A 40,831-nucleotide genomic window follows, 5' to 3' on the forward strand; every position below is an offset into this window, starting at 1 on the left:
GACCGGCAGCAGCGAATGCGGGCTGTCCTTGATCGCGGCGCGCATTTCAGCCTCGCCGGCCTTGCGGTCGATTGTATCAAGTTCAGTGCGCGGGGTCATCAGTTCGCGCACCGGGCGCGTGGCCAGCCGCATGATCCCGGTCATGATCGCGCGCTCGTCCTCCTCGATCACGCCCGAACGGGTGGCCTCGGCGAAGACCAGCTGCAATTCCTCGGTGGTCAGCGCATGTTCGCCCTTGTGCGTCACCCCGGTGAGCCGCAGCAGCACATCGGACGACTTGTCGAGCAACCAGACGAACGGCGCGGTGATCCGAGCCACCACCGAAATCGGGATGGAGGCCAGCACCGCGATCTTTTCCGCCGCGCGCAGCGCCAGTTGCTTGGGCACCAGTTCACCCACTACCAGGCTGAAATAGGTGGTCAGCACGATCACCAGTGCAAAGCCGGCTTGTGGTGCCCAGCGATCTGGCACGCCAAGCGCGGCGAGCCGCTCGCCGGTCGGTCCGCCCAGGCTGGCACCCGAATAGGCACCGGCAATAATGCCCACCAGCGTGATGCCGATCTGCACCGCCGAAAGAAATTTGCCCGGATCGGCCGACAGCGCCAGTGCGGTGCGCGCGCCGCCATTGCCCTGTTCGGCCAGCAATCTGAGCCGCGCCGGGCGCGCCGAAACGATCGCCAGCTCGGACATCGAGAACAGGCCGTTTATCAGGATCAAACCTGCGATGATGAAAACGTCGGACCAGGGATAAGGTGTCACGCGGTGATCGGTAGCAGGTTTTGCGACAAAGGCGAAGACCGCTGGAGCGGAACCTTGGCCGGGCTAAAGCGTTGACATTGCAACCAGTCGGGTTCCATTCAGGTTCGCCGCCTTAAGGTTTTGACTTATCCTGATTTACGAAGGGGAAAAAGAGAATGACCAAGAACCGCAAGCTCGTAGCCTTGCTCGCTGCCACCGCCCTGATGGGCACTTCGGCCTGCGTTACCGATCCCAACACGGGTGAAAAGAAAGTCTCGCGCACTGCCATCGGCGGCGTTGGCGGGCTGGTTGTTGGCGGCCTGCTGGGCGGCCTGATCGGCGGCAAGACCGGCCGGATCGTCGGTGCCGGCATCGGCGGCGTGGCCGGCGCTGCAGTTGGCTATCAGATGGACAAGCAGATCAAGGAACTGAAGGAAACCACCGCCGGTTCGGGGATCGACGTCACCGAAACCGACAATGGCCAGGCTATCCTGGTCAACCTGCCCGACGGCGTGACCTTTGATGTTGGCTCCTACACGCTGAAGACCGCGTTCCGGAACACGCTTGATCAGGTTGCCACCAGCCTGATCCAGTATCCCAACAGCCTGATCGACGTTTATGGTCACACCGATTCGACCGGCAGCGACAGCTTCAATCAGACGCTTTCGCAGAACCGCGCCAATACGGTGATGAACTATCTCGTCTCCAGGGGCGTTCCTGCCGCGCGCCTGCGCGCCCAGGGCTTTGGCGAGACCATGCCGGTGGCCAGCAACGCCACCGTCGATGGCCGCGCCAAGAACCGGCGTGTCGAAATCAAGATCGTGCCGGTGACCACCGACGACGTGCGCGCTGCCCAAACCGGTCAGTAAGCTTCGGGTCCGTGACCCACGCTAAAGGGCCCGCCAGATCGGCGGGCCCTTTTTGCATGGTCACACTTTTTGCATGGTCACAACGGATCGGGCCCGATCTGCGAGAGAATCCGGGCGCGATCGGCCAGCCGGTCAATCGCGGCCTGGTGGATCAGCGGCGATGTTACCAGCACACCGAACGCGCGCGGATCGGGTTTGTTGAAGGCCAATGGCCCGCCAAAAGCATCGCTGACCGTCGCCCCCGCCTCACGCGCGATCAAGCACGCCGCGCCGATGTCCCATTCAAAGCCCCAGCGCAGCGACGCAACAAGGTCGGCCTCGTCGGCGGCCACCATCGCAATGCGCAGCGCGATCGAATTGGGCTGTTCCACCGCAACCAGGTCGAGATCGGCCTTGGGCAGGGCATGGGCGGGAACGCGCGCGCCGATCAGGCCCGGACGGCGCGATGCTGCCAGCCGCGCACCATTGCGCCAGGCCCCGCGGCCCGCTTCGGCCAGCCACATTTCATCGCGCGCCGGGGCGTGAAGGATACCTATCAGCGGGCGGCCGCCGCTGATCAGCGCAACCGAAACCGCCCAGCCGGCGCGGCCGCGGATGAAATCGCGGGTGCCATCGATCGGATCGACCAGCCAGATTAGCCCGCCGTCAAGCCGCTCGGGTGCATCGACGGTTTCCTCGCTCAGCCATCCGGCCGAAGGGAGCAGCGCGGCGAGCTGTTCCTTCAGGAAGTGGTCCACCGCCATGTCCGCAGCGCTTACCGGGCTCGCGTCGCTCTTGTCCCAGGTTTCCAGCGCGTGGCCGTGCCCTGGCCAGGCGGCCATGGCAATCCGGCCCGCTTCGCAGATGATCGCTTCCAGGCGCGCGCGATCAATCAAGCCTGCGGCCCGGCATTTATTGAGATCGGTTCGCAACTGGCGTTCATAAAACTGACCTTGGAGTCCTTTCAGGGTCTTTTCAACCACCCGGTGCTGTGCTTAGGCGGCCCGGCATGCGCGATTGCGCAACCCCTGCATAGCCAGTTGGAGTGACCTTTCCCATGAACATCCACGAATATCAGGCCAAGGAACTGCTCGCCACGTTTGGAATTGCGATTCCCAGGGGCATTGCGGCGATGACCGTGGAAGAAGCCGTGGCCGCCGCGAAGGTGCTGCCCGGCCCGCTTTATGTCGTGAAAAGCCAGATCCATGCCGGCGGGCGCGGCAAGGGCAAGTTCAAGGAACTGGGCCCCGATGCCAAGGGCGGCGTGCGCCTGGCCAAGAGCCTTGCGGAAGTCGAAGCCCACGCCAAGGACATGCTGGGCAACACCCTGGTGACGATCCAGACCGGTGATGCGGGCAAGCAGGTCAACCGGCTCTACGTCACCGACGGGGTCGACATCGGCAAGGAATACTACCTCTCGATGCTGGTCGATCGCGCCACCGGACGGATCGCGATGATCGCATCGACCGAAGGCGGGATGAGCATCGAGGACGTGGCGCACGACAGCCCTGAAAAGATCGCCACGATCACGATCGATCCGGCGCAGGGCTTCATGCCGCACCATGGCCGCGCGCTGGCTTTCGGGCTCAAGCTCAAGGGCGATCTGGCCAAGCAGGCGGCGGTGCTGGGCAAACAGCTCTATGATGCGTTCGTCGCGCTTGATTGCGAAATGATCGAAATCAACCCGCTGGCTGAATGCAGCGGCCAGTTGCTGGTGCTCGATACCAAGATGAGCTTCGATTCGAACGCGCTTTACCGCCATCCCGACGTGGTGGCGCTGCGTGATGTGACCGAAGAAGACCCGGCCGAGGTTGAAGCGAGCGAATACGACCTCGCCTATATCAAGCTCGATGGGAACATCGGCTGCATGGTCAACGGCGCGGGCCTGGCCATGGCGACGATGGACATCATCAAGCTGAACGGCGAATTCCCCGCCAATTTCCTTGATGTGGGCGGCGGCGCCAGCAAGGAAAAGGTCACCGCAGCGTTCAAGATCATCCTCAAGGATCCGGCGGTGAAGGGCATCCTGGTCAACATCTTCGGCGGGATCATGAAGTGCGACATCATCGCCGATGGCATCGTCGCCGCGGCCAAGGAAGTGAACCTTTCGGTGCCGCTGGTGGTGCGCCTTGAAGGCACCAACGTGGAGCTGGGCAAGGAAATCCTCGAGAATTCGGGCCTGCCGATCGTTTCGGCCAGCGATCTGGGCGATGCCGCCAAGAAGATCGTCGCCGAAGTGCGCAAAGCGGCATAACGGATCGTTAGGTTGACGTTTCCGTAAACGTAAACTAGGCGCTGCGGCGTCATTCAACTGTGAAAGGCTGGAATCACATGAAAGCCCTGGTCTGCGTAAAACGCGTGATCGACTATAACGTGAAGCCGCGGGTCAAATCCGACGGCACCGGCGTCGATCTTGCCAACGTCAAAATGAGCATGAACCCGTTCGACGAAATTGCGGTTGAGGAAGCTATTCGCCTGCGCGAAAAAGGCGTGGTGACCGAGATTATTGCGCTTTCGGTCGGCCCCGCCAAGGCCGCCGAAACGCTGCGAACCGCGCTCGCCATGGGCGCAGACCGCGCGGTGCTGGTGCAGGTTGATGACGGGGTTGAGGTTGAACCGCTGGCGGTCGCCAAGATCGTCAAGGGCGTGGCCGAAGAAGAAGGCGCGAGCCTGATCATCACCGGCAAGCAGGCGATCGACGACGATTCGAACCAGGTCGGCCAGATGGTCGCCGCCTTGATGGGCCGCCCGCAAGGGACCTTCGCCAACGAAGTATCGGTTGAAGGCGATTCGGTTGTGGTGAAGCGCGAAGTCGATGGCGGGCTGGAAACGGTCAAGCTGGCACTGCCCGCGATTGTCACCACTGACCTGCGCCTGAATGAGCCGCGCTATGCCTCGCTGCCCAACATCATGAAGGCCAAGTCCAAGCCGCTCGCCACCAAGGCACCGGCTGACTACGGCGTGGACATCGCGCCGCGCCTTAAGACGCTCAAGGTCAGCGAACCGCCGGTGCGCAGCGCCGGGATCAAGGTCGCCGATGTCGATGCGCTGGTCGCCAAGCTTAAAGAAATGGGAGTCGCCTGATGAAGACGCTCGTTTGGGTCGAACACGACAACGCCTCGGTCAAGGATGCTACCCTGGCCGTGGTCACCGCCGCTTCGCAGCTGGGCGAAGTGCACCTGCTGGTCGCGGGATCAGGCTGCATGGCCGTGGCCGATGAAGCTGCCAAGATCGCCGGGGTGGGCAAAGTCCACCTGGCTGACGACGCCGCCTATGCCAATGCGCTGGCCGAAAACGTCGCGCCGCTGGTGGCCGCTCTGATGGGTCACCACGATGCGTTCCTCGCACCTGCCACCACCACCGGCAAGAACATCGCCCCGCGCGTTGCCGCGCTGCTCGATGTGATGCAAATCAGCGATATCCTTTCGGTCGAAGGCCCCCAGACCTTCACCCGGCCGATCTATGCCGGCAATGCCATCGCGACTGTCGAATCGAGTGACGCCAAGCTGGTGATCACCGTACGCGGCACCGCCTTCGCCAAGGCTGAAGCCAGCGGCGGTTCGGGCACGGTCGAAGCGGTTGCCGCCATGGGCGATTCGGGCACCAGCACGTTCGTCGGCTCGGAAATCGCCAAGAGCGAACGCCCCGAACTGACCAGCGCCAAGATCATCGTCTCGGGCGGCCGCGCGCTGAAGGATGCCGAGACCTTCAAGGCCGTGATCTTCCCGCTGGCGGACAAGCTGGGCGCCGCGATCGGCGCCAGCCGCGCGGCGGTGGACGCAGGCTATGTCCCCAACGATTATCAGGTCGGCCAGACCGGAAAGATCGTTGCGCCGCAAGTCTACATCGCGGTCGGCATCTCGGGCGCGATCCAGCACCTGGCAGGGATGAAGGACAGCAAAACCATCATCGCCATCAACAAGGACGAAGACGCGCCGATCTTCCAAGTCGCCGATATCGGCCTGGTCGGCGATCTGTTCAACGTGGTGCCGGAGCTGACTGGCAAACTTTGAACTGAACTGTGCCGATCAAGACAAAGGCCCTGCTTCGGCGGGGCCTTTTCTTTTTTGTTGCATCTGGTTAGTATGAAAACGATCTTCGGAGAAGAACGGACGATGCGTGCGATGCTTCCTTTGATTGGTCTGGCTCTTGCCTTAGCGCAAATGCCTGCCAGTGCCGCCGACAAGGCACCGATTTCGCTGGCCAAAGCGAGCAAGTGGGAGATCAACTACGACGAGGATTCTTGCCACTTGTTCGCGCGCTTCGGCAGCGGGGATAGTGCGGCGCTGCTGGCACTAACGCGCACATCACCCAGCGATTGGCTGGAAATGTCGGTTTTTGGCGAGATGCTGAAGTTCGACGGGATCGCCATGCCGGTTGAAGTGGCATTCGGCAATCAGGCCACCCCATTCAAGCGCACCGGCGTCGCGATTACAACCGGCACGAACAAGCTTCCCGGGGTGATCGTCGAGGGTTTGCGGCTCGATGGCTGGGATTTCCCCGCAAAGCCGAAAGGCCCGGTTGTCGTTCCCGTTCTTGCACCGCAGACCGAAGCTGAAGTCACTTCAATCACGCTTAAGCGTCCGGGAGGTAAACGCTACCGGCTTGAAACGGGCTCGCTGGCCGCGCCGATGGCGGCGATGCGAGCCTGCACCGACGATCTGCTGGTCCATTGGGGTTACGACCCCAAGGTCGAGGCCGGACTAACCCGTCAGGCTGTACCGATCGGGAACATGGGGAGCTGGATACGATCCGAAGACTTCCCTGAAAAAGCGCTGACACGTGGCCATAACGGGTATGTCCGTTTCCGGCTCGACGTCGGTCCGGACGGCACGGTGACCGGCTGCCGGGTGCTGTTCCGCACCAATCCCGATGACTTCGCCGATCATTCCTGCAAGCTTTTGATGCAACGGGCGCGGATGACCCCGGCGCTCGACGCTGCCGGTAAGCCGGTGAAGAGCTACTACATGAGCCGGATCAAGTGGCAAGCGGGGGACTGGTAAGGCGCTCATACAGCACCAGCGGCTTGTCGCCCTCGATCTGGTGGTGGGCATAGCGCACAAAGCCCAGCTTGCCTGCCAGCGCATCCGACGCAAGATGGCCTTCCTCGATCATGCAGGCGATCCGCTGGGGGCCGTGGGCACCGTCGAACCAGGCGAGCGCTGCTTCCATCGCTTCACGAGCGATCCCCGCACCCTGGGCAGCCTGGTGCAGGATCCAGCCGGCTTCGGGTACATCATCAAGGCCCAAGTCCGCACCAAACCCGCGGTGGCTGCGGAACACGCCGCAGTTGCCGATGATTTTGGCCGTGCCGGCGCGGCGGACCATGAATGTGCCGTAGCCATGCAGCGCCCATGAACCGGCATTGCGGTGGAGGCGGTTGAAAGCATCCATTTCGGACGGCACGAAACTGCCCAGAAACGCCCGGGTCTCCTCCGCAAAAGTCAGGTCGAACAGATCGGCCAGATCGCCCAGCTGCGGCTGCCACAGTTCAAGCCGCGCGGTTGTCAGCAGCGGCGTCACAGCAGCACATCGACGGTATGGATCACCACCCCGACAAACCCGCCGACCAGCGTACCGTTGAGGCGGATGAACTGGAGATCGCGGCCGACCGCGCTTTCGAGCCGGGTGGTGATCGTATCGGCATCCCAGCGCTTGACCGTTTCGGAGACCAGCCGGACGATCTGGTTGCCATAGCGCACCGATATGCCGACCAGCGTGCGCCGCGCGAAACGGTTGATCTGATGCTGCAGGCGCGGATCATCGCGCAAATGGCGGCCAAGCTCGGTCAGCGCCTCGGCCAGTTGCCCGTTGCCCGCGCCGGCCGGACGCCGCAAACGTTCCAGCATCGCGCTGCGCAGCCGTTCCCACACGCTTTGCCACCACACCGAGACCGCCGGGTTGGCGATCAGCTCGGCCTTCAGCCGTTCAATCTTGGCGCGCAGCTCCGCATCGTTCTGCAAATCATCGGCCAGCTTGGCGAGGCCTTCTTCAACCTTGCCGCGCAGCGGATGATCGGGATCGACAATCACTTCGGCGAGCAGCTTGTAAACCCCGTCGAGCACCGAATTGGCCAGCGTTTCATCCAGCCCGGTCCAGCGCAGCACGGCATTGGTGCGGCGGTGGATCATCTCGCGGATCAGCTCTTCGTTGTCCTCGATCGTCAGGCCCGACCAGCGCACCAGCGATTCGATCACCGGCATATGCCGTTTGTCGGCAATCGCGGTGGCCAGCATCTGCCCGATCAGCGGCGAGACTTCGAGTTTGTCGAGCTGACGAAACAGCCCCCCGCGGACCTGGCTGCCGAGCCGTTCGGGATCAAGCGATTCGAGCACCTGCGCGGCGAGGTCCGCCGCACCGTCGCGCAGCCGGGTGGAACCGCCCTTGCCCGGATCGGCCAGCCAATCGCCCGCCGCGCCGGCCAGGTTCATCGCTCTGAGGCGCCGCGCCACCACCGGCGGGATCAGGAAATTATCCTGCAGAAACTGCGCCATCGTATCGGCGATGCGGTCCTTGTTTTCGGGCACAATCGCGGTGTGCGGGATTGGCAGGCCGAGCGGACGGCGGAACAGCGCGGTCACCGCAAACCAATCGGCCATGCCGCCGATCATCCCGGCCTCGGCGAAGGCCAGGACATAGCCCCAGGCCGGATGCATGCCCTGGAACTGGCGTGCGCCCAGGAACAGGGCGGCCATGGCCCCGACCAGACCGGTCGCGACCCGGCGCATGGTGCGGGCCCGATCGGGCAGCGGGGCGCTGACCGGGCGGCGCCAACGCGCGCGAGGCAGCGATGCGCTCACTCTGCCGGCAAAGGGCCTTCGCCGCGCCTGCTGGCTGGCGTAGCCAAGGGCGTAGGCGCAGCCCTGGCCGGCGCCGGATGCACGAACGGCGTCGCAGCGGCATCCTCGTCACCTGGAGTATAGGTCAGGAAGAGCCGCCGCAGTTTTGGTCCGATCCGCTTCTCGAACCCGTCTGCCAGACTGAAACCGGCCGGCACGATCAGCAGCGTCAGCAGCGTCGAAAGCAGCAGTCCGCCGATCACGATCGTGCCCATTGGCTGGCGCCATGCCGAATCGCCGCCCAGCGACAATGCGGTCGGGACCATCCCGGCCGTCATCGCCACGGTGGTCATGACAATTGGCTGTGCGCGTTTGTGGCCGGCGTCCAGGATCGCCTCGTATTTCGGCACGCCTTTCGCCATTTCCTCGATCGCGAAATCAATCAGCAGGATCGAATTCTTGGCGACGATCCCGAACAGCATCAGGATCCCGATGAACACCGGCAGTGTCACCTCCTGCCCGGCCAGGAACAGCGCGATCAACCCGCCAAGCGGCGCCAGGAACAGCGATGCCATGTTGACGAGGGGCGAGACGAAGCGGTGATAGAGCAGCACCAGAACGGCCAATACCAGCAAAAACGCCGATCCCAGCGCAATCTGGAAACTTGTGATCAGCTGCTGAAAAATCTCATCGGAGCCGAACGGCTTCTTGCTTACCCCAACTGGCAAATTCTGCATGACCGGCAGCTTTTCGATCGCCTGCTTGATCGGGCCCTCCTTGGCACCGGGCGCCAGATCGGCGCCGACGAAAACACGTCGTTCCTGATTGAAGCGGCGAATGGAAACCGGTCCGGAACCGAAGCTGATATCGGCAACGCTTGCCAGCGGCACCGAACCGCCGGTGGCGGTTTGCACTGGCAGGTTCTTGATGACCGACAGATCGCGCCGCGAATCTTCAGACAACCGCACCCGGATCGGGATCTGCCGATCCGACAGCGAGAATTTGGCCGCGTTCTGGTCGATGTCCCCGATCGTGGCGATGCGGATCGTCTGGCTGAGCGCTGTGGTTGTAACCCCGAGGCTCGCTGCGAGGTCCTGCCGCGGCGTGATGACCAGTTCAGGTCGGCGCGTGTCGGCCGCAACCCGGGGCGCCACCACGCCGGGAATCGCTTTCATCTCATCGGCCAGTTTTGTGGCCGTCGCTTCAAGTGCGACCGAATCCGCTCCGGTCAGCATAACCGAGATCGGCCGTCCAATCCCCGGAGGGCCTGCCTGGAACAAGGCCTGGAAGTTCACCCGGGCATCGGGAATCAACTGGAGCTTGGGGGTCAGCCCGCGTTCAAATTCCTGGCTGCTCTTGCTGCGATCTTCCTTCAGCGTGATGAAAATTGACCCGCCGCCTTCGCGGATGCGTTCCTGGACACGATCCACTTCGGGCTGGGACGTCACCAGCTGGGCAACCTGCGCCGAGACCTCTTCGGTCTGCTTGAGGGTCGTACCCGGGACCATTTCAATTGTAATGCGGCTGAAATCGCTGTTCTGTTCGGGGAACAGCTTTTGCGGAAGGATGGCAAACAAGACGCCGGACAGCACGAGCGCAAAGAAGGCAACGCCGAGCATCCAGACCCGGTGATCGCGAAGCCGCGCGCCCAGGCGCAGGGCCCAGAACCGGTTCCAGGCGAAAAACCCGGCATCGCGTTGCCGGATCGCCAGGTTGACCAGCGCGACCAATACCGTCTGAACAAGAAACACCAAACCATACGCGATCGGAGCACCCAGAAGCAGCGCAGCCAAGACCAGGCCCACGCCCGGACCCTTGGCAACTTCGCCGACAACGGGTTCACTGCGCAGGATGAATGGAGACAGCGCAACAAAGATCGCCGCCAGCCCCGGCAAGAGATGATAGAGCGGCGAACCGCGCACAATTTTGACTTTCGAGCGCAGTTCCCGGTGCTTGCGGTTATCAAGGCTGAAGTGGAGCAACTGCTCGTAGCGGTCCATCCAGATCCCGCCGCCATGCTCGGCCGGCCCGGCCGGCTTGAGGAAGTAGGCGGCGATCATGGGCGTGATCATCCGGGCTACCGCCAGACTGATCAGTACCGAAACCACCACAGTCCACCCGAAATTGAAGAAGAACTGACCGGGGATCCCGGGCATCAACCCAACGGGCAGGAACACGGCAACGATCGAGAACGTTGTGGCGACAACCGCAAGGCCGATCTCGTCGGCCGCGTCGATCGCCGCCTGATAGGCGCTTTTGCCCATCCGCATATGCCGCACGATATTCTCAACCTCGACGATCGCATCGTCGACCAGCACCCCGGCGACCAGCCCCAGCGCCAATAGCGACATCTGGTTGAGCGTGATCCCCAACATGTCGATGAACCAGAAGGCGGGGATTGCCGAAAGCGGGATCGCGATCGCCGAAATCATCGTCGCGCGCCAATCGCGCAAGAAGAAGAACACCACGATGACCGCCAGAATGGCGCCTTCGATCATCGCCGCCATCGAACTTTCGTACTGTTCCTTGACGTAAGGGACGGTGGTGAACAGCTTGGTGAACTTCACGCCCGGATTGTCGGCCTCGATCTTGTCGAGCCGGGCGACGGCGGCATCATAGACCGAAACATCGGATTCGCCGCGACCACGGGCGATCCCGAACGTCACGGCGGATTTTCCGTTGGTTTTGCCAAGCGAGGTGACTTCGCTGTAGCTGTCGGTCACGGTGGCGATGTCGGAAAGTTTGATGGTCCTGCCGCTGCCCAGCGGAATATCGGTCTGCGAGAGTTGATAGGCGGTTGCCGCATTCCCGAGCACGCGAACGGACTGCCGCGAACCGCCAATTTCAGAGCGCCCGCCGGCCGCGTTGATGTTGAGCTGGCGCAACACCTGGTTGATCTGTCCGGCCGAGACGCTGTTGGCCTGCATCTTGCCGGGATCGAGAATGACCGCAATTTCGCGGGTCACACCGCCGCCGCGATTGACCTGGGCAAGGCCGGGCACGCTGAGCAGATTCTTGGTCACCGTATCATCAACGAACCATGACAGCTGTTCGAGCGTCATGTCGTCGGCCATGGCCGAGAAATAGCCGATCTCGTCGCTGGAGATTTCGACCTTGAACACTTCGGGTTCAAGGATCCCGTCGGGCAGGCCGCCCCGGGCCTGGTCAACGGCGGTCTTGACGTCGTTCAGCGCCTCGATGACATCGGTTCCGATTTCGAATTCGATCGAGGTCTCGCTATTGCCTTCGCGCGCCGTGGAGCTGATGTTATTGACGTGCTGGAGCGATTGCAGCGACGCTTCGATCTTCTGGGTGATCTGGTTTTCGATCTCGGTCGGCGCGGCGCCGGGTTGACTGATCGAAACAATCACCAGCGGAAATTCGATATCCGGATCGTTTTGCACCTTCATTTGCGAAAAGGTGACCATTCCGCCCAAAATCAGCCCTATGAACAGGACGATCGGCACAACCGGGTTGCGGATGCACCAGGCAGAAATGTTCTGAAAGTTCATCTGCGCGCTCCTGCTCTGTGCGGCATCAGGGCTTGGGCGCGACGGGCTTGATCGTCTCGCCCGGCTGGAGGAAGCCGCCGGCGCGCAGCACCACGCGCTCGCTGCCGTTCAGGCCTTCGGCAATGACGATCCCCTGCGGGGTGATCTGGCCCTGCTTGACTGTGCGGCGCTCAACCTTGTTGTCCTTGCCAACGATATAGACGTAGCTGCCCGTCGTATCCGAAAGCACGGCGGATTCAGGCAGCAGCGGTGCCACCATGGTGCCAGACTTGATCCGCACCGAGGCAAAGCCGCCGGGGCGCAGTTCCGGGGCATAGGCCAGCGCGATCCGGGCCGTGCCCTGACGGCTGACCGGGTCAATCACCGGTGCGATCTGCCAGACCTGGCCGATAAAAGTCTTCTGGCCGCCGACCGGCACGACTTCCGCGCTTACCCCTGCGCTGAGACCGGCAAGGTCTAGCTCGCCAAGCTTGGCTTCAAGTTCCATTTCGCCGCCCTTGGCGATGCGGAACAGCACGCCAGAGCCGGCACTGACCACCTGCCCGGGTTCAATCCGGCGTTCGAGCACCAACCCGGCGGCGGGCGCGACGACATTAAGCCGCCGCGACTGGGCGTTGAGCACGCCAAGCTGGGCATTGGCGACGCGCACCTGGGCAAGGGCGGCATCGCGCTGGGCACGCAGCCGATCCACTTCGGCCTTGGAAATAAAGCCCTTGCCGACCAGTTGCAGCGCGCGCTGGTAGTTCGCCTCGGCCAGATCAGCATTGGCGCGGGCAACCTGGATCTGCGCGGCCTGGCTGCTTTGCTGCTGGACCTGAACCGAACGATCAATCACCGCCAGGGTCTGCCCGGCGCGGACCCACTGGCCCGGTTCGACCAGCACGGCCAGAACCTGACCACCTTCACCCGCGATGCCCACCGGCAATTCGCGCCGCGCCGCCAGCGTTCCGGTGGCGTTGATCGTGCCTTCAATCGTCGTGCGGCCCGGCGCGATCACGGTGACGGCAGGCACCTGATCCTTGCTGCTCGCTTCCGCGCCTGGTTCGGCGCGGTGATTGATGAACCAGATGCCAATCAGCACGGCCAGGGCAACAAGGCCGCCGAAAATCCAGCGCCACCGCGCTGAACGATCCACTTCCTCGTCAAGCAGCGGGTTATGCTCACCTTGTGAAACATAGGTCGTTTCGACGTTCATCGGTCGTGCTGCCCTTATCGCTTGGTTGGCTTGTTCGGCCCCGAGCTGAGAACGCCCTGCGCCGAACTGTATTACAGTCCTAAATCACCTGCCGCAAGCCTTCGTTGCACCCGGATTCCGGGCAGGTACCACAAGCGCCGGGCCTAGGCGCTTTGGCGCGCCCGGGGCAATGCGTACATCGGGGAACGGCTGATATTGCCCGACGGACGGTGCGCAGCGGCAACACCGGGGTCGCCAGAATGCAAACGGCCGGCGCAGCGATCACGCTGCGCCGGCCGTCAAGCCAGGTTTCGATGCGGCTCAGTACTTGAGCTGGCGCTCGTATAGATCGCGGTAGTGCTGGATCCGCGTGACGCGCAGGCCCTGCATCCCCGAACGGTCGACCGCGCGCTGCCACGAGGCGAACTCTTCGAGCGTCAGGGTATAGCGCTCGCACACCTCGTCGATCGTCAGCAGTCCGCCATTGACCGCCGCGACAACTTCGGCCTTGCGCCGCACCACCCAGCGGGTGGTGTTGGGCGGCGGCAGCGAATCAACTGTCAGCGGCTCGCCGAGCGGGCCAATCACCATTGCAGGTCGGATCTTCTGGTTCTCGATCATCATAATCCTCAATCGCCGACCTTGGAGTGTTCGGCGACGGCAGCAGCATTGCGGCATGCGGCTTTGCCATCTGTTGAATCGTTTAGGTTAACGCGCCGTGAGGGTTTGGCAGCGGGATCAACCGTGCCGGCCCATTGCGTAAAATCCCCCCCGGGCGCGCGCCGATGCGAATCGGCTGCGGCCAGTTCCTTGCGCGCAGCGTGCGCCGCGCTCAGCCGGGCATGCAGCCCGGTCCAGTCGAACCCGCTGGATTCAAGCGCAATTTCGCTGGAGCGAACGCGCCCGCGCAGGCCTGCCATGAAGGAATGAGTAGCTTCCATAGGCCTGACCATAGGGGCCCATGGTCAAGATCGGGTAAAGCCCGGCTTTACCAAGTGTTGAGAATGCTTACCGAATTGCCGCGCCCCTTTGCCGCAGCCCTTTGCCTCGCCCGCGGCGCAGTGTAAGGGCCGCTGCGCCATGACCACGCTCGCCTATGAACTTCCTGCAATGGACGAACTGTTCCAGCTGGCCGCCCCGCTGGCGGGCCGGCGCATTGTCGTTGCCATGTCGGGCGGGGTCGACAGTTCGGTGGTTGCCGCGCTGGCCGCGCGCAGCGGCGCCGAAGTGATCGGCGTGACGCTGCAGCTTTACGATTACGGCGCGGCCAGTGCCCGCAAGGGGGCATGCTGCGCCGGTGACGATATCCGCGATGCCCGGGCCGTTGCCGACCGGCTCGGCATCGCGCACTATGTGTTCGATCACGAAAGCCAGTTCCGCGCGGAAGTGGTCGAGAATTTCGCCGACGAATATATGGCCGGGCGCACCCCGATCCCCTGCATCCGCTGCAACATGGGACCCAAATTCACCGATCTGTTCGCCATGGCGCGGGAACTGGGCGCCGATTGCCTCGCCACAGGGCACTACGTGCGCCGCGTGATCGGTCCGGCCGGCCCGGAACTGCATCGCGCGCTAGATCCAGCCCGCGACCAAAGCTATTTCCTTTACGCCACCACCGAAGCCCAGCTTGATTACCTGCGTTTTCCGCTGGGCGGCCTGCCCAAGACCATGGTTCGCCAGATCGCCGAAGCCGAAGGCCTGCGCGTGGCGGCCAAGCCCGACAGTCAGGACATCTGTTTCGTTCCCGATGGCGATTATGCCAAGATCGTCCGGTCACTCCGCCCCGAAGCGGACGACGGCGGTCCGATCATCCATGCGACGAGCGGCGAAGTGCTGGGCCAGCACAAGGGGATCATCCACTATACCGTCGGCCAGCGCCGCGGGCTGGAAATCGGCGGGCTGGCCGAACCGCTCTATGTGGCCGGGATTGATGCAGAAAAGCGCGCAGTACTGGTCGGGCCAAAACGGCTACTGGCAGTTTCGGCGGCACACATTGTCGAAACGAACCGGATCGGGCCGCTGCAGTCCGGTCCGCTGAGCGCCAAGGTCCGCTCGCTGGCCAAGCCGGTTCCGGTGACGATCGAGGGCGAAGTGGGGCACGGCAGCGCCTGCCTGATCCGCTTCGAAAACCCCGAATACGGCGTTGCCCCCGGGCAAGCCGCAGTCATCTATGCGGGTGACCGCGTTGTCGGCGGCGGCTGGATTTCCGAAACGCTGCGGCTTCAGCCGAGCGGCTGAGTGATCAGCGAAAGGCCGGGCCCGAAAGCGGCCGCACCGATCGATTCGGCCAGCGCACAATCGCCCGGCAGAACGGTCTCGCCATTGACCGCCAGCGGCACATCGAGCGGGAGGACCAGCACCGGCCCGCGATAGCGCGCGGCAGTGGCGGCACCAGGCGCGCCGTCCAGCCGGTCGAGCCGGAAATGCGGACCTTCGACCAGTGTCTCGCTGCCGCTGGCTGCAACGTGGCGGTGCAGCGCACCGGGATAGGGCGCGCCTTGCGCCACCTTGATCCCGGCGTCGAGGTGCAGTTCGCGTGGGCGGCCGTAATCGTAGAGGCGATAGGTGATGTCGCTGTTCTGCTGCACCTCGATCAGGCTGACACCAGCACCGATCGCGTGAACGGTGCCGGCGGGAATATAGAAGAAGTCGCCGGCCTTCACCTTATGCCAGTCGAGCAACTGTTCGATTGAACCGTCCAGTGCGGCGGCGCGCAATTGAGCTTCATCCAGCGCGCGGATGAAACCGATGCCCAGCTTCGCGCCCGGCTCGGCTGCGGTGACGTACCAGCACTCCTCCTTGCCGCGCGATCCGGCGGGAGCCTGTGCATCCGCCGGGTGGACCTGAACCGACAGCGCCGCACCGGTGAAGAGGTATTTGACCAGCAGCGTATCGAGTGCGGGCGGCGGGGTGAACCAGACTTCGCCGATCCGCTCGCCCGGCGGGGAAACGAACGGCGCGGGAAGTGTGTCGACCCCCCACGGCCGCGGCGACAGCGTGGTGGCGAGCTTGACGCTCATTGGTTGGCTGCTCCGGACAATCGGCCGACCAGCTGGGTTCCGGCGCGGGTGGTGACCAGCACGTCATCGCCATCGACCACGATCACCACGTCTTCAAGCCCGATTGCCGAGACCCGCGGTCCATCGGTTTCGACCAGAACATTGCGGCAATCGACCAGTTCGGCGCGGCCGGTCACGCTGTTGCCGGCGGCATCGCGCGCGCGCGCAGCCAGCAGCGCGTCCCAGTTGCCGATGTCCGACCAGCCCATGTCAGCGGGGACCATCGCCGCGCGGCTGGTGTTTTCCATCACCGCATAATCCACCGATTCGCTGTCGATCCGGGCAAATTCGTCAGCTCCGGGGTAGAACCGCTGGCCGATGGCGCGGCCCGCCGCCACCGCGCCGCGCGCCGCTGCTGCGATTGCCGGGCGATGCGCCGCAAGTTCGGCCAGGAAGGCACCGACGCGGAAAGCGAAAATTCCGCCGTTCCAGGTATAATCACCGCTCGCCACAAAGGCCTTGGCGCGCTCAAGATCGGGTTTTTCAACGAACCGCGCGACTTTGAAGCCAAGATCGCCGATCGGCGCGCCGCGCTGCAAATAGCCGAAGCCGGTCTCCGGGCTTTTCGCCTCGATCCCGAACGAGACCAGCCAATCATCGGCAGCCAGCGCCGCGGCGGCGCGCGCGGCGGCCTGGAACGCAGCCACATCGGCAATGTGGTGATCGCTCGGGCAGACCAGCATCACGTCATTTTCAGGCAGGCGCAGTGCGGCCAGCGCAATCGCGGCCGCGGTGTTGCGCGCGCTCGGCTCGACGATCACTTCAGCATCGGCATTGGCGCCAAGCTGGGCCTCGACGTGATCCAGATGCGCGGTGCCGGTGACCACTACCGGCGGGGCAAACCCCGCCTCGGCAGCGCAGCGTCCGGTGCTCTGCTCGAACAGCGTGGTGTGGCCGATCAACGGCAGGAACGGCTTGGGCTTGGTTGCGCGGCTGCGCGGCCACAGCCGCGTACCGCTGCCGCCACAAAGGATAACAGGGTGAATCAGGGTCTCACTCATCGTCATGATTGCCTAACTGGAATGGTCGGGCCTTGCCCGCACTAACGGATCAGTCCTGCCACGGTTCCAGCTGGCAGCCCAGCCCCGGGCGATAGGTTGCGGTCTGACTGGCCAGCAGCGGAAAGCGCGCGGTGACCGATCTGGCAGCAGCATCTTCGCTGAGCATGACCAGTTCCATCCCGGCTTCGAAGTCCTTCTTGCAATCGCCCAGCGCGCGCCCGCCGATATAGCGGCATGAGCATGCCACCCGCGCGCCATAGGCCGACGCGGTCTTGGCATAGGCATTGAGCGGACCCCAGAACCACACCGCCAGGCCCACCACCAAAGCCAGACCCAGCATCAGCATGCGGCGGCGAAATGGCGATCGGGTGTCAGGACGCATGCCGGCTACCAGCACCTTCGAGGCGCCCAAATGGCGAACAGATCGGACCGAAGCGAGCGCGGCAGGGGCTGGTTGCCCCTGCAGGCGAACTTCGGTTCGAGATGGAAGCCATTTGGGCGTCCCATGCGGATTTGGCCAAAATGGCCCATCCCGGCGTCGATCGGCCTCGCAATATCGACATATGGCGTCGTCCTCTCTCCTTGTGCTGGGCCATTTTGACTCAAACCTCGAAGGCGCTGGTAGCCGGTATGCGTCCTTAGGTTAACGGTTGCCATGGGCGGGCCTTTAAGCGAGTGAAGCGCGCGATGACCGTGCGCCGCCTGTCCCTTATCGCGCCCTGGCTGATGCTGCCAGCCCTGATCGGCTGCGGTTCATCGGGCAAGGCGCCGCCGCCCCCGCCGCTCAGTGAAACCGCCATGGCTGCGGTGGTCGACAAGCCGGGGGCCAACCGCGAGGCTCTGGCGCGCGCGGTCGATGATCTGTTTACCCGCGATGACATGGCCGAGACCCGCGCCGTGGTGGTGCTGAAGGATGGGCGGATTGTCGCCCAGCGCTATGGCCCGGGCTATCACGAGAACACCCGCTTCATTTCCTGGTCGATGGCCAAGACGGTGACTGCGGTGATGATCGGCATGCTGGTAGCCGATGGGCGGCTGCGGCTGGATGAGGGCGTGCCGATCCCGGCGTGGCAGCGGCCCGGCGATGCGCGCGGCGAGATTACCTTGCGCCAGCTGCTGCAGATGCGTTCAGGCCTCAAGCATGTCGAGGAAAGCGATCCGCCTTATGATGCCGATACCGTGCGGATGCTGTTCCTCGACGGGCGCGACAACATGGCCGCCTATGCCGAGGCTCAGCCGCTCGAGGATGAACCGGGCAAGCGGTTCGAATATTCTTCGTCGACCACGGTGATCCTCGCCGATCTGGCGGCGCGGTCGCTGGCCACCAGCCAGGATCCGGCCGAACGCACCCGGATGGTGAGCGATTACCTCAAGACCCGGCTGTTTGATCCGCTCGGCATGAAAAGCATGGTGCCCGAATTCGATGCGGCCGGCACACTGATCGGTGGCAGCCTGATCCACGGCACCGCACGCGACTGGGCCCGGCTTGGCGAATTCATGCGCAATCGCGGCGCGATCCAGGGCGCACAGCTGGTCCCGTCAAGCTGGATCGATTTCATGACCGCGCCCAGCCCGGCCAATCCCGGCTATGGCGCGCAGACCTGGCTCAACCGCCCGCAGCCCGGTGGTGCCCCGCTGTGGGCGGGCCTTCCGGCAGGAGTCTTTTCGCTGAACGGACATGTCGGCCAGTTCGTGGTCGTTTCGCGCAGTAACGGGGTGACGGTGGTGCGCCTTGGCAAGACCCCCGATGGGCAGCACCAGCCGGTGCGCGAAGGGATCGTGCGGATCGTGCAACTCTTCAGGTAGCGATCGTTAATTCGGGGACACAATATGAATTTCGCATTAATTCGTATTGTGTCCCTGAATTAGCGCGGCGGATCAGACCTTGTCTTGCGCCAGCACCTGCGCTTCGATCCAGGCATAGGTCTTGGCGAGACCATCGCGCAGCGGTTCAGACGGCCGCCAGCCCAGCTCGGCCTCGATCAAGCGGTTGTCGCTGTTACGCCCGCGCACCCCGGTGGGGCCCGGGACAAAGCGCTTGCCGACCGGCTTTGCGGCGACATCCGAAACCATGTCGACCAGTCCCGAGATCGTTACCATCTCGTCCGAACCGATGTTGTAGGGTCCGGTCTTGTCCGAACGGGTCAGCCGCAACGTGCCTTCAACGCATTCGTCAATGTAGAGGAACGATCGGGTTTGCAGCCCATCGCCCCACACTTCGACATCGCCGCCGCTCTGCGTCATGGCAATCTTGCGGCAAACTGCGGCCGGCGCCTTTTCCTTGCCGCCCTGCCAGGTGCCTTCGGGGCCGAAGATGTTGTGATAGCGCGCAATGTGGACCTTCATTCCGTAATTGCGCGCATAAGACAGGTAGAGCCGTTCGGAGAACAGCTTTTCCCAGCCGTATTCGCTGTCAGGTTCAGCCGGATAGGCGCTCGATTCCTCGCAATTGGGGTTGCCCGGATCAAGCTGGTTGTACGCCGGATACATGCAGGCCGATGAGGAATAGAACAGCGCGCCGACGCCCAGCTTGTTGGCCGCATCGGCAATATTCAGGTTGATGCTGGCCGAATTGTGCATGATGTCGGCATCGTGCTCACCGGTGAAGATATAGCCCGCCCCGCCCATATCGGCGGCCAGCTGGTAAACCTCGTCGAAGCGGCGGTCATAGACCGAGCGGACCACATCCTGTTCGCGCAGATCGCCGATAATGAATTCATCAGCCGCGCTGGCCCCGAATTCGGGATGCTTCAAGTCGGCCCCGCGCACGAACAGGCCTTCGGCCTTGAGCCGCTTGACCAGATGGCTGCCGATAAATCCGCCAGCGCCAAGAACCAGAGCCGTCTTCACGCGCGTTTCTCCTTTGGGGCGGCTTGATCGGCGATAACGCCCTGGAACCGTGCGCCAATATTTTCAATATCAAAGGCACGCAAGGCATAGCGCCTCGCATTTTCGCCCATGGTGCCGCGCAGCGCCGCATCGCCAGCCAGCCGGGCGGCCTTGGCGAGGAAATCAGCGGTGTCGCCGCAATCACTGACCAGCCCGGCCTGTTGGCGTTCGAGCAGCCGCGCGGCAAGATTCTGGCGCGGCATCGCCCCCAGCACCGGACGGCCTGCAGCAAGATAACTGAGGACTTTCGATGGCACCGAAAAGACCCCGGCGTCCGGCTCGATGAAAGCGACCATCACGTCCGCTCCGCCAAGCAGCGCGGGCAGATCGGCAAACGGCACCCACGGCCGCACCGTCAGGTTGGCGAGCCCTTCGGCCGCGGCGTCAGCCGCCACCTTGTCGGCCACTTCACCCTGCGAGGTGACGCAGACCTGTGCATCCGGAAAGCGCCGCGCCAGCGCCAGCAACCAGTGCGGATTGTGCTTGTAGCCCAGCGTCCCCGAATAGAGAAAACGCATGCCATCGCCTGTATAATAGGCCTGAGCCCATGCGTTTTCCCGCGGCATCAGCGGGATTTCGTCAAGCGGTGCCCAGTTCTCGATCACCGCGATCCGGCTCTCGGCCACGCCGTGCGCGATCAGGATCGGGCGGAAATCGTCGGTAATCGCCACCACCCGGTCGCTGCCCCGCAGCAGCGCAAACTCAAGATGCTCATACCATCTGGCGATGGCATGGCCGATCACGGGTAACTTTTTTGGCACCACCGCGGTGATCGCGCGGCTGTAGATGTCCTGCAGCCAGAACACGAACTTCGCGTCGGCCTTGCGGCTTGCCCGGCGGATGTGCCGCTGGGTATCGAGCGGAGCATTGCTGGAAATCACGACATCGGGCCGCAGCGCAGCGATCCGCGCGGCGATGCGGCGGCCGACTTCGTTCTCCTGCCGCCAGCGCGCAACGAACGTGGCTTTGGCAAAGGGCGTATCGAGTGTTATCGCCTCGATCGCGAAGGTGTCCGGGTCGCCAGGCCGCACAGTCAGGTTGCCCTTGGGGGTCTGAAAGCCAGCGAAATGCATGTGCGTGACGCGGTGGCCGCGCCGCGCCAGTTCGCGGCTTAGCTGCACCTGAAACGGATGGCCCGAATAGTCCGAAATCAGGATGTGCATGGTGCGACCTTGTGCCCCTTACCCGCTGCGCGCAGGGGCACTTTGGGCATCGGCCAAGAGGTCTTGCGCGGCAAGCCCGGTTTCGTTGACCAGGCCTTCGGGATCGGGATGGATCAGGATTTCGATACCGGGGAATTCGGCCATCAGCTTGTCCTCGATCTCGTCCATCACATCATGCGCCGCGCGCACCGTCATGTCGGGATCGACCGCGACGTGGAACTGCACGAAATCGCGATTACCCGCCGTGCGGGTGCGCAGATCATGCAGCCCTTTGAGCTCGGGATGGCGCGCCACCACCTCAAGGAAGCGGGCCTTCTTCTCATCGGGCCATTCCTGATCCATCAGCTGTTCGATGGCTTGTTGCGAGGCCTTCCAGGCGCCCCACCCCAGCCACACCGCGATCAGCAGCCCGAACAGCGCATCGGCCCCGCCGATCCCCGCGTACTGATCCAGCGCAAGCGCCGCGATCACGGCAAGATTGAGCGCCAGGTCCGACTTGTAATGCAGATGATCGGTCGAAATCGCGATCGAGCGCGTTTGGGCAATCACCCGGCGCTGCCAGGCCAGCAGCGCCAGCGTCGCCAGCATGGCGATGGCCGAAACCATGATCCCGTCGCCAGCCCCTTGCGGCCGCGCGCCGGCAAAAATCTGGCCGGCCGCCCGGAGGGCAAGACTGAGCGCCGAGATCGAGATCAACACCACCTGGAACATCGCCGCCAGTGCTTCGGCCTTGTCGTGGCCGAAGCGGTGATTGTCATCATCGGGCTGGGCCGCGACCCACACCCCGAGCAAGGTGGCAAGGCTGGCGACCAGATCGAGCGTGGTATCGGCAAGGCTGCCCAGCATCGCGGTCGACCCGGTTGACCAGACCGCCCAGGCCTTCAATGTCAGCAGCAGCGATGCCACGAGGATCGAGGCATAAGCTGCACTGCGGTTGAGTTTGCCGGCCTCGGTCATGGATAGAGCAACGTGCTGGTCCAGCTTTGCGTTTCGCTGCGCACGAAACGGCGGCGTTCGTGCAAGCGAAACGGGCGGTCCATCCAGAATTCGATCGCGTGGGGGACCAGGCAAAAGCCGGTCCAGTGCGGCGGGCGTGGTACCGAGCCGACCAGATAGCGCGCGCCGGTCTTGGCGATCCGCGCCAGAAACTCCCCGCGCGAGCCGAGCGGCGCGGACTGGTCCGAAGCATGGGCGCCAATCTGCGAATCGCGGCCGCGGCTGGCGAAATAGGCATCGGCCATGGCGGCCGGCACTTCGTGGATCCGGCCTTCGATCCGGATCTGGCGGCGCAATGATTTCCAATGAAACAGCATCGACGCCTGCGGATTGGCGTGCAGTTCTCCGCCCTTGCGGCTGTGGCCGTTGGTGTAGATCACGAAGCCTTCCGGCCCCCAGTCTTTGAGCAGTACCATCCGCACCGACGGGGCTGCCTCAGGGGTGGCGGTAGCCAGCGCAACGGCTTCGGGATCGTTGGGCTCACTTTTTCGCGCCAGCGCAAACCATTCGCCGAACAAGGCCAGAGGATCCTCGGAAGGGATCGCGTCGATGAGCTGCGTTTCGTCCATGATGGGCGGCGCATAGCCTGCACCGCGCGGCGTGGGAAGCGCGACCGTTTCGCAACTGGCGTCTAAACCTTGCCCTAACGGGTACTTGACCCTAGCTAGCCTTCATGGACCCATATTCGATCCTCGGCGTGGCGCGCGGTGCAAACGAGAAGGACATCAAGTCCGCCTATCGCAAGATGGCCAAGGAACTTCACCCCGATCGCAACAAGGATAATCCCAAAGCGTCGGAGCGTTTTTCCGAAGTTACCCGCGCCTATGACCTGCTGACCGACAAGGACAAGCGCGCCCGGTTCGATCGCGGCGAGATCGATATCGACGGAAACCCGACGATGGGCTTCGGGTTTGGCGGCGGGGCTGGTCCCGGCGGCGGCGCACAGCGCGGCTTCCGGGCAGACGGGTTTGAAGGCTTTGGCGGCGAAGAAGGCATCGACCTGGGTGATATCTTTGACGGGCTGTTCGGCGGGCGCGGGGGCATGGGCGGCGGCTTTGGCGGCGCACGTCAGCGCGCGGCGCCCACCGGCGCCAACGTGCATTACCGCCTTGGCGTGTCGCTTGGTGATGCGGCAATGCGCGCCACCCAGCGGATCACGCTGGCCGATGGCAAGACGATCGACCTCAAGCTGCCGGCCGGGGTCGAAGACGGCACGCAGATGCGGCTGGCCGGCAAGGGCGAGGCAGGGCCGGGCGGGGCCGGTGATGCGATTGTCACGATCGAGCTGCAACCGCACACTTTCTTTCGCCGTGATGGCGATCATTTGCGGCTCGACCTGCCGATCAGCATCGACGAGGCGGTCAACGGTGCGAAAGTAAAGGTGCCGACGGCCGAGGGGGCGGTGATGTTGACGCTGGCACCCGGCTCCAGCTCGGGCAAGACCCTGCGCCTCAAGGGCAAGGGCTTTTCACGCAAGGACGGGACGCGCGGCGATCAGCTCATCACGCTTGAAGTGCAAGTGCCCGAACATGATGCCGATCTGGCCGCGCGGCTCGAAGGCTGGCACGATCCGCGCGATCTGCGCGGCCGACTTGGCGGGTGATTCGTGGAAGAGCGCGAAATCGATGAAGCACACCTTCCGCCGCTGACCATCCCCGACCTGTCGCCCGAAGCGCGGCGTCAGCGGGCCCGGCGCAATCTGCGCGATCACTACGACGAACACATTGGTCCGCAAGGCCGGTTCTGGAACTCGCGCGTGTTCAAGGTGCTGGCGCGGGTCTGGGCCGGGGCCTATCATGATGGCTTCATCCATGCAGGCAACCTTGCCTACATGGCGATCCTGGCACTGTTTCCGTTTTTCGTGACCGTGGGCGCAGTGTTCAGCCTGATCGGCGAACAGGCGCAGCGCGAGGCATCGGTTCACGCGTTCCTGATGGCGCTGCCGCCGGTGGTGGCCCGCGCGCTTGAACCGGTCGCGCGCGATGTGATCGTGGCGCGCAGTGGCTGGCTGCTGTGGGCCGGCGGCTTTGTCGGGTTGTGGACCGTCGGCAGTCTGATCGAGACAATCCGGGATATCCTGCGGCGCGCTTATGGCACCCGCGCAGTGCTGACCTTCTGGCGTTACCGGCTGATCTCGAGCGGCGTGATCATCGTTGCGGTGATCGCGCTGCTGTTTTCCCTGATCGCACAGGTACTGGTTGGCGCGGTGCAGGAAATGGTCGCGGCATGGTTCCCGCGGCTGACCACGCTGGCCGATGCGCTGACCACGTCGAGCTTCGTCCTGCCGCTGATCATCTACCTTGCGATCTACCTGCTGTTCTTTACGCTTACCCCGACGGCCTACCGCAAGCGCGGCTATCCCAAATGGCCTGGCGCACTGCTGGTGACCTTGTGGTGGGTGGTGGTGAGCCGCGCATTGCCCAGCGTACTCAACCGGTTTTTCACATACGATCTCACTTATGGCAGCCTCGCCGGGGTGATGATCGCGCTTTTCTTTTTCTGGCTGGTCGGACTAGGGTTGGTGGTCGGGGCCGAACTCAATGCCGCGCTGGCCGAAAGCCCGGAAGAGCGTGACATGATCGGCCAAGGCGACAACCGCGTCCCGAACGACGCGCAAACAACGGAAACGAAAACATGAGCGGATTGATGCAGGGAAAACGCGGGCTGATCATGGGCCTTGCCAACGACAAGTCGCTGGCCTGGGGGATCGCGCAGAAGCTGCACGAACACGGCGCAGAGCTGGCCTTTTCCTATCAGGGCGAAGTGATGGAAAAGCGCGTCCGCCCGCTCGCCGAGAGCCTGGGCAGCGATTTTCTGATCGATTGCGATGTGTCTGACATGGCCGCGCTCGACGATGCCTTTGCCGCACTGGCGGCGCGCTGGCCGACGATCGATTTCGTGGTCCATGCGATCGGTTTTTCCGACAAGAACGAATTGCGTGGGCGGTATTATGATACCAGCCTCGACAACTTCCTGATGACGATGAACATTTCGGCCTATTCGCTGGTCGCGGTAACCCGGCGGGCCAAGGATATGATGCCGCTTAATGAAGACGGAACGGGGGGCGGATCGATCCTGACGCTGTCGTACTATGGCGCGGAAAAGGTCGTGCCGCACTACAATGTCATGGGGGTGGCCAAGGCCGCGCTGGAGACCAGCGTCAAATACCTCGCCAACGATCTTGGCCCGCAGAACGTACGGGTCAATGCGATTTCAGCCGGGCCGATCCGCACCCTGGCCGCCAGCGGGATCGGCGACTTCCGCTACATCCTCAAATGGAACGAGCTCAATTCGCCGTTGCGCCGCAATGTGACGATCGAGGATGTCGGCGGTTCCGCGCTCTATTTCCTGTCCGATCTGGCATCGGGCGTCACGGGCGAAGTGCACCATGTCGATGCCGGCTATCACGTGGTTGGGATGAAGCAGGAAGACGCCCCCGATATTGCACTGGGCTGAGCCGCGCGGCGCTCAGTTCGGCTTGGGCGGCGGCGGCAGTTCGCTGTCAGCGCCGGACGTAACCGGGTTGCCGCTGGCCTGCTGCTCCAGCTTGCGGCGCGCCAGGATCTGTTCTTCCTGCTGTTCGACATCGGCCTGCGTTTCGGCCGCTTCGGTATCGATCTTGGCCAGACGCTTTTCGCGTTCGGCGGCGATCAGTTCGCCCGCGCGAATCCCCGGATCGGCGCGCTTTTCGGCATAGGCCTGATCGATCAGTCTTCCCGAACAGCCGGTCCAGCCACCAACGCCGACCGGCGAACAGCTCATCGTGCCGGTGGCGGTCACGGTTTCGTAAGCCTTTACCCGGTTGGTCCAGGCTTCGTTTTGCGGGCTGATGCTTTCGCGCAGCGTTTCGGGGATGCGATAACGCTCTCCTTCGCTTTTGCGCGCGCAGACGGTGATCATGTCTGCGGTCGATTCGGGACACTGGTCTTCGCCATAGACGATCACGAGGTTGACCTTCTCCTCATCTGCAACCTGCGCGAAAGCCGGCGATGCCGTGAACGGCGCGAGGGCACTGAAGGCGAGCGCAAGGACAAGCGGACGCATGATCAAACTCCGTGGTTACAGCGCCAACATAGGCGCGTCGGCCGCTGAATAACAGATGAAGGTACCGCGGTGTTCCCGGTGCGTCATCAAATCCGTTCGGCCAGCCGGATTGCGGCGCGGCAACCCAGCCGGATTACACCCGCGAGCAGCGGATAGGCTGGTGCTTGTTCGGCGCCCGCCGCCAGCGCGGTCGCGCGGTGGTCGCGCTCGTCCTCACGGAACGCCTCGATCAGCCCGGACAGTTCGGGATCGCTGTCCCCCAGCGCCTCGAGCTGGTCCGTATAGTGCTTGTCGATCTCTTGCTCGACCGCCGCCGTGCAGGCCATCGCCGCCTTGGGCCCGATCAGCGCGGTTGCCGCGCCCAGGGCATAGCCGGCCAGATGCCAGAACGGCTGCAGCGCTGTGGGGCGCACCCCGCGTTCGGCCAGCAGCGCATCAAATTTGGCCCGGTGTTCGGCTTCCTGCTCGGCCATGTGGCGCACTTCGGCAGCATGCGGGGCGCGGTCGCCCATCACCGCCAGCTGGCCGGCATAAATCCGGATCGCACCATATTCGCCGGCCTGATCGACCCGCACCATCCGGTCACGCGCAGCCTTGTCCATCATGTCAGCTCCGCTGTGCCCGGCGCAGCAGCGCGAAGATCGCGATGGCGGCGGCGGTTGAAAACAGGAAATTGAACCCGGCCAGCGACACGCCGAACAGCGCCCACTGGACCTGATCGCAGCGGATCAGCGGTCCGGCGCTGATTGCCTCAAGCGGATCGGCGCTCATGTCGATCTGGCTGGTGCAGGCGGTCAGCCCTTCCCACCAGCCATATTCGACCCCGGCGTGATAGCCCCCGATCAGACCGGCAAACAGGATCGCCATACCGGCCAGCGCGGTCAGCACGCGCGCCTTTGGCAAAAGCACGGCGGGCACCGCCAGCGCCAGCGCGGCAAAATGGGCATAGCGCTGCCACCAGCACATTTCGCACGGGTAGAGCCCGAAGCCGTATTCGCTGATGTAAGCGCCGCCCAGCAGGGCCGCCGGGACCGCAAAGGCCAGCAGCCGCGCGGCGCGGGCCGCGTTTTCATGCGCCGGAAGTGCCATCAGCGGCGCTTGCCCGTGGCCGCGGTGCGATGCACGGTCTGGACCGCATAATACATCTGATAGTCCTTGATCCCCTTGGCCTTGAGCTCGTCCGCTGACATCTTGAAGCGCGGATCGTCCTGACGGTCCGCTTCAAGCTTCTTGTCGTCGAGCCCGGCTTCGTTGACCAGATGGCCGCGCAAATCGCTTTCGCGCATGGTCAGTTCGTTGCGCCGGCGCGCATCGGGATCGGAGAGCTGCGGCACGCGGATATCGGGGAAGATCCCGCCTTCCTGTACCGACCGGCCAAGCGGGGTGTAATAGCGCGCGGTGGTGATCTTGACCGCGCTGGTCCGCGCCCGATCAAGGAAGAACAGCGATTGGACCGAGCCCTTGCCGAAGCTGCGTTCGCCCATGATCAGCGCGCGGTGCTGGTCCTGCAGCGCCCCGGCGACGATTTCGGAGGCCGAGGCTGAACCGGCATCGATCAGCACGATCACCGGCAGCCCCTTGGCGGCATCGCCTGGATAGACGCTTTCGGCCTTGTAGTATTCGTCTTCGCGTTTGTTGCGGCCGCGCTGCGAAACGATATCGCCCTGGGTGAGAAACAGATCAGACAACGCCACCGCTTCGCCCAGTTCGCCGCCCGGGTTCTGGCGCAGATCGAGGATCAAGCCTTCGAGCTTACCGCCCGATTGCTTCTTGAGATCGTCGATCCCCTTCTTCACGTCGGCGGCAATTTCGTTGCTGAACTCGTTGACGGTGATCACACCGACGTTGTCCTTCAGTTCCCAGGTTACCGCTTCAAGCTTGATCACGCCGCGCGTCACCGTGACGTCGAACGGCTGGTCGCGGCCAGGGCGGAAGATGGTCAGGCGGATCTTGGTACCCGCCTCGCCGCGCATCTGCGAGACGGCATCGTCAAGCTCGCCGCCATAGATCAGCTTGCCGTCAAGATGCGTGATGTAGTCACCCGCCTTGACCCCGGCGGCGTCAGCTGGACTGCCGCGCATCGGTGCCACCACCTTGACCGCGCCGTCGTCCATCACCACCGATAGCCCAAGCCCCGAATAGTTGCCGTCGATCATGGTGTTGAGCCGCTGCATCGTGGCGCCCGACAGGTACGAGGAATGCGGATCGAGCGAGGACAGCATGCCTTCGATCGCGCCGTCTTCCAGTTTGGTGTCGTCGGTTGGTTCGACATAGAACTGGCGGACCAGCCGGTAGACCGTTTCCAGCCGTTCGAACCCGCCCGACGAACGCCCGTCGACCGCGGCAAGGCCCGCCGTGGTTGCAGGCAAGAGCGCGACCGCGCCGGTCAGCAAGGCAGCGCGCAGCAAGGCAAGGGTTTTCATCGTTGGTGCTTTCCTAGGTGGATGCGTTGTTGCGCTGTTTATAGCGCCAAGCGCCTTAATGCCAGATGGCGAATTGGGAACGTGTTACAGCGCCTCAATTGCGCAAAAAGTCGAGCGGGTTGACCGGTTCACCGGCGCGCCTGAGTTCAAGCGTCACAGCCGGGCTGCCGGTGCCCAGCCGGCCCAGCGGTGAACCGGCGACAAGTTCCTGCCCGACCCGGCAATCAAGCGCGACAAGTCCGGTGACCAGCGAAACCCAGCCGCCGCCATGTTCGATGATCACCACCTGGCCGTATCCCTGAAAAGTTCCGGCAAAGGCCACCCGGCCGGATCCGGGCGCAACGACTTGCGCCTGGCTGCCGGCGAGCAGCGTCAGCCCGCGTGATTGCGCGCGGCCGGGCTGGCTTGCTCCGAACCCGGCCACCAACCGGCCAGCCACCGGCAGGATATAGCGGCGCGGCGCGCCCGGCGTGGCTATCCCGGCGGGCGGCGGGTCGGTTGGCGTCTGCGCCAGGCCCGGTTGCGCCGGCCGCAAGACCGGCCCCGGCAGCGCAGCCAGTGCTTCGCGCACCGAACCGGCCTTGCCCAGTTCACCCACCAGCGCAGTCAGATCGCGGGCATCTTCGCGCAGCGCCAGGGCGCGATCAGCCTCGCGTTGCGCGGCGCCGCTGGCTTCGCGCGAAACGATCAGCTGGCCAGCCTCCAGCCGGGCCAGTTGATCGCGGCGGCGCACCAGTTCGGCCTGGTTGGCACGCAGCGCCGCATTGGCATCCTCGGCCTTCTTTTGCAGCGCGCGCGATTTGTCGATTGCAGCACGCAGGCCTGCGGTGCGCCGCGCCACTTCTGGCAGGATCGTTTCGAGCACCGCGCGCAAGTAAACCGTGTCTTGCAGCGATCCGGGGCGCAGCAGCGACAACAGCGGCGGGCGGCGCGAAAGGCGCTGCAAGGCCGCCGTCAATTCAATCAGGGGCCGCTGTCTTGCCGCCATATCGCGCGCGAGGTCAGCCTGCTGCACGCCGATCAGGCGGATTTGCGCGGCATTGGCAGCGATCTGCGCTTCAGCTTCCTGAACGCGCGCGGCCAGCGCCGCTTCTTCCTGGCGGGTCTTTTCGGCAGCCGCCGTGGCGCGGGAAGCATCGGCTTCAAGCGCTTCGGCGCGGGTCCGCGCTTCGGCACCTTGCCGCTGGGCGCGGACCAGCGCGGTCTGCGCGTCTTCGGCGGTTTCAATCGGCGCTACCGCCCCTTGGGCGTCAAGCCCCTGCCAGCCGGCCACGGCCAGCAGGGAAACAAGGGGTATGAGCCAGGCACGCTTCATCGTGACGCCCTTATCCCGAACGATGATAGGGATGGCCAGCCAGAATGCTGGTTGCCCGCCACAATTGTTCAGCCAGCAGCGCGCGGGCCAGCATGTGCGGCCAGGTCATTGCCCCGAAGGCGATCAGCAGATCGGCTTGCTGGCGCGCCGCATCGCCGTGCCCGTCGGCCGCGCCGATCAGGAACCGGCATTCGCGCACCCCGTCATCACGCCAGCGCCCGAGGATCGCGGCAAATTGTTCGGAACTGAGCTGCTTGCCGCGCTCATCGAGCAGCACGGTGCGGCATTGTGGCGGCGCTTCAGGAAGCGACCCGCCGGTGTCGGGTAGTTCGGTCAGCCTGACAGGCCAGGAAATCCGTTTGACGTAGCGATCGACAAGCTCAGCCTCAGGCGAACGGCCAATCTTGCCTCGGGCGATCAGGTGCAAACGCATTGATGTGCCATAGCGGCTAGTATCGAATCTTCATCACGCAAAGGCGCAAAGGCGCGAAGAGGCATTCGCTAACGGCGCAGCCGCCATTACTGAAGATGGCCGGTCCTGCAGCTTTGCAGTTGAGGAATGAAGTGCCTGCGGCAAGCGGCAACATCTTCGTGCCTGTGCGCCTTTGCGTGAAAACCAAATCTCAGGCCGAACCCGAATCGCCAAATGCCCACATCCGTTCGAGATTGTAGAAAGTGCGCACTTCGGGGCGGAACAGGTGGACCACCACATCGCCGGCATCGATCAGCACCCAGTCAGCCGCGGGCAGGCCTTCGATCCTGACATGGCCGAAGCCGCCGTGCTTGACGCGTTCGGACAGCTTTTGTGCCATGGCCGCGACCTGGCGGGTCGAGCGGCCCGATGCGATCACCATGTGATCGGCAATCGAGCTTTTGCCTTCGAGCGGGATCGAGACGATTTCCTGCGCCTGATCATCGTCAAGCGACTTCAGGACGAGTTCGTGGAGCGAGCCCGGCTCCGAAGCGGGGAGCGGGGCAGGCGTGCCGGGCGCGGTGGCCGGACTGGATTGGGCCAAATTGGTGGGTTCAGGCGTCATTTAAGCGGAAACGGCTCCTCTAACAGGGCTTCGCAAACAGTCATGCGATGTCGGAATCAACGGGATGGTGCGTCAAGGGATCGCGCAGGGCGTGCCCCGCATATCGGCGGGCCCAGTCTGGATCGGCCCGGCGAATAGCTGTCGCCGAACGCGGATCGGGATCGAAACGCAAAGTGATCAGCGCGGGTGCGCTCCATCCTGCCCGGTTGTTCAAACTGGCCGCAGACCGCCGGTATCGGCCGAGCCAAGCCCCCGCGAGGCTCGCACGGGCAGGTCCGTCATAGCCCGGACGGGCGATTACCGCAATCGGCATGGTGCGCGCGATCCTGCGCCAATCGCGCCAGCGGTGCAATTGGGCGAGATTGTCGCTGCCCATCAGCCAGACAAAGCGGTGTTTGGGATAGCGCCGCTGCAAGGCGCGCAGGGTATCAGCGGTGTAGCGCGTGCCCAGTTCGCGCTCGATCTGGCTCGGCACGATTCGCGTGCCCTTGGCCTGCCGCATCGCCGAAGCCAGCCGCGCGGCGAGCGAAGCCATGCCCGCCGCAGGTTTCAACGGATTGCCGGGGGATACCAGCCACCAGACTTCATCGAGGCCCAGTGTTTTCAGCGCGAACAGGCTGATCCGGCGGTGCCCACCATGCGCGGGGTTGAAGGACCCGCCCAGCAACCCGATTCGTTTCATCGAAAGCGGCCCAAAAAGCGGCTTGAGCCAGGCCGGTCCACTGCTCCGGCCCGGCTACCCAAAGGATGCCAGATCGGGTGGCCGGGCCGGGGCAGCGGACCGGCCTGGCAAGTAGCAAGGATCAAGGCCGCACCTGTCCGGTGCCGCGCACCAGCCATTTGTAGGTGGTAAGCCCTTCAAGCGCGACCGGGCCGCGGGCGTGCAGCCGCCCGGTGGCAATGCCGATTTCCGCGCCCAGCCCAAACTCGCCGCCATCGGCAAATTGCGTGCTGGCATTGGCCATAACGATGGCCGAATCGACGACGGTGAGGAACCGTTCACAGACCGCAGCATCTTCGGACACGATCGCATCGGTATGGTTCGAGGAATGCCGGGCAATATGATCGAGCGCCACACCCAGCCCGTCAACCACCGCGACTGCAAGAATCGCGTCGAGGTATTCGGTGTCCCAGTCGGTGGCGCTGGCCGGCACCACGCGCGGATCGAGCGCGCAGGCACGGGCATCGCCGCGCAGTTCGCAGCCCTGATCGAGCAGCGCCGAAACCACAGACTGCGCTGCGGGAAACTGCGCATCGATCAGCAAGGTTTCCATCGATCCGCAGATCCCGGTGCGGCGCAGCTTGGCATTGAGCGCGATCGCCTGCGCCTTGGCCGGATCGGCCGCGCTGTGCAGGTAGGTGTGGCAGATCCCGTCAAGGTGAGCGAGCACCGGAACGCGGGCATCGGCCTGGACCCGCGCGACCAGGCTTTTCCCGCCGCGCGGCACGATCATGTCGATCAAACCCGCCGCAGCCAGCATCGCGCCGACCACCGCGCGGTCCTGATCGGGCACCAGTTGCACCGCATCGACCGGCGCACCTGCCGTGGCCAGGCCTTCGATCAGCGCAGCATGGATCGCCCGGTTCGAATGCACCGCTTCGCTGCCGCCGCGCAGCAGCACCGCGTTACCCGAACGCAGGCACAGCGCGGCGGCATCGGCGGTTACATTAGGGCGGCTTTCATAAATGATCCCGATCAGCCCGATCGGGATCCGCACCCGCGACATTTCGAGGCCATTGGGGCGCAGATCGCGCGAGATTTCCTGGCCTGTGGGATCGGGCAGATCGGCCACCGCATCGACCGCAGCGGCGATCGCGGCAACCCGCGCCGAATCGAGCAGCAGCCGATCGAGCATCGCCGCGCTGAGGCCGCGCGCCTTGCCCGCCGCCATATCGAGGGCATTGGCAGCCAGAATTGCCGGCTCGCTGGCCCGCAGTGATCCGGCGGCGGCATGCAGCGCCGTGCTTTTTGCCGCGCTGTCCAGCAGAGCCAGCTGACGCTGCGCAGCGCGCGCCGCCAGCGCCAGTCGCTCGACCAGCGCCGCAGGGGTGGGGGGGGAATGGAGCGCCGTAGTCATTGCGCGGCGCCTAACATTTGCGCCGCGCCGTGTCACCGCAATTGGGCGAGTCGCGGCACTGCTAAACCTGTGAACGCGTTCGGTTCCACACTTCGTCGCGCCAGATCATCGATTCGGCGAGTCTGTCACAACAAAGATTCGCCACCCCCGAACGTAGCTGCTAGCCGCGCCGCACAAAGACAAAGAGGGACTTGGGGTCGTCTTGAAAAACGCAACCGTTGGCCGGGTTTCGGCTCGCCTGCGGAGTTGGTTTCCGGATCGCGAATTTTTCATGCGCTCCGAAGGCCAGGTCCGCTTCATCAAGATTTCTGCGCGCACGCAGATGATCGCCGCGGGGGCCGTTGCGGCCTTCGTGCTGATCTGGGCGCTGACCATGGCCGCCATGGCGATCTCTGGCTACCTGTCGCAGCGCGACCGGCTCTCGCTGCTTGATCGCGAGGCGAAAGTAACCACCGCGGAAAGCCGCGTGAACGCCTATCGCGGCGATCTTGGTCGGCAGGTTGGCGATATGAACCGCCGCCAGGACTTCATCGAGAAGACCGTGCAGGCCCACATGGGCGATCTGCCCAAGGACGCCCAGGCCGGGGAAACCGTCAGCGACAGCGCCAGCGAAGCGGCCGCCACGATCAAGAAGGTTTCACTCGCCGTTCCCGAGGCTGCCGAACTGGCTGGGATCGAAGCGCGCCAGCTGGCTTTCATCGAGGGACTGACCCGCATCGCCGATCGCCGGTCGGCGGCAGCCGAGGCCAAGCTTGCCAGCCTGGGCATCAGCTCTGCGATTGCGCTCGCTGCACTTGATGACAAGGACGCGCAGGGCGGTCCGCTGATCTTGATGGCGACCGCAGCCGATGGTTCGATCGATCCGCGGTTCCAGCGGTTCGGCCTGTCGCTGGCGCGGATGGACGCACTTGAGCGTTCGGTGGCCGGCTTGCCGCAGGTGCTGCCCGCCAACCTCGAATATATTTCGTCAGGCTTCGGGTTCCGCGCCAATCCCTTCACCGGCGGCGGCGGCGAATTTCATCCCGGGCTTGATTTCAAAGGCCCCTATGGCGCGCCGATCTATGCTGCGGCACCCGGCACGGTCAGCTTCGTCGGGGTCCGCTCGGGCTATGGCAACTGCGTCGAGATCGATCACGGCAACGGCCTCGTCACCCGCTATGCGCACATGTCGCGTTTCCGCGCGGTGCAGGGCAGCCGGGTTGGCGCGGGCGACGTGATCGGGCTGATCGGTTCGACCGGCCGTTCGACCGGCCCGCACCTTCACTTCGAAGTGCGAATCAATGACCGCCCGGTCAATCCGCGTCCCTTCCTCGAGGCTGCCCCCGATGTTCTCCAAGAAGCCCGCGGCGCACACGCCGCACAATCCGCAAGGTAACGCGATGACCAAGGCAACCTTTTCGGTGCTTGGCGCCGACCTCAGGGTCAAAGGCGATATCGATGCATCGGCCGATCTGCACATCGACGGACGGGTCGAAGGCGATGTTTCGTGCACCAATCTGGTGCAGGGCGAAAGCGGCGAGATTGTCGGCGCGATCAAGGCCGAAAGCGCCCGGCTTTCGGGCACCGTGCGCGGCACCATTGCAGTGCGCGATCTGGTCGTGCTGAAAAGCGCGCGGATCCACGGCGACGTGCACTACGATTCGCTGACGATCGAGCAAGGCGCGCAGGTTGACGGCCGGTTCGCACCGCGCAGCGCAACCGACGCGACGGTCGTTTCGCTCGCCGCGAGCTAGATCCGCTAAATCCCCAGCTCTTCGCGCAAGGCCTTGCGATCAAGCTTGCCAACCATGGTCTTGGGCAGGCTTTCGCGCAGCACCACGCTGTCGACGCGCTCATGCTTGCCGATCCGCGCGTTGAGCCAGGTGCGAAGTTCTTCGCCCGTCGCCTCGGCATCCGCGTTCAAGGTCGCGTAAGCGCGCGGCACTTCGCCAAGGCGCGCCTCGGGCACGCCGATCACCAGCGCTTCCTTGACCGCCGGGTGCTGCAGCAGCATCGCCTCAACCTGGCTGGGAAAGACCTTGAAACCGCCCACCGCAATCATGTCCTTGATCCGGTCGACGATCCGGATGTAGCCGCCAGCGTCGATCGTCGCGACATCGCCGGTGCGCAGCCAGCGCCCATCAGGCCGTTCGGCAAAGGCCGTGGCAGCAGCTTCGGGGCGCTGCCAGTAGCCCTGCATGATCTGCGGGCCCTGCACCGCCAGTTCGCCAGGTACGCCCGCGGCGGCATCCTGCGAAGGATCCTCGCGGTCCAGCAAGCGCACGCGCGTTGCTGGCAGCGGCTGGCCAATCGTGCCCTCGCGCTCCTCGCCTTCGTAGGGGTTGGTTGAAACCACGCCTGCGCTTTCGGTCAGGCCGTACCCTTCGACCACGCGCGCGCCAGAAGCCGCTTCGAACCGCGCCTTGAGCGGCAGCGACAACGGCGCCCCGCCCGAGATGCAGATCCGCAGGCTGGAAAAGTCGGTCTTGGCGATGGCCGGATGATCGAGCAGCGCCTGGAACATGGTCGGCACGGCGGGCATCGCGGTGGCCCTGACCCGCGCCAGCGTCTTGAGCGCCTGTCCGGCTTCGAAGCGCGGCAACATGGCGATGCAGCCGCCATTGGCCACGGTGCGGTTGAGCACACAGGTGTTGGCAAAGACGTGGAACAGCGGCAACACGCCAAGGATCATGTCGCGATCCCCGGCGTGCGGATCGATCGCTGCGACCTGGCGGGCATTGGCGGTCAGGTTCTGGTGCGTCAGCATCGCCCCCTTGGGGGTGCCGGTGGTGCCGCCGGTATATTGCAGCAAGGCCAGATCATGCAGCGGATCGATCGGTACCGCTTGGGGGGCTTCGGCCGAAAGGCACTGACGCCAGGGCAACACATCGCGGCGCTGCGGGACCGCGGTGATCGCCTTGCGCCCAAGCAGCGCCAGCAGCACGCGCTTGCTGAGCGGCAGCATCTCGCCCAGCGCCCCCACCACCAGCCGTTCCAGCGGTGAGCTATCGAGCACCGTAAGCGCGGTGGGCAGCAAGGCCGCCGAATTGAGCGTGACGAGCAGCCGCGCGCCCGAATCGAGCACCTGCGCGGTCAGTTCCTGCGCGGTATAGAGCGGGCTGAAATTGACCAGTGTCGCACCTGCCAACGATGCCCCGTAATAGGCCGAAACGTAGATCGGCACATTGGGCAGGAACAGCCCGACCCGGTCCCCCGGCATGACCCCGCTGCGCTGCAGCCAGGCGGCAAAGGCCCGCGCTTCGGCGTGGAGCACCCGGTAGCTGTATTGCCGGCCGAAGAAATCAACCAAGGGCCGATCCGGGTGCACCACCGCGGTCTGTTCGAACATTTCGGGCAGCGACAGCGGCGCGAAGTGCTGCTCCCACGGACCCGCATGGGCATAGTGATCGAGCCAGGGCGCGGCTGCAGGGCTATTGACAGTCATGTCAAAAGCTTACCGCTTTCGCGCGGGAAAGGTAGCGTGTTTTTGGTTGGGGCACTGCAGCCCCAGCAATCCGCCACCGGGCGGATTGCGGCAATGCGCCTATTCCTCGCCGGCAGCTTCAGCGGCGCGCTTGGCTTCGAGCCACGCGGCGGCTTCGGCTTCCTGCGCGGCAGCGCCGGCGGCCTTGGTCTGGGCTTCGCGTTCGGCACGCAGTTCTTCGATCAGCGCGACACGGTCATCACCCAGCCGTGCATCATCGCCCGCTTCGTCCTGCAGGCCGGCCTTCTTGGCCGCCTTGGCAACGATCGCATCCAGCTCGCGCTGGCTGCACAGTCCCAGCGTAACCGGATCCTTTGGCTGGATGTTGGAGATGTTCCAGTGGCTGCGATCGCGAATCGCCGAGATCGTGTTGCGGGTCGTGCCGATCAGCTTGCCGATCTGCGCGTCCGAAATTTCGGGGTGGTTCTTGATGATCCAATTGATCCCGTCGGGCTTGTCCTGGCGTTTCGAAACCGGCGTATAGCGCGGGCCCTTGGTGCGGCTGACCTGCGCCGGGGCCTTTTGCATGACCAGCGAATAGGTCGGGTCGTCCTGACCCTTTTCGATTTCAGCCATGTTCAGTTCGCCCGAACGCACCGGATCGCGCCCGGTATATTTGCTGCTGGCCAGATCATCGGCCATCGCATTCACTTCAAGAATATGCAGGCCGCAAAATTCGGCGATCTGTTCGAAACTCAGCGCGGTGTTGTCGACCAGCCAGGAAGCGGTCGCATGCGGCATCAGCGGGTTCGGCTGGGACACGGGTTTTTCTCCGTTAGAAATAGATAGGGCCGCCCCTTGCGGAGCGGCCGTTCGCTTGTGCCACTAGGCCGATTCTGACCCGAGGGCAACTCTCATCCGGCCTTGAGGACAATCTTCCCGATATGGCTGCCCGATTCCATCCGGGCGTGCGCGGCGGCGGCATCGGCCAGCGCGAAGGTCTGGTCCATGATCGGACGCAGCTGACCGGCTTCGACCAGCGGCCAGACGACATCGCGGATTTCCTGCGCGAGCATGGTCTTGAAGTCATTGCTGCGCGGCCGCAGCGTCGATCCGGTCAGCGTCAGGCGGCGGCGCATTACCTCGATCATCGGGATCGTGGCTTGCAAGCCGCCCTGCACCGCGATGGTCACGTGGCGGCCATCATCGGCGAGACATTGCAGGTTGCGCGGCACATAATCGCCGGCGACCATATCGAGCACGATGTGCACGCCGCTGCCCGCGGTGATCCGCGCGACTTCTGCGACGAAATCCTGCGCCTTGTAATCAATCGCATGATCGGCGCCCACTTTCAGCGCCTCGGCGCATTTGTCGGCCCCGCCGCACGTGACGATCACGCTCAGCCCGAAATGCTTGCCCAGCATGATCGCCATGGTGCCGATCCCGCTGGTGCCGCCGTGGACTAGCAGCGTTTCGCCTTCACGGGCATAGCCGCGTTCGAACACGTTGTGCCACACGGTAAACAGCGTTTCGGGCAGTGCCGCAGCCTGATCCATCGCCAGACCATCGGGCACCGGCAGGCAGTGTCCGGCCGGTGCCAGGCAATATTCGGCATAGCCGCCGCCCGGGGTCAGCGCGCAGACCTTTTGCCCGGGTAGCCACGCGGTCACCCCTTCGCCCAGCGCCGCAATCGTGCCCGAAACTTCAAGCCCCGGCAGCGGCGAAGCGCCCGGTGGGGGCGGATAAAAGCCCTGGCGCTGGATCACGTCGGGCCGGTTGACCCCGGCATAGGCAACCTTGATCAGCACTTCGCCTGGGCCAGGGCGGGGCACCGGCAATTTTTCCAGTCGCAGGACATCGGGCCCACCCGGTGCATCAAAACCGGCCGCCATCATGGTTTCAGGAAGCATATCAGTCATTTGGCTGGTCCCTGTTGCCGCACCGCTACGGTTCACCAGCCCTAGCTTGCAGCGGAGTTGACAGCAAGGCCGCATGGTCCGATTCTCCCCCCGACGATGGACGAAGATCTGCCCCGGCCCAAAGGCGACGCTGCCGGCCTGCTTTCGAAAGAAAGCCTCGATCCGTATTCGCAGGACGAGCTGGCCGAACGGATCGCGGTGCTCGAGGTGGAGATCGCGCGGATCAAGGCCCACCGCGACAAAGTTTCAGCGCATCGCTCGGCTGCCGACGCTTTGTTCAAGCCGCGAACGCATTGATGAACCAAGGGGCTCTTTTCGTACCGCCCGGGAGGCCCCATATAGATTTGGTTAACCACGGACGTTCATACTCTCGGTCAAGTCGAAAGAAACTGTCCGCAGCACAAACCTCCAGCCTGAGAGACCACCAAGATGCCCAGTTTCGCCCAGAGCCTTGAAAAGACGCTGCACGCGGCGCTCTCCAACGCCGCCGAGCGCGCGCATGAATATGCGACGCTCGAGCACCTGTTGCTGGCGCTGATCGACGATGCCGATGCCGCCGAAGTGATGCAGGCCTGCGGGGTCGATCTGGCCGAGCTGGCCGAAGTGGTGAAGCAGTACCTCGATCAGGAATACCAGTCGCTCAAGACCGAAGCCAAAGGTGATCCCTCGCCCACCGCAGGGTTCCAGCGGGTGATCCAGCGCGCGATCCTGCATGTCCAGTCCTCGGGCAAGGACACGGTCACCGGTGCCAACGTGCTGGTCGCGCTGTTTTCCGAGCGCGACAGCTATGCGGTCTATTTCCTCCAGCAGCAGGACATGACCCGGCTCGATGCGGTCAGCTTCATCAGCCACGGGATCGGCAAAGGCGGCAAGCGGATCGAGGATCGCAGCCCCAAAGGCAGCGAGCCGCCCGAACCGCCGCAGCCCGAAGACAAGGCCCAGGCCAAGGATGGCAAGAAGGAAACGGCGCTCGACCAGTTCTGCGTCAACCTCAACGAAAAGGCCGAGGCCGGCAAGATCGATCCGTTGATCGGGCGCGGGCCCGAGGTTGACCGCACGATCCAGATCCTGTGCCGCCGTTCGAAGAACAATCCGCTCTACGTGGGCGATCCGGGCGTGGGCAAAACCGCGATTGCCGAAGGCCTGGCGCGCAAGATCGTTGAGGGCGAAGTGCCCGAAGTGCTGCAGGATGCGGTGATCTATTCGCTCGACATGGGCGCGCTCTTGGCCGGCACGCGCTATCGCGGCGATTTCGAGGAACGGCTCAAGCAGGTCGTGAACGAGCTTGAGAAGATGCCCGATGCGGTGCTGTTCATCGATGAAATTCACACCGTGATCGGTGCCGGGGCGACCAGCGGCGGGGCCATGGATGCCTCCAACCTGCTCAAGCCCGCACTGTCGGGCGGATCGATCCGCTGCATCGGCTCGACCACCTACAAGGAATTCCGCAACCACTTCGAAAAGGATCGCGCGCTGCTGCGCCGGTTCCAGAAGATCGACGTCAACGAACCGACGGTCGAAGACACGATCAAGATCCTGAAGGGCCTGCGCAGCGCCTTCGAGGACCACCACAAGGTCAAGTACACCGCCGATGCGATCAAAACCGCGGTCGAGCTTTCGGCGCGCTACATCAACGATCGCAAGCTACCCGACAAGGCGATCGACGTGATCGACGAAGTCGGCGCGATGCAGATGCTGGTCCCGCCCAGCCGCCGCAAGAAGATCATCACCGCGCGCGAAATCGAAATGGTGATCGCGACCATGGCGCGGATCCCGCCCAAGTCGGTCTCAAGCGACGACCGGCAGGCGCTCGAACACCTTGCCAAGGACTTGAAGCGCGTCGTGTTCGGGCAGGACCAGGCGATCGAAGTGCTATCGAGCGCGATGAAGCTCAGCCGTGCAGGGCTCCGCGATCCGGAAAAGCCGATCGGCTCGTTCCTGTTTTCGGGGCCGACCGGCGTCGGCAAGACCGAAGTGGCCAAGCAATTGGCCAGCATAATGGGCATCCCGATCCAGCGTTTCGACATGTCGGAATATATGGAACGCCACTCGGTCAGCCGCCTGATCGGCGCGCCTCCGGGCTATGTCGGCTACGATCAGGGCGGCTTGCTCACCGATGCAATCGATCAGCAACCGCACTGCGTGCTGCTGCTCGACGAGATCGAGAAGGCCCACCCCGATCTGTTCAACATCCTGCTGCAGGTGATGGACAACGGGCGGCTCACCGACCATCACGGCAAAACGGTCGATTTCCGCAATGTCGTGCTGATCATGACCACCAATGCCGGCGCTGCCGACATGGCAAGCCAGGGCATCGGCTTCGGCAATGTCTCGAAGGAAGATGCCGGCGACGAGGCGGTCAAGCGGATGTTCACCCCGGAATTCCGCAACCGGATTGATGCCATCGTGCCGTTCTCCTACCTGCCGACCGAAGTGATCAGCCGGGTGGTCGA

Annotated in this window: 41 protein-coding genes (1 of these 41 only partly in view); 14 read left to right on the top strand and 27 right to left on the bottom strand. The window is 64.1% G+C overall.

Annotated features, from left to right (window positions below):
- Nucleotides 1-759 carry the 5' portion of a hemolysin family protein gene (locus tag RMN99_RS12160; RefSeq protein WP_309623576.1) on the bottom strand. It extends 555 nt beyond the left edge of the window, so the window shows 759 of its 1,314 coding nt (coding positions 1-759); it begins with the start codon at nucleotides 757-759; the stop codon falls past the left edge of the window.
- Nucleotides 760-914: 155 nt separating this feature from the next.
- Between RMN99_RS12160 and RMN99_RS12165 the strand changes: the two genes are divergently transcribed.
- Nucleotides 915-1,607, top strand: a complete 693-nt coding sequence (locus RMN99_RS12165; protein ID WP_309623577.1) for an OmpA family protein — start codon at nucleotides 915-917, stop codon at nucleotides 1,605-1,607.
- 77 nt (nucleotides 1,608-1,684) lie between these two features.
- On the opposite strand, the gene RMN99_RS12170 is transcribed toward RMN99_RS12165, so the two are convergent.
- The gene (locus RMN99_RS12170) at nucleotides 1,685-2,482 is read right to left on the bottom strand and encodes a 3'(2'),5'-bisphosphate nucleotidase CysQ (protein ID WP_309623578.1); all 798 of its coding nucleotides are present in this window, start codon (nucleotides 2,480-2,482) and stop codon (nucleotides 1,685-1,687) included.
- Between the two features lie 161 nt (nucleotides 2,483-2,643).
- Between RMN99_RS12170 and sucC the strand changes: the two genes are divergently transcribed.
- From sucC to RMN99_RS12190, 4 genes are all read left to right on the top strand, one after another.
- Nucleotides 2,644-3,840, top strand: a complete 1,197-nt coding sequence (sucC, locus tag RMN99_RS12175) for an ADP-forming succinate--CoA ligase subunit beta (protein ID WP_309623579.1) — start codon at nucleotides 2,644-2,646, stop codon at nucleotides 3,838-3,840.
- 77 nt (nucleotides 3,841-3,917) lie between these two features.
- Entirely contained in the window at nucleotides 3,918-4,670 is a 753-nt protein-coding gene (locus RMN99_RS12180) for an electron transfer flavoprotein subunit beta/FixA family protein (protein WP_309623580.1), read from the top strand.
- Nucleotides 4,670-5,599: an electron transfer flavoprotein subunit alpha/FixB family protein gene (locus RMN99_RS12185; protein ID WP_309623581.1), complete on the top strand. Its 930-nt coding sequence runs from the start codon at nucleotides 4,670-4,672 to the stop codon at nucleotides 5,597-5,599. Before RMN99_RS12180 ends, RMN99_RS12185 begins: the two co-directional genes overlap by 1 nt.
- Before the next feature lie 72 nt (nucleotides 5,600-5,671).
- Entirely contained in the window at nucleotides 5,672-6,589 is a 918-nt protein-coding gene (locus tag RMN99_RS12190) for a TonB family protein (RefSeq protein ID WP_309623582.1), read from the top strand.
- Here the strand turns inward: RMN99_RS12190 and RMN99_RS12195 are convergent.
- From RMN99_RS12195 to RMN99_RS12220, 6 genes are all read right to left on the bottom strand, one after another.
- The gene (locus RMN99_RS12195; RefSeq protein WP_309623583.1) at nucleotides 6,564-7,109 is read right to left on the bottom strand and encodes a GNAT family protein; all 546 of its coding nucleotides are present in this window, start codon (nucleotides 7,107-7,109) and stop codon (nucleotides 6,564-6,566) included. The two genes, RMN99_RS12190 and RMN99_RS12195, sit on opposite strands and share 26 nt — an antisense overlap.
- Entirely contained in the window at nucleotides 7,106-8,314 is a 1,209-nt protein-coding gene (locus tag RMN99_RS12200; RefSeq protein WP_309623619.1) for a DUF445 domain-containing protein, read from the bottom strand. The genes RMN99_RS12195 and RMN99_RS12200 overlap by 4 nt, the downstream gene beginning before the upstream one ends.
- Before the next feature lie 68 nt (nucleotides 8,315-8,382).
- Nucleotides 8,383-11,877: an efflux RND transporter permease subunit gene (locus tag RMN99_RS12205; protein WP_309623584.1), complete on the bottom strand. Its 3,495-nt coding sequence runs from the start codon at nucleotides 11,875-11,877 to the stop codon at nucleotides 8,383-8,385.
- A 25-nt stretch (nucleotides 11,878-11,902) separates the two neighbouring features.
- A complete protein-coding gene (locus tag RMN99_RS12210) occupies nucleotides 11,903-13,072 on the bottom strand; it encodes an efflux RND transporter periplasmic adaptor subunit (protein WP_309623585.1) in 1,170 nt (389 codons plus the stop codon).
- A 300-nt stretch (nucleotides 13,073-13,372) separates the two neighbouring features.
- Entirely contained in the window at nucleotides 13,373-13,672 is a 300-nt protein-coding gene (locus RMN99_RS12215) for a DUF1153 domain-containing protein (RefSeq protein ID WP_309623620.1), read from the bottom strand.
- 8 nt (nucleotides 13,673-13,680) lie between these two features.
- Nucleotides 13,681-13,992, bottom strand: a complete 312-nt coding sequence (locus RMN99_RS12220; protein WP_309623586.1) for a hypothetical protein — start codon at nucleotides 13,990-13,992, stop codon at nucleotides 13,681-13,683.
- 139 nt (nucleotides 13,993-14,131) lie between these two features.
- Between RMN99_RS12220 and mnmA the strand changes: the two genes are divergently transcribed.
- Nucleotides 14,132-15,289, top strand: coding sequence for a tRNA 2-thiouridine(34) synthase MnmA (gene mnmA / locus RMN99_RS12225; RefSeq protein WP_409035255.1), 1,158 nt, complete (start codon nucleotides 14,132-14,134; stop codon nucleotides 15,287-15,289).
- Here the strand turns inward: mnmA and RMN99_RS12230 are convergent.
- The 3 genes from RMN99_RS12230 to RMN99_RS12240 are packed head-to-tail and all read right to left on the bottom strand — an operon-like array spanning nucleotide 15,274 to nucleotide 17,493.
- Nucleotides 15,274-16,071, bottom strand: coding sequence for a class I mannose-6-phosphate isomerase (locus RMN99_RS12230; protein ID WP_309623587.1), 798 nt, complete (start codon nucleotides 16,069-16,071; stop codon nucleotides 15,274-15,276). The genes mnmA and RMN99_RS12230 overlap by 16 nt on opposite strands.
- On the bottom strand, nucleotides 16,068-17,111 hold the full coding sequence (locus RMN99_RS12235; RefSeq protein ID WP_309623588.1) for a mannose-1-phosphate guanylyltransferase: 1,044 nt from the start codon (nucleotides 17,109-17,111) through the stop codon (nucleotides 16,068-16,070). Before RMN99_RS12235 ends, RMN99_RS12230 begins: the two co-directional genes overlap by 4 nt.
- A gap of 49 nt (nucleotides 17,112-17,160) precedes the next feature.
- Nucleotides 17,161-17,493: a hypothetical protein gene (locus RMN99_RS12240; protein ID WP_309623589.1), complete on the bottom strand. Its 333-nt coding sequence runs from the start codon at nucleotides 17,491-17,493 to the stop codon at nucleotides 17,161-17,163.
- 305 nt (nucleotides 17,494-17,798) lie between these two features.
- Between RMN99_RS12240 and RMN99_RS12245 the strand changes: the two genes are divergently transcribed.
- A complete protein-coding gene (locus RMN99_RS12245; protein ID WP_309623590.1) occupies nucleotides 17,799-18,917 on the top strand; it encodes a serine hydrolase in 1,119 nt (372 codons plus the stop codon).
- Nucleotides 18,918-18,989: 72 nt separating this feature from the next.
- Here the strand turns inward: RMN99_RS12245 and RMN99_RS12250 are convergent, their stop codons facing one another.
- Genes RMN99_RS12250 through pdxH form a run of 4 tightly spaced genes read right to left on the bottom strand, consistent with a single transcriptional unit; the run spans nucleotide 18,990 to nucleotide 22,728 of the window.
- On the bottom strand, nucleotides 18,990-19,961 hold the full coding sequence (locus RMN99_RS12250; RefSeq protein ID WP_309623591.1) for an NAD-dependent epimerase/dehydratase family protein: 972 nt from the start codon (nucleotides 19,959-19,961) through the stop codon (nucleotides 18,990-18,992).
- Nucleotides 19,958-21,163, bottom strand: a complete 1,206-nt coding sequence (locus RMN99_RS12255) for a glycosyltransferase family 4 protein (protein ID WP_309623592.1) — start codon at nucleotides 21,161-21,163, stop codon at nucleotides 19,958-19,960. The genes RMN99_RS12250 and RMN99_RS12255 overlap by 4 nt, the downstream gene beginning before the upstream one ends.
- A gap of 18 nt (nucleotides 21,164-21,181) precedes the next feature.
- Complete coding sequence (locus tag RMN99_RS12260; RefSeq protein WP_309623593.1) at nucleotides 21,182-22,120, bottom strand: cation diffusion facilitator family transporter; 939 nt, start codon at nucleotides 22,118-22,120, stop codon at nucleotides 21,182-21,184.
- Entirely contained in the window at nucleotides 22,117-22,728 is a 612-nt protein-coding gene (gene pdxH, locus RMN99_RS12265) for a pyridoxamine 5'-phosphate oxidase (RefSeq protein ID WP_309623594.1), read from the bottom strand. The genes RMN99_RS12260 and pdxH overlap by 4 nt, the downstream gene beginning before the upstream one ends.
- Before the next feature lie 104 nt (nucleotides 22,729-22,832).
- On the opposite strand from pdxH, the gene RMN99_RS12270 reads away from it, so the two are divergent.
- The 3 genes from RMN99_RS12270 to fabI are packed head-to-tail and all read left to right on the top strand — an operon-like array spanning nucleotide 22,833 to nucleotide 25,615.
- On the top strand, nucleotides 22,833-23,762 hold the full coding sequence (locus tag RMN99_RS12270; protein ID WP_309623595.1) for a DnaJ C-terminal domain-containing protein: 930 nt from the start codon (nucleotides 22,833-22,835) through the stop codon (nucleotides 23,760-23,762).
- A 3-nt stretch (nucleotides 23,763-23,765) separates the two neighbouring features.
- Nucleotides 23,766-24,797, top strand: coding sequence for a YihY/virulence factor BrkB family protein (locus RMN99_RS12275; RefSeq protein ID WP_309623596.1), 1,032 nt, complete (start codon nucleotides 23,766-23,768; stop codon nucleotides 24,795-24,797).
- Nucleotides 24,794-25,615 carry an enoyl-ACP reductase FabI gene (gene fabI / locus RMN99_RS12280; protein ID WP_309623597.1) on the top strand — a complete coding sequence of 274 codons (822 nt, stop codon included), beginning with the start codon at nucleotides 24,794-24,796 and terminating at the stop codon, nucleotides 25,613-25,615. The genes RMN99_RS12275 and fabI overlap by 4 nt, the downstream gene beginning before the upstream one ends.
- Before the next feature lie 12 nt (nucleotides 25,616-25,627).
- On the opposite strand, the gene RMN99_RS12285 is transcribed toward fabI, so the two are convergent.
- From RMN99_RS12285 to RMN99_RS12325, 9 genes are all read right to left on the bottom strand, one after another.
- On the bottom strand, nucleotides 25,628-26,203 hold the full coding sequence (locus RMN99_RS12285; RefSeq protein ID WP_309623598.1) for a hypothetical protein: 576 nt from the start codon (nucleotides 26,201-26,203) through the stop codon (nucleotides 25,628-25,630).
- Nucleotides 26,204-26,289: 86 nt separating this feature from the next.
- Nucleotides 26,290-26,805, bottom strand: coding sequence for a demethoxyubiquinone hydroxylase family protein (locus RMN99_RS12290; RefSeq protein WP_309623622.1), 516 nt, complete (start codon nucleotides 26,803-26,805; stop codon nucleotides 26,290-26,292).
- 4 nt (nucleotides 26,806-26,809) lie between these two features.
- Nucleotides 26,810-27,292: a disulfide bond formation protein B gene (locus tag RMN99_RS12295; protein ID WP_309623599.1), complete on the bottom strand. Its 483-nt coding sequence runs from the start codon at nucleotides 27,290-27,292 to the stop codon at nucleotides 26,810-26,812.
- A complete protein-coding gene (locus RMN99_RS12300; RefSeq protein ID WP_309623600.1) occupies nucleotides 27,292-28,626 on the bottom strand; it encodes a S41 family peptidase in 1,335 nt (444 codons plus the stop codon). Before RMN99_RS12300 ends, RMN99_RS12295 begins: the two co-directional genes overlap by 1 nt.
- Before the next feature lie 94 nt (nucleotides 28,627-28,720).
- Nucleotides 28,721-29,941, bottom strand: a complete 1,221-nt coding sequence (locus tag RMN99_RS12305; RefSeq protein ID WP_309623601.1) for a peptidoglycan DD-metalloendopeptidase family protein — start codon at nucleotides 29,939-29,941, stop codon at nucleotides 28,721-28,723.
- Nucleotides 29,942-29,951: 10 nt separating this feature from the next.
- Nucleotides 29,952-30,374, bottom strand: coding sequence for a 23S rRNA (pseudouridine(1915)-N(3))-methyltransferase RlmH (locus tag RMN99_RS12310; protein ID WP_309623602.1), 423 nt, complete (start codon nucleotides 30,372-30,374; stop codon nucleotides 29,952-29,954).
- Between the two features lie 190 nt (nucleotides 30,375-30,564).
- The gene (rsfS, locus tag RMN99_RS12315) at nucleotides 30,565-30,978 is read right to left on the bottom strand and encodes a ribosome silencing factor (protein ID WP_309623603.1); all 414 of its coding nucleotides are present in this window, start codon (nucleotides 30,976-30,978) and stop codon (nucleotides 30,565-30,567) included.
- Nucleotides 30,979-31,018: 40 nt separating this feature from the next.
- Nucleotides 31,019-31,660: a nicotinate-nucleotide adenylyltransferase gene (locus RMN99_RS12320; protein WP_309623604.1), complete on the bottom strand. Its 642-nt coding sequence runs from the start codon at nucleotides 31,658-31,660 to the stop codon at nucleotides 31,019-31,021.
- Between the two features lie 121 nt (nucleotides 31,661-31,781).
- Nucleotides 31,782-33,056 carry a glutamate-5-semialdehyde dehydrogenase gene (locus RMN99_RS12325; protein WP_309623605.1) on the bottom strand — a complete coding sequence of 425 codons (1,275 nt, stop codon included), beginning with the start codon at nucleotides 33,054-33,056 and terminating at the stop codon, nucleotides 31,782-31,784.
- A gap of 202 nt (nucleotides 33,057-33,258) precedes the next feature.
- On the opposite strand from RMN99_RS12325, the gene RMN99_RS12330 reads away from it, so the two are divergent.
- Nucleotides 33,259-34,431 (top strand): peptidoglycan DD-metalloendopeptidase family protein, encoded by a 1,173-nt coding sequence (locus RMN99_RS12330; RefSeq protein ID WP_309623606.1) that lies wholly within the window; start codon nucleotides 33,259-33,261, stop codon nucleotides 34,429-34,431.
- Nucleotides 34,432-34,435: 4 nt separating this feature from the next.
- Entirely contained in the window at nucleotides 34,436-34,789 is a 354-nt protein-coding gene (locus RMN99_RS12335; protein ID WP_309623607.1) for a polymer-forming cytoskeletal protein, read from the top strand.
- 5 nt (nucleotides 34,790-34,794) lie between these two features.
- Here RMN99_RS12335 and RMN99_RS12340 read toward each other — a convergent pair whose 3' ends face one another.
- The 3 genes from RMN99_RS12340 to RMN99_RS12350 form a co-directional block, all read right to left on the bottom strand.
- The gene (locus RMN99_RS12340) at nucleotides 34,795-36,480 is read right to left on the bottom strand and encodes an AMP-binding protein (RefSeq protein WP_309623608.1); all 1,686 of its coding nucleotides are present in this window, start codon (nucleotides 36,478-36,480) and stop codon (nucleotides 34,795-34,797) included.
- A gap of 99 nt (nucleotides 36,481-36,579) precedes the next feature.
- Nucleotides 36,580-37,281, bottom strand: coding sequence for a DUF1013 domain-containing protein (locus RMN99_RS12345; protein WP_309623609.1), 702 nt, complete (start codon nucleotides 37,279-37,281; stop codon nucleotides 36,580-36,582).
- A 92-nt stretch (nucleotides 37,282-37,373) separates the two neighbouring features.
- A complete protein-coding gene (locus RMN99_RS12350) occupies nucleotides 37,374-38,378 on the bottom strand; it encodes an NAD(P)H-quinone oxidoreductase (protein ID WP_309623610.1) in 1,005 nt (334 codons plus the stop codon).
- A gap of 96 nt (nucleotides 38,379-38,474) precedes the next feature.
- On the opposite strand from RMN99_RS12350, the gene RMN99_RS12355 reads away from it, so the two are divergent.
- Nucleotides 38,475-38,675, top strand: a complete 201-nt coding sequence (locus RMN99_RS12355) for a DUF1192 domain-containing protein (protein WP_309623611.1) — start codon at nucleotides 38,475-38,477, stop codon at nucleotides 38,673-38,675.
- A gap of 132 nt (nucleotides 38,676-38,807) precedes the next feature.
- Nucleotides 38,808-40,831, top strand: a 2,024-nt coding sequence (clpA, locus tag RMN99_RS12360; protein ID WP_309623612.1) for an ATP-dependent Clp protease ATP-binding subunit ClpA, incomplete at its 3' end; no start/stop codon positions are given.

It is taken from the genome of Novosphingobium sp. (assembly GCF_031417815.1).
Classification (GTDB): Bacteria; Pseudomonadota; Alphaproteobacteria; order Sphingomonadales; family Sphingomonadaceae; genus Novosphingobium.

Bases quoted from the DNA above. Each gene is read 5' to 3' on its own strand.
- RMN99_RS12165 (WP_309623577.1), top strand. From the start codon at position 915: ATGACCAAGAACCGCAAGCTCGTAGCCTTGCTCGCTGCCACCGCCCTG.
- sucC (WP_309623579.1), top strand. From the start codon at position 2,644: ATGAACATCCACGAATATCAGGCCAAGGAACTGCTCGCCACGTTTGGA.
- RMN99_RS12180 (WP_309623580.1), top strand. From the start codon at position 3,918: ATGAAAGCCCTGGTCTGCGTAAAACGCGTGATCGACTATAACGTGAAG.
- RMN99_RS12185 (WP_309623581.1), top strand. From the start codon at position 4,670: ATGAAGACGCTCGTTTGGGTCGAACACGACAACGCCTCGGTCAAGGAT.
- RMN99_RS12190 (WP_309623582.1), top strand. From the start codon at position 5,672: ATGAAAACGATCTTCGGAGAAGAACGGACGATGCGTGCGATGCTTCCT.
- RMN99_RS12200 (WP_309623619.1), bottom strand. From the start codon at position 8,314: ATGCGCCGGGTCGCGACCGGTCTGGTCGGGGCCATGGCCGCCCTGTTC.
- RMN99_RS12205 (WP_309623584.1), bottom strand. From the start codon at position 11,877: ATGAACTTTCAGAACATTTCTGCCTGGTGCATCCGCAACCCGGTTGTG.
- RMN99_RS12210 (WP_309623585.1), bottom strand. From the start codon at position 13,072: ATGAACGTCGAAACGACCTATGTTTCACAAGGTGAGCATAACCCGCTG.
- RMN99_RS12215 (WP_309623620.1), bottom strand. From the start codon at position 13,672: ATGATCGAGAACCAGAAGATCCGACCTGCAATGGTGATTGGCCCGCTC.
- RMN99_RS12220 (WP_309623586.1), bottom strand. From the start codon at position 13,992: ATGGAAGCTACTCATTCCTTCATGGCAGGCCTGCGCGGGCGCGTTCGC.
- mnmA (WP_409035255.1), top strand. From the start codon at position 14,132: ATGACCACGCTCGCCTATGAACTTCCTGCAATGGACGAACTGTTCCAG.
- RMN99_RS12230 (WP_309623587.1), bottom strand. From the start codon at position 16,071: ATGAGCGTCAAGCTCGCCACCACGCTGTCGCCGCGGCCGTGGGGGGTC.
- RMN99_RS12235 (WP_309623588.1), bottom strand. From the start codon at position 17,111: ATGAGTGAGACCCTGATTCACCCTGTTATCCTTTGTGGCGGCAGCGGT.
- RMN99_RS12240 (WP_309623589.1), bottom strand. From the start codon at position 17,493: ATGCGTCCTGACACCCGATCGCCATTTCGCCGCCGCATGCTGATGCTG.
- RMN99_RS12245 (WP_309623590.1), top strand. From the start codon at position 17,799: ATGACCGTGCGCCGCCTGTCCCTTATCGCGCCCTGGCTGATGCTGCCA.
- RMN99_RS12255 (WP_309623592.1), bottom strand. From the start codon at position 21,163: ATGCACATCCTGATTTCGGACTATTCGGGCCATCCGTTTCAGGTGCAG.
- RMN99_RS12260 (WP_309623593.1), bottom strand. From the start codon at position 22,120: ATGACCGAGGCCGGCAAACTCAACCGCAGTGCAGCTTATGCCTCGATC.
- pdxH (WP_309623594.1), bottom strand. From the start codon at position 22,728: ATGGACGAAACGCAGCTCATCGACGCGATCCCTTCCGAGGATCCTCTG.
- RMN99_RS12270 (WP_309623595.1), top strand. From the start codon at position 22,833: ATGGACCCATATTCGATCCTCGGCGTGGCGCGCGGTGCAAACGAGAAG.
- fabI (WP_309623597.1), top strand. From the start codon at position 24,794: ATGAGCGGATTGATGCAGGGAAAACGCGGGCTGATCATGGGCCTTGCC.
- RMN99_RS12285 (WP_309623598.1), bottom strand. From the start codon at position 26,203: ATGCGTCCGCTTGTCCTTGCGCTCGCCTTCAGTGCCCTCGCGCCGTTC.
- RMN99_RS12290 (WP_309623622.1), bottom strand. From the start codon at position 26,805: ATGGACAAGGCTGCGCGTGACCGGATGGTGCGGGTCGATCAGGCCGGC.
- RMN99_RS12295 (WP_309623599.1), bottom strand. From the start codon at position 27,292: ATGGCACTTCCGGCGCATGAAAACGCGGCCCGCGCCGCGCGGCTGCTG.
- RMN99_RS12300 (WP_309623600.1), bottom strand. From the start codon at position 28,626: ATGAAAACCCTTGCCTTGCTGCGCGCTGCCTTGCTGACCGGCGCGGTC.
- RMN99_RS12305 (WP_309623601.1), bottom strand. From the start codon at position 29,941: ATGAAGCGTGCCTGGCTCATACCCCTTGTTTCCCTGCTGGCCGTGGCC.
- RMN99_RS12310 (WP_309623602.1), bottom strand. From the start codon at position 30,374: ATGCGTTTGCACCTGATCGCCCGAGGCAAGATTGGCCGTTCGCCTGAG.
- rsfS (WP_309623603.1), bottom strand. From the start codon at position 30,978: ATGACGCCTGAACCCACCAATTTGGCCCAATCCAGTCCGGCCACCGCG.
- RMN99_RS12320 (WP_309623604.1), bottom strand. From the start codon at position 31,660: ATGAAACGAATCGGGTTGCTGGGCGGGTCCTTCAACCCCGCGCATGGT.
- RMN99_RS12325 (WP_309623605.1), bottom strand. From the start codon at position 33,056: ATGACTACGGCGCTCCATTCCCCCCCCACCCCTGCGGCGCTGGTCGAG.
- RMN99_RS12335 (WP_309623607.1), top strand. From the start codon at position 34,436: ATGACCAAGGCAACCTTTTCGGTGCTTGGCGCCGACCTCAGGGTCAAA.
- RMN99_RS12340 (WP_309623608.1), bottom strand. From the start codon at position 36,480: ATGACTGTCAATAGCCCTGCAGCCGCGCCCTGGCTCGATCACTATGCC.
- RMN99_RS12350 (WP_309623610.1), bottom strand. From the start codon at position 38,378: ATGACTGATATGCTTCCTGAAACCATGATGGCGGCCGGTTTTGATGCA.
- RMN99_RS12355 (WP_309623611.1), top strand. From the start codon at position 38,475: ATGGACGAAGATCTGCCCCGGCCCAAAGGCGACGCTGCCGGCCTGCTT.